Below are 56,759 nucleotides of genomic sequence, written 5' to 3'. Positions count from 1 at the left end.
AAGGCGTGCGTCGAGCGCCCGCGCGGCTTCCGGGGCCATGGTGGTGCAACACAGCACCACGGCCCCTTTGGGCAGCTTCGCGGCACAGCCGTCCGGGCCGAACAGCACGTCGTTCGCCTGTGCGGCGTTGACCACGAGGATGATCAGCGCGTCGAGTCCCGCGGGAAGATCGGCGGCGCGGCCCACGGCGTGGCCGCCGGCGGAGGTCAGCTCGGCGCGCGCGGCCTCGCGCAGTTCGCAGCCATGCACGTCGTGGCCATGCTTCACCAGATTCAGGGCCGCGCCCATTCCCATCGACCCGAGGCCGATCACGCCCAGTTTCATGCCGTTTCTCCCGATGTGTCAGCGCTCGCGGCGGAAACGCTCCACGGCAGCCACGAGCGACCGCCGCACCCCCGGTTCCAGCGCCGAATGCCCGGCATCCGGGATCACCGTCATCCGCGCGGCGGGCCATGCGGCCGCGAGCTCGAAGGCGGTGCAAGGCGGGCAGATCATGTCGTAGCGCCCCTGCACGATCTCGGCCGGGATGTGGGCGATCCGGTCCATCCGTCCCAGCAGGCCCTCCGGCGGCAGGAACAGGTCGTGCGCGAAATAATGCGCCTCGATCCGTGCCAGCCCCAGCGCGGTGCGGTCCTGGGCGAACGAGGAAACCGTATCGGGGCTCGGCAGCAGTGTGCTGCATGAGCCCTCGTAGACCGACCAGGCGCGCGCCGCCGGCATGTGCACGGTCGGGTCCGGGTCGGTCAGGCGGCGCAGGTAGTTGCCCAGCAGGTCGCCGCGCTCGGCTTCCGGCAGATAGCCGGCGAAGGCGGCATGCGCGTCGGGGAACATGGTGGCGAGCCCGTGCATGAACCAGTCGACCTCGCGCGGCCGGCCCAGGAACACGCCGCGCAGCACGCAGGCGGAGACCCGGTCCGGATGCGCCTGCGCATAGGCCAGCGCCAGGGTGGAGCCCCACGATCCCCCGAACAGCAGGAACCGCTCGATGCCCAGATGCGCGCGCAGCGCCTCGATGTCGGAGACGAGGTCGGGGGTCGTGTTGGCCTCCAGGCTGCCCAGCGGGCGCGAGCGCCCCGCGCCGCGCTGGTCGAAGATCACCACGCGCCAATGGGCGGGATCGAAGAAGCGCCGGTGCACCGTGCCGGCGCCGGCGCCGGGGCCGCCGTGCAGGAACAGCACCGGGGGGCCTAGCGGGTTGCCCACCTGCTCCCAGTACATGACATGTCCGCCGGACAACGGCAGATAGCCGGTCTCGAATGGGCCGATTTCGGGAAACAGATCGCCTCTGGGCATGCGGCGAAGACTACACGCGGGCGACGCATGGCGAAACTGGCCCGCGCGGATTAGCTATAGGGCATGGACAGGATCTGGATCGGGTTCGGCGCCGTGGCCGGGTTGACCGCCGTGGCGATGGCGGCTGCGGCCGCGCATGGATTGCCGGACCGGCTCGACCCGGCGGCGCTGCAAATGCTGCGCAACGCCGTGCAGATGCAGGGCTGGCACGCGCTGGCGCTGCTGTTCACCGGGATGTGGGCGCCGCGCGGCGGCCGCCTCGTGAATCTCGCGGGCGCGGCGTTCACGCTGGGGCTGCTGCTGTTCTGCGGCGCCGTCTATTCGCTGGTGCTCGCCGGATTGCACCTCGCTTCGGTCGCGCCCATCGGCGGCATGCTGCTGATGCTCGGCTGGGCCCTGCTGGGGCTGTCGGCCCTGCGCCGCACACAATGATCCAGGCCGCCTATCTGGCGCCGGAGGGTCTGGAAGCGGCCCTGGCCGAGGAATTGCGCCGGGCGGGTGCCGGCATCGCGGCGTGGCATGGCCGGCTCGCCCTCTCGCCCGACACGCTCGTCCCCAGCGCCTGGGCGTTGGATGTGTGGACCGCGCCGCAGGAGATCCCGGTTGCCTCGGTGAAAGCCGCGGCGGACGCGCTGCGCGCGCTGCAGCGCAACTGGTCCGCATACGCCGTCGCGCACCACCGCCGCATGGCCTTGATCGCGGATCGCCTGCCGCCGGTGAAGGCCCGGCCTTTGGTATTCCCCGAACCCGCACCGTCCAGCCATCTCGGCGCCTGGACGCTGCTGGCGCCGAACCTGATGCTCGCCAGCCCGACCAAGACCAGCCCCTTCGTGAATGGCGAATGCCGGTTCGAGGAAGACCGGATCGGGCCACCCAGCCGGGCTTACCTGAAACTCTGGGAAGCCTGCACCCGCATCGGCGTCTGGCCGAAGCCCGGCGACACCTGCCTCGACCTTGGCGCCGCACCCGGTGGCTGGACCTGGGCGATCGCGAAGCTCGGCGCCAGCGTGATCGCGGTCGACAAGGCCGACCTCGATCCCCGCGTCGTCGCGATGCCCAGGGTGACACTGCGCAGCGAAAGCGCGTTCGGCCTGCAGCCCGAACCGGTCCATTGGCTGTTCAGCGACGTCATCGCCTATCCCGACCGGCTGCTGGCGCTGGTGCGCCGCTGGATCGATGCCGACGCCGCGAGGCGCATCGTCTGCACCATCAAGTTCCAGGGTGAAACCGACCACGACGCGGCCGCCGCCTTCGCGGCCGTTCCCGGCGGACGCGTCATGCATCTGTTCCACAACAAGCACGAACTGACGTTCGCGTGGAGCAGGTAAGCACCGCTCCGCGCGCGGTTCAGTAGCCGCGCCCCAGGTCCACGAGGTTCGGCATCTCGCCGCCGTCCCGCCAGGCGCGCAGGTGGCGGAAGAAGATGTCCAGGCTGTCGGGGTTGTAGGTCAGCGGGTCGTCCACCGAGACATGCGGCGTGGCCACCAGGTTCTTCGTGGTCCACAGCCGGTGCCCTGTCGGGATCGGCTCCGGCACGAACACGTCCAGCACGGCCCCGGACACGTGGCCGCTGTCGAGCAGGTCGCACAGCGCCTCCTGGTCCAGCAGTGCGCCACGGCCGATATTCACCACGGCGGCGCCGGCGGGCAGCAGCGACAGGCGGCGCCGGTCGAGCAGGTTGCGGGTTGCCTCGGTCAACGGGCAGGCGAGCACCACGAACTCGGACTCCGGCAGCACCGAATCCAGCGCGTCGGCGGCAATGACGCGGTGGAAATCGGGGTGCGGCACGGCGCGGGTACGCACGCCCGTCACCACTGCGCCGAACTGCGCCGCGGCGCGGCCGGCGGCGCTGCCGAGGTCGCCGGTGCCGATGACGGTGACGCGGCGGCCGCGCAGCGACGGCGCATAGACCGGCCGCCATTCCTGGGCGCGCTGGGCGGCCAGAACGGCGGGCAGGCGCGCGTTCAGCATCAGCAGCGCCATGGCGGCGTATTCGCCGGCCTTCCTGCCGTGCACGCCGCTGTTGTTCACCACGATGGCGCCGGCCGGCAGCGCGTCGAACGGCCGCAGCCGGTCCACGCCGGCAGACATGCAGAAGATCATCTTCAGGTCCGGGGCGTGGCAGGGGAAGCGGCCCGCCAGGGTGCTCGTCGCCCCGATCAGGATGTCCGCCCGTGCCACGCCAGTGGCGAAGTCGGCGTCGCTGGCGCCGAAGGCCACCTCATGCCCGGATTCGCCGGCGCGGGAAGCGGCCTCCTGCCATTGCTGCGGCGAAACCGCAAACAGGGCGTCGCCGGGGCTGTTCTGGATGTGGATTCGCATGTTTCCTACTTGCGTGATGTGTGCAGCAGATCGGTGGCCGCCTGGGCCACGTTTCAGCCTTGTTTGTAGCCGGCCGGAGCCGGGGATGGGCACCTGCCGCCGGCAGACCGGCCCGCGGCACGGCCGCGCGGCCGGGGGCGGCGGGCGGACGGGACGGCGACGGAATTCCGGCGGCAGATGGTGTCGGCTTGCATGCCCCTGGCTTCCGTTGCCCGCGCCGCCCTGTCAACCTTGCCGCGACATGGATATCCCGATCCTGTACCAGGACTCCCGCTTCGTTGTGCTGAACAAGCCCGCCGGCCTGCCCGTGCATCCCGGGCCGCGTGGCGGTGCGAGCGTGGAGGATGTCTTTCCCCGGCTCTCGCGCCGCCGCGACGGGCCGTGGCTTGCGCACCGGCTGGACGCGGACACGGCCGGCTGCCTGGTGGTGGCGCTGCGCCGGGTGGCGTTGCTTGAGGCCCAGCTTCTGTTCGCCGCCGGCCGGGTGAAGAAGACCTATTGGGCCGTCGTGGCCGGTGCGCCGCCAGGCGAGTCCGGCACCGTCGATGCCCCGTTGCTGAAGCGCAGCGACCGCGCGGGCTGGCGGATGGTGGTCGACGCGGCCGGGCAGGCGGCGATCACCGACTGGCGCCTGCGCGGGCGCGCGGCGGGAATCGCCTGGCTGGAACTGCATCCGCGCACCGGCCGCACCCATCAGGTGCGGGCGCATTGTGCTGCCCTGGGCTGCCCGATCCTGGGCGATCCGGTGTACGGCGACGGGGAAGGCCGGCTGCATTTGCTGGCGCGAGCCATATCGCTGCCGCTCGATCCGCCACTGAACGCGACGGCGCCCCCGCCGCCGCACATGGTGGCGGCCCTGGCGATGTGCGGCCGGGCGTAAGCGTCAGCCGATCAGGAACCAGGCCCAGAAACCGACGTTCTCCTGCCAGGTCTGCCGGTGCAGGCCGGGCATGCGCAGCGCGGCAAGCCGGCGGATGGGGCCGCCCTTCAGGGCCCGGTCGATCGCCGCCACCTGCGCCCTTGCCTTTGGCGACATCAGATGCGGCTGCGCCTGCAAGGCGGCGACGTGCTGGCGCAGCACGTTCATGAACACGTTCGGCCCGCGCCGAACCGCGCCCACCGCGCGGCGCGCCATCGACCGGGGGGCGCCCACCACATTGTGGTTGTGCTGGCGATACAGAACCACCGGCTCGTCGTCGTGCAGCAACAGCCCGTCGGCGGCGGTCACCACCAGGTAGCACCACCAGTCATGCAGCGTGGCCGAGGCGGGAATGCTGCCGGCGACAAGTGCGGCGGCGCGCCGGTCCATCATGATCGTGCAGCCGGTGATGACGTTCTGCGCCAGCGCGGCCGGGAACGCGGCCGGCTTCTCCAGCCCGCGCGAGAGGCCGATGCGCCGCAACCCGTCGTCCACCAGCACCTGGCGGGCGCAATAGATCACCGGGCCATCGGTGTTGGCGCCACGCAGCGCCGCCACGCCACGGGCCAGCTTCTCCGGCAGCCAGACATCATCCTGATCAGCGAACGCAACGACATCTTCATTGCCCAGGCTGTCCTTGACGGCGGCGAGCAAGGTCAGGAAGCTCACCGTGGGCCCCAGCCGCTCCGGCGGGCCCTGGACATGCACGCAGCGTCCCTGGCCGGCGCAGCGCGCGAATTCCTCGAGGATGGCAACCGTTCCATCAGAGGAACTGTCGTCGCGCCAGTATAATGTCCAATGCGGATGGGATTGCGTCAGCAGGCTGTCGAGCTGCTCGCGCAGGAATCGCTCGCCATTGTACGTCGAGAGCAGGATGGCGACACGAGCGTCTGGCACGCGTTGCAGCATGCGCCGAAGACTACACCGGTACTCGGCTGCTTGAAGCCGGCGCCGGCGCGAAAAATACCCGATCGATCGTCCTCGCCAGCGCATCCTGCCAATCCGGCAACTGCAGCCCGAACACCTGTTGCAGCTTGTTGCAATTCAGGCGTGAATCAGGCGGCCGCCGGGCCGGTGTCGGCCAGTCGGCGGTGGCGATCGGGTCGACGGCGGGCATCGGTCCGCCGTGGCGCGCGGCTTGCGTGAAGATTGCGTGGGCGAGGCCATGCCAGCTCGTGCTGCCGCCGCCGGCGGCATGGAACACGCCGGCGTATTCGTTGCGCCAGCCGCCCTCGGCAATCCGATCGGCGATGGCCAGGATGGCGGCGGCGAGGTCCTGGGCCGCGGTCGGGCAGCCCAACTGGTCCGCGACCACGCGCAGCCGGTCGGTCCGGGCCGCGGCATTGAGCATGGTCAGGACGAAATTCTTCCCGCTTGCCGCATAAACCCAGGACGTCCGCAGCACGATTGCCCGCGCCCCGCTGGCCAGTACCGCCTGCTCGCCTGCCAGCTTGCTGGCGCCGTAGACGCCGGTGGGGTTGGTCGGGTCCGTCTCGGTATAGGGGGCGCCCTTCAGTCCGTCGAAGACATAGTCGGTGGACACCTGGATCAGCGGGATGCCGGCCTGGGCGCAGTATTCGGCAAGGATGCGCGGACCGTCGCGGTTGGCGCGCAGGGCCGCGGCCGCGTCGCTCTCGGCCTTGTCCACGGCGGTGTAGGCGGCAGCATTCACGATCAATGCGGGTGCGGCGGCGCGCAGCAGCGCCGGCAGCGCGTCCGGCCGGTCGAAATCCCAGTCCGGCCGCCCGACACGCCGCAGCGGACGCGTGCCCGCCGCTTCCTCCAGCGCGCAGGCGAGCTGACCGCGGCCGCCGGTGACGAGAATCAAGCCCGGTTTCATCGCCGGATCCTGCCTCAGAACCAGGGCTCGCAGGCAGCGAGCAGCGGCAGCTTGCGGTCCTTGTCGGACAGCTGCGCCGCATCCGCGGCCACCGGCCAGGGCAGGGCGAGCGCGGGGTCGTTCCAGATCACCCCGCGTTCCGCTGCGGGATCGTACGCGGCGGTCACCTTGTAGATGACCTCGGTATCCGCCTCGAGCGTGCAGAACCCGTGCAGGAACCCGCCGGGCACCCAGAGTTGCGACCAGTTCTCGGCGCTCAGCACGGCCGCGACGTGCTGGCCGTAGGTCGGCGATCCCCGGCGGATGTCCACGGCCACGTCCCAGATCGCGCCCTTGATGACGCGCACTAGCTTGCCCTGCACGCTCGGCCCGATCTGGCAATGCAGGCCGCGCACCGTTCCCGGCTGCGACGACAGGCTCTGGTTGTCCTGGACGAAGGGGCCGGCGATGCCGGCGGCGGCGAAACGGTCCGCGTTGAACGTCTCCGAGAAGAAGCCGCGCCGGTCGCCGAAGCGTGGCGGGGTCGCCAGGATCACATCGGGAATGGCCAGCCGTTCGGCTTTCATCGTCCGGCGCTCCGCGGCGGCATCTCAGACATGCTGGCCGTCGGCCAGCTCGGTGAGCACGCGGCCCAGCTCGGTCTTGCCCAGCGCCCGCGCATGGCCGCGCAGCGTAGCGGCGTCGATCCAGCCCATGCGGAAGGCCACCTCCTCGGGGCAGCCCACCAGCATGCCCTGACGTGACTGGATGGTCTGCACGAAGGTGGCCGCCTGCAGCAGGCTGTCCGGCGTGCCGGCGTCCAGCCACGCGCAGCCGCGGCCGAGCCGGTCCACATGCAGGCTGCCCTCTTCCAGGTACATGCGGTTGAGGTCGGTGATCTCCAGCTCGCCGCGCGCCGACGGCTTCACTTTCAAGGCGAGGTCGGTCACGCGCTCGTCGTAGAAATACAGCCCGATCACCGCCCAGTTGGACTGCGGCGCCGCCGGCTTCTCGACGATCTCCAGCGCCTTGCCGGCGCCGTCCATGGTCACCACGCCGTAGCGTTCGGGGTCGCGCACCTGGTAGGCGAAAACGGTTGCCCCCTTCGGCCGTGCCGAGGCGGCGCGCAGCAGCACCGAGAGGTGGTCGCCGAAGATCAGGTTGTCGCCCAGCGCCAACGCGCAGGGCTGCCCGCCCAGCCAGTCCGCGGCGATATGGAAGGCCTGCGCCAGCCCGTCCGGGCTTGGCTGCTCGGCATAGGTGAAGCGGACGCCCAGTCGCGCGCCGTCGCCCAGCAGGCGCCGGAACTGCGGCAGGTCGGCCGGGGTGGAGATCACCATGATGTCGCGAATCCCCGCCAGCATCAGCACCGTCAGCGGGTAGTAGACCATCGGCTTGTCGTAGACCGGCAGCAATTGCTTGGACGCCGCCAGCGTCATGGGATGCAACCGGGTGCCGGACCCGCCGGCGAGCAGAATACCCTTCATGGCGTCAGGCCCCGGCGGTCGCGAGGGTCTTGGCGTGACCGAGGCGCTGGCCGGCGTAGCGGGCGGCGCGCACGCCTTCCCACCAGGCGCGGTTGGCGAGGTACCAGTCCACCGTCCGTGCCAGCCCTGCCTCGAAATCGTGCGGCGCCTTCCAGTCCAGCGCCGCTTCGGCCCGGCTGGGGTCGATTTCGTAGCGGAAGTCATGCCCCGGACGGTCGCTGACGAAGCGGATCAGGCGCGCGCGGGGGCCGGCCGGGTCGGGCAGGCGCGCGTCGATCGCCGCACAGATCGCGTCCACCACCTGCAGGTTGCTGCGCGGCTGGCGGCCGCCGATGGCATAGGTGGCGCCGACCTGGCCCTGCTCGATGACGCGCACGAGCGCCGCCGCGTGGTCGTCCACGAACAGCCAGTCGCGCTGGTTCGAGCCGTCGCCGTAGACCGGCAGCGGCTTGCCTTCCAGGGCGTTCAGTGTCACCAGCGGGATCAGCTTCTCCGGGAACTGCCAGGGGCCGTAGTTGTTGACGGTGTTGCTGACGATGGTCGGCAGGCCATAGGTGTGATGCCAGGCCCGCACCAGATGATCGGAGGCCGCCTTGCTGGCCGAATACGGGCTGCGCGGGTCGTATGGCGTGGTTTCCGTGAACGGCGGATCCTGCGGGCCCAGCGCGCCGAACACCTCGTCGGTCGAAATGTGGTGGAAGCGGAATGCGGCCCGCCGGGCGGGCGGCAGCGCGGTCCAGTATTCGCGGGCGGCGTCCAGCAAGGTATAGGTGCCCACCACGTTGCTGTGGATGAACGGCCCCGGCCCGTCGATCGAGCGGTCGACATGTGTCTCCGCCGCCAGATGCATCACCGCGTCGGGCTGGTGGGTGGCGAACACCTGGCGCATGGCGGCGTGGTCGGCGATGTCGGCGCGCACCAGCACGTGCCGGTCGTGGCCGCGTGCCTCCTCCAGCGCATCCTCGGACGCCGCATAGGTCATCTTGTCGACGTTGACGACGTGATGGCCGCACTCGCGGATGACGTGCCGTATGACGGCGGAGCCGATGAAACCGCAGCCACCGGTCAGCAAAATCCGCATCGAGTCCTCGCCATCGCCAAGTTCGCTGACCTAACTTGGCAGTGTCGGACCATCAGGGCAATCCTGCCGGTGCGGCAGCGCAACATCGGCGGCCCCTCGATCGGCCCCGGCGTTGCGGTTTGACGTGGTGTGTAAACTTCTGGAAAACGGCGCCCTGGCAAAGTGGGCCAGGGGGCCCTGAAGGCCCAGACACGGGTCCGGACGGGCATTTCGGCCGGCACCGGCATCATTGCCGCCGCGGAGGGCGTTGGAACACGATGATTCCTGGCATCGGGACCGAAACGGAGACGCTGCTGGCGTCGTTTTTGCGGCCGGAAATCACGGACTTACGTCCCGAGCTTCTGGTCGTCCGCCCGTTCACCCTGCTGGCCGCGCAGGATCCCGAGGCGCGCAAGCTCGGCATCGACTGCACCGGCGGCGGGGAGTTGAGCGTCGTCGTCACCGACCCGAACCGCAGGCTCGGCAACATCCGCGTCCAGTCCGCCGGTAAGAATAACGTGATCTTCTTCGACAACGAGAACTGGGGCGGCAACTGCTTCGCCAACATCCGCATCCTGGGGTCCGACTGTCTGCTGGTGTTCAACAGCATCGGCGACGGCTATGTCGCCATCGGGGACCTGCTGATGCGCTCGAACGGCCAGGTCCTGTTCTGGGGCACCGGCGCCACCGCCGTCGGCCTCTCGATCGAGATGGAGGGCAACGAGCGCGGCACCGTGATCGGCGACGATGCGCTGATCTCCAACGGCGTCTGGATCCGCAACTACGACATGCACGCGATGCACGACCTGCGCACCGGCGCGCAGATCAATCGGCCACCCTGCGACACGGTGATCGAGCGGCATGTCTGGCTGGGCCAGGACTCGCTGCTGCTGCATTGCGAGCGGGTGGGCATGGGCACGATCGTCGGCGCCAGGACGATGCTGAAGGGGGATGTGCCGCCGCGCGTGGTGGCGGCGGGAGCGCCAGGGCGGGTGATTCGCGAGGGTATCAGCTGGGGCCGCCATCCCTATGGCATGACCGATGCCGAGCGGGAGTCGATCGGGATGCCTGCGCTCACGCAACGGTGAACGGTCGTTTCGCGCCGGCCTGCGCGCTCGCGCAAAACCGCGGTTGTGGCGATGCCGCGCCTTGTCTATTGGTCGGGTGTGCTTGTATTATTCCGCCATCACGTTTTTGTAATGCTACACCAGACCGAGAAGTGAGCCGTCAATGGAGTACCTTCCGAATATCGACCTTCTTCTTCAGGCCCTGCGAATCAATCGTGAACGGCTGAACAGCAAGTCGAAGATCGCCATTGACGCCAAGTTGCTCCGGTTTCTGCTTCAGACCATGGTGGCGGACTCGCCATTCTCCGAGGAATTCTATCTCGAGACCTATCCCGACATCGCCGAGGCCTATGCGGCCGGGCAGATCCCGGACCTGAAGCGCCACTATGTCGAGCTCGGTTTCTTCGAGGGCCGCATGGGCGCGCCGGCGCCGGTCGACGAGGCGTACTACACCAGCCTTTACAAGGACGTGGCCGCGGCCGTGCAGCGCGGAGACGTGAAGTCGGGCGCCGAGCACTACCAGCGGTCCGGCGCTTCCGAGGGCCGCATCCCGAATGCCCAGCTGAAAGCGCTGGTCGAGTCCTGGGCCGCCGTGCTGCGCGATGAAGCCCGGGTCTGACGGGCCGGGCGGCTGAACGGACGAGCGGCGCCCAGGGAGAATCCCGGTGAAGAACGACCTGATGCATGCGCACCGGCTGCTGTGCTCCGCCTTCGTCAACGAGGATCTGTTTCGTCATGCGCTGGGCGGCGGGCGCGCCGATCTCGGCACCATCGCCCGCTACCTGCAGATGCCGCCGCTGGAGCGGCCCAATCTGTCGTTCTATTTCGATCGTGCCTTCTATGCGGCGACCAATCCGGATGTCAGCCACGCGGGAGCCGACCCGCTGTTGCACTTCATCGAAACCGGGATCGCGGAGCTGCGCTCGCCGCATCCGCTGGTGGATCTGCGCTTCATCGCCGCGGAGGATCCGTCCATCCTCGGCCAGACGCCGCGGCTGGACGCGCTGCTGGAGCTGCTGGAATACGATCTGGCGCCGCCCAGCCCGTATTTCGATCCGCAGGAATACCGCGACCGGCTGGGTGATGCGGCGCCGTCCAACGGGATGCTGCGCCATTTCCTCAGCCTCGGCCTCTATTCGGGGGTGGCATCGACCCCTTATCTCGATACCGTCTGGTACGCCGGCCAGTACAGCGACGTGCCCGACGACGTCTATGGCGCGCTGCGGCACTTCATCATGCTGGGGGATATCGAAGGACGGACCGCCAGCCTGACGTTCGACGGCCAGCTCTACCGCGCCCGCTATCCCGATGTGGCGGCGGCCGGCGTGCCGCCGCTGCGCCACTACCTGCTGCATGGCCGCCACGAAGGACGCCAGTTGCCGGTGGAGCGCACGCCCAGCGGCACTGGACCTGCCCCGCAGGGCGCTGCCGTGGGCTTGCCGCTGCCCGTCGACCCCGAGGCCGTGCAGCAAGCCTATGGCGACATGCGCGCCCGGGTGGAGGAGGAGCGTCAGCGCCTCAAGGAGGCGGTCGCGGTCACGCCGCCCGAGCTGATCCGCACCGAGGACGTGGCGTCCGCCATCGCAGGGTTGCGGCTCCCCCATGTCGCGGCGCCGCGCCTGTCGATCCTCATTCCTGTCTACAACGAGATCGACTACACGGTGGACTGCCTGCTCTCCATCGAGCGGGATGCGCCCGGCCTGCCCTTCGAGGTGGTGCTGGCGGATGACTGCTCGACCGATCCCGACGCAGCGCTGCTGGCCGAGGTGCCGAACCTCGTGCTGCTGCGCCAGGCGGAGAACCAGGGCTTCATCCGCAACTGCAACGCCGCTTTCGCACGCTGCCGCGGCGAATACGTGCTGCTGCTGAACAACGATGCCCAGCTTATGCCCGGCGCGATCGGCCGCATGGTGGCCGCCCTGGACGCCGACGACGGGCTGGCCGCGGTCGGCCCCAAGATCATCTACCCGAACGGCCGGCTGCAGGAGGCCGGGTGCTTCCTCCGTCCGAACGGCGAAAGCGGCATGATCGGGCTGTTCCGCGATCCGGACGAGGGCGGGTTCTGCTACGACCGCGACGTGGCCTATTGCTCGGGTGCCGCGCTGATGTTCCGCCGCGCCTGTGCTGGAGCCACGCTGTTCGACGAAATGTTCCGCCCGGCCTATTGCGAGGATGCCGACCTGTGCCTGCGCTTCCAGGCCGCCGGCCAGCGCGTGCGCTACCTGCACGAGGCGGTGGTCGTGCACCACCTCAGCGTCTCCACGAATCGCCATTCCATGACCGCGAAGTTGCGCACCATCACCGCCAACCAGCACAAGCTAGTCGAGCGCTGGGGCGAGCTGATCCGCCGGATGGACCGTGTGCGCGTGCTGGCCTTCTACCTGCCGCAGTTCCATCCCACGCCGGAGAACGACCTGTGGTGGGGCAAGGGCTTCACCGAATGGACCAACGTGGCCAAGGCGCAGCCCAGCTACGCCGGCCACTACCAGCCGCATCTGCCGGCGGATCTCGGCTTCTACGACCTGCGCACGCGCGCGGCGCTGCAGCTTCAGGCGGAGATGGCAGCGCGCTACGGCGTCGAAGGCTTCTGCGTCTACTACTACAATTTCGGCAGCCGCCGGGTGCTGTCGCAGCCGCTGGAGGTGGTGCGGGCGAACCCGGACATCCCGTTCAACTGGTGCCTGTGCTGGGCCAACGAGAACTGGACCAAGCACTGGGACGGCGGCGACAAGGAGATCCTGCTGGAGCAGAGCTATGACCAGGCAACGCTCGACAGCATCATCGCCGACGCCGTGGCCGACGCCGCTGACCCCCGCTACATCCGCGTGGACGGCAAGCCGATGTTCCTGGTTTACCGCCCGTTGCTGCTGCCGGACCCGCAGGGCTTCGCCGCGTCCTGTCGCGCCGCCTTCGCGGCCGCCGGCCATCCGGGCGTGCACCTGGTGTATGTCGAGGGCATGGAGGCGGTGGACCAGACCGTCCGCCCGGCCGATCTGGGCTTCGATGCCAGCGTGGAATTTCCACCGCATGGCCGCGCCGTGCCCACGGAGGCCGCGGCCGACATCGTCAAGGAAGGCTGGAGCGGCTATCGCTATGACTATCCCTCCACCGTATCGGCCTTCGTCAAGCGCGGCTCCGTGCCCTATCCGCGTTATCCGGCGGTGTTCCCGAGCTGGGACAACACGCCGCGCCAGCCGATGAAGGGCACCAGCTTCGACGGCATCAGCCCGGAGGCGTTCCGCGTCTATGTCGAAGAGAAGATCGAGGAGATCCGCCAGTTCCTGATGGGCGACGAGCGGATGCTGTTCGTCAACGCCTGGAACGAATGGGCCGAGGGCGCGCATCTGGAGCCGGACACGGGGTACGGGCATCGCTGGCTTGAGGCGCTGCGCGATGCCGTGGCGGCGAAGGCGTGGGCGTAATGCGGCGCGGCGCTCCTGAGACGCTCTGCGGAGGCTTCCGGCATGGCTGACGCCCGCAACCTCGACGATATCCCCATCACCATCATCGGCCATCCCTGGGCGCCGATCGGCATGGGCGAGCAGCTGCGCAGCCACATCCAGGCCTGCACCGCCGTGCTCCTGCATCACCGGGTGTTCGACATCTTCCGCTACGCCCAGCGCACCGATGCCACGCATGCGCGCATCATCGGCACGCTGGAACGCGATGACGTGCCGCCGGGCATCCGCATATTCCACATCAACGGCGACGAGGTGGAGCGCGTGATCGCCGCCTTCGAGGCGCGCGGGAACAGCTTCGCCGATGGCTACAACATCATCGTCCCGGCCTGGGAATTGCCGGCCTATCCCAAGGAATGGGCGCCGCAGCTGCAGAAATTCGACGAGGTCTGGGCGCTGTCGCGCTTCATCGGCGACAGCCTGACGACCTCTGGCCTGCGCAGCCACCTGATCGGCCAGGCGGTGGAGATGGAGCCGGGGCCCTGCCTGCCACGGCGCCATTTCGGCATCCGCGAATCCGCTTTCGTGCTGCTGAACTTCTTCGACCTGTCCTCCTACGCCACCCGCAAGAACCCGGAGGCGGTGCGCGCGCTACTGGAGCGGATCCGTGCGGAGTCGCCGTTCCGCGACGTGCAGATGGTGCTGAAGGTCAAGAACGGCGAGCGCGGCGCCGAGGAGTGGGCCGCCGAGCTGAAGACCGATCCGCAGATCAAGGTGATCTCCACCCCGCTCGACACGTTCGCCGTGAAGAGTCTCATCAACGCGTGCGACTGTTTCGTCTCGTTGCATCGTGCCGAAGGGTTCGGCCGCGGGCTGGGCGAAGCGATGGCGTTGGGCAAGCTGGTGCTAGGAACGGGCTGGTCGGGCAATGTCGATTTCATGACCGCCGAGAATTCGCTGCTGGTGCGGCACGACATGGTCCGGCTGAAGCGCGACGATTATCCGCACTGGAAAGGCCAGTCCTGGGCCAACCCGGACGTTGACCACGCCTTCGCGCTGCTGCGCCCGGTGCTGGACGATCCCGCCCGCGGCGGCTGTATCGCACGGCGCGGTCAGGCCGATGTGCTGCGCACCCACGGCAATCGTGCTGTCGGGCTGCGCGTGCTAGCCCGGCTGGGGGAGATCGCGGCGGAAAGCCCGAAATTCGCGCCGACGGTGAGCGCGGGCAAGCCGACCCGCCGCAAGGTTGCCAGCCGGAGCGGCGTGGCGGCCTGAGCGGGCCGAGCGGCGCAAGACGACCGCCGATCGGTAACCGATGCCGGAGTGGACGCAGACCCGGCCACGGAGCCTGTGTGGCACACGGCGATCGCGCCGTTCCGCGCACTTGCAACGAATACCGATGCCCCGCTACGGTCCGGCCGGGTTCATCGTCGACCGAAGGAGGGCTGCAGTGATGGCATACAACCAGCATCATCCGCGCGGCCCTCTGGCCGCCCCGCGACGGGACGTCGTGGGGCTGGCCATCAGTCGGACCTGACGCGCCTGCGAACTCAGAGTCCTTAGGCTTGCCTTGAACGATCCCGGCGCCGGCGGCGTATCGCTGCCAGGCGCACACGTCTTCCCTTTCGGCACGAACGCCGACTCGCCCGGCGTGACCCAAGTGAGACGGAAATGGGCTCGATCGCTCTGCGTGACGTGGGTTTCCTGGCCACCCGACCGCTGTTCCAGGGTCTGAATATCATCATTGGCGAGGCCGACAGTATCGGCCTGGTAGCCGGCAATGGCGCCGGCAAATCCACTCTGCTCAAATGCCTGGCCGGCCTGATGGAGCCAACCACCGGCGAGATCACTCGCTCGCGCGGCCTGCGCGTTGGACTGGTGGAACAGGAAGTCGCAGCCAACTTGCTGGATCTTCCGTTCGCGGAGGCGGTCCGACGCGCCATCCCGCCCTTGGAGCGGGACGCCCAGGCCTGGCGGGTCGATATGGTGCTCGACGAATTCGCAGCGTCCACTCAGATGCGTGACCAGCCCATTCGGGCGCTGAGCGGCGGCTGGCAGCGGCTCGCCCTCATCGCCCGGGCCTGGGTCTGCGATCCCGACGCGCTTCTGCTCGACGAGCCGACCAATCATCTGGACCTGGAGAAGATCCAGCTGCTGGAAGATTGGCTCAAATCGGCCGCGCGGCAGATCCCGTTGGTGGTCGCCAGCCATGACCGTCAGTTCCTCGATGCCTGCACGACCAGGACATTGTTTCTGCGCCCGGATCTGTCGCGGCTCTATGCCCATCCCTATACCCGGGCCAGGAGCCTGCTGGCAGAGGACGACGCGGCGCAGGCGGCGAGGCTTGCGAAGGACACAAGCGAGGCCGGGCGTCTGCGCCGCAGTGCGAATGCCCTGCGCAACATCGGCATCAACAGCCACAGTGATGCGGCCTTGAAGAAATCCATGCAGATGGTGCGGCGCGCCGAGGGCCTCGAACAGCAGCTGCGGCCGGTGCATGCGGACAAGCCCGGCGACATCCGCCTTGCCAATCGCGGCACGCATGCGCGGGTGCTGATCGCGCTGGCTGATCTTACTGTCCACGCGCCGGATCACCGGACACTGTTCCGCGTGGAGAAGCTGGATGTGTTCCAGCAGGACCGCATCGTTCTGCTCGGCCGTAACGGCGTGGGCAAGTCGCAATTCGTGGCCCTGCTGAGCCGGGCACTGACGGAGCGCGAAACGGTGCCAGGTGTGCGGATCAGCGCAACGGTCGTGCCAGGGTATGTGGACCAGCAGATGTCGCAGCTTCCGGGCAAGGAAACCCCGCTTGGCCTCATCAGCGGCAGGTTCCGGCTTGGTGACCAGCGTAGCGTCAGCCTGCTGGCGGGCGCGGGCTTTCCGGCGGACATGCAGCGCCAGGTCATCGCGCGCCTTTCGTCGGGCCAGAAGGCACGGCTTGGCTTGCTGGCGCTGCGGTTGGCCGAGCCGAACCTCTATTTGATGGACGAGCCGACGAACCATGTCGACATCGCCGGGCAGGAGAAGCTGGAGGCGGAGATCCTGGCGCACCGGGCGACCTGCATCCTGGTCTCCCATGATCGCAGCTTCGTAAAGGCGATCGGCACGCGGTTCCTGCTGATCGAAGGCGGCAAACTACAGGAGATCGAGGCGCCGGCGCTGTTTCATCGGGTTTTGACTGCGGACGGATCGCGGTGAACCAGGCACCGTCGGGTCCGTTGCTATGCCGGAATCCGTGGCTGTGATCCGCTACGCCGCCGCGTCCAGTTCGAATTGCCGCGACACCGATCGCAGGTAGGTCGCCTGGCGTGCGAGCGTCGCTGGGTCCGGGTCCAGGCGGGCGCGGATCACCTTGTGCATGCGCGCGATCTCGTCCACATGGGCCGCGCCGTGCAGGGCATGGGTCACGCTGGCGTCGTGCCGGCGGTGTGCGTTCAGCGGTGTCGCGACATAGGCGACATGGCCTGTGCTGGCGTGCATTAGTTCTATGTAGATCCGCCAATCCCCGGCGACACGGAAGCCGGCCAGCTCGTCGCCGCAACGGTCGAGCGCGGCTAGCAGGGCCTCGCGTTTCCACACCACCGCGCTGGCGTTCAGGATCAGGTTGCGCTCGCTGAGGAACTGGCGGGCGAAGTCGCGGGCCGGGAAGATGCCGTCCTGGGCCAGGGCCGGCGCACCGCTCTCGGCGTAGTAGGCGCGGTAGCTGGGCCAGAGCGGCTGGCCGTCGCCGTCGATCGCGCGGCTGTCGCAGAAGGCGAGCTCGATGTCCGGCATGCTGCTCAGCAGGGCGGCGAGGTTGGCCAGCAGCGCGGGGTCGGCGTCGTCGTCGGCCTCGGCGATCCAGATGTAGTCGCCGTGCGCCAGCTCGGCTGCGCGCCGCCACTGGTGGAACACCGAGCCTGAATTGGCGGAATTCACGTGCACCGCCATGTCGCGCTTCCAGTCCTCGGCCATGCGGCGGGCCACTGCGACGCTGGCATCGGTGGAGGCGTCGTCGAGCAGCAGGACCTCCGTCACCGGATAGGTCTGGGCGAACACCGAGGTCAGCCGCTGCTCGAGGTAGCCGGCATAGTTGTAGCTGGGCACGGCGACCGAGATGGGCACGATGCCCGGGTGCGCGGTGCGCAGCAGCGCGTCGGCGTAACGGTCGAAGGCGAAGTGCGTGCGGGCGAGGGCAGCCAGCCGAGCCCGACCGCGGGCCGCCCGGGTATCGCCGGCCACACGCAGCAGCGCCCGGGCCATTGCCGCGGCGTCGGCCATGGCGACGACGCTGCCGCAGCGGTGCTCGCGGAGCATGTCGGGGATGCCGCCGCTGCCCTTGAAGGCGACGGTTGGCAGGCCGGCCGCCAGCGCCTCCAGCACCACCGAGGGGAAGGGGTCCTCGCGTGAGGTCAGCGCGAAGGCGTCGGCGGCGCTGAACCAGCTCGCGGTCTCGTCCTGGAAGCCGGCGAAGCGGAAGCTGCCGGTTGCCTCGGCGGCCTTGATTTCGTGGCCCAGATAGGTGCGCAGCAGCGGATCGATGTCGCCGATCCAGCAGAACATCACGTCCGCGCGGCGCCGGCGCGCGGCCCGCCAGGCCTGCAGGAACAGGTCGAAACCCTTGCGCAGATCGGCATAGCCGGCGCCCAGCACCAGCGTGGTGCCGCGCCCGATGCCGAGCTTCGCGCGCCGCCGGCGCCGCGCCTTGGCCGAGAAGGCGGCCATGCGATAGACGCCTTGCGGCATCACGTCGGCGCGCGCCGGCGGGAAGGGGATCAGCTCGGCGAAACGGTCGCGCACGAAGGCGGAGGGGAAGACGATGCGTTCGGCCGCCTCGGCCCCCACGCGGGCGCCCTCAAGCAGGTTCTTCTCGCGGATCAGCCGTGGCATTTCGTGCACCAGCAGCGTGGCCGCGATGCCGGCGGCGCGAAGTTGCGGCACGATCCAGGCGGCGGCGGCGGTATTGACGATGGCGGCGGTGAAGCCGCGCCCCGCCCATGATGCGATCAGTGCCGCGAGTTGCGCCTGCTGGCGCGCGGGGTCGGCGATCATGGCGCCCGGCGCGGTCGCGGCGTAGTCCGGCGCCAGCTTGCCGTCGCCCAGCAGCAGGTATTCCACATGCACGCCCGAAACGCGCTGGAGTTGGCGGGCCAGCCGCAGCAGCAATTGCTGGGCGCCGGCGGGGAAGGCGTCGTGGCCGACCAGCAACAGCTTGGCCGTGGCCTCGTCGGGGCCGGTGCGCGTCACGGCGCGGGCGGTGGCGTTGAGGTAGGCGGCGCCGAAATGCACGTCGGGCTCCAGATACGCGCCCTCGGCCCATTCGTTCCACGCGTTCACGCACACGAACCGCTCGCCCATGAGCGGGTGCGCCCGCGCGCGTTCCACCAGCGCCTCCATCCAGGCCTGGTATTTCGCCGGCGTCGAGCCGTGCAGTACCAGTCCGGCGCCTTGCCGGCGGGCGTCGTTGTCCCAGCTCGGCACTGCGGTCTTGATCAGCGGGAAGGCAGGCGGCTCCTCGGCCAGGGAGGCGGCGACGATGTCGTCGTAGCTGAACACGTGGCCGTCGGCGCCGGGGTCGAAATAGGTCAGCTCGGCGTTGCGGCGCTGCAGCCCGGTGCCGAGCTTGTGCGGCGGGAACTCGATGGCGCCGTCGAAGCCCCAGTCGCGCGGATCGATTGCATCGAAGCTCTGCGACATCACCAGCACCGGGTTTTCGCCATGCCGCCGGGCGAACAGGCGGCGCCAGCGCGCGACCGTGGCGCGGGTGTCCGGGATCTCACGGGCGCGGTAGACCATCAGCAGCGGCCGGCCGCCGATGCGGATGTAGCGGGGGTCGCGGAAGTGCCGGGCGAAGGTGTCGATCAGCGCAGGATCGTCGGCGGCGTCGTAATCCTGCGAGATCAGCACCTCGTGGTCCGAGCCGTCCCAGCGGCGCGTCCAGTTCTCGTTCGCCCACATGAGGCAGAACGGGAAATCGAGCGACGCGTCCGCAAGATATGCCTCCAGCGGGCGTTCCAGCAGGCGCCGGCCGTTGAACCAGTAGAAATACTGGACGAAGCCGAACAGCCCGGCGTCGCGCGCCATGGCCACCTGGCGATGCATCGTTGCGGTGTCGGCAGCCGGGCCGCCCAGCGTGTAATGCCCGAGGTCGCGGGGTATCCGGGGCTGGTAGTGGCCGGCGAAGCGCGGCATGCCCCGTGCCGTGGCGGTCCATTCGGTGAAGCCGCGGCCCCACCAGGCATCGTTCTCCGGCACGGCGTGGAATTGCGGCAGGTAATAGGCCAGCACCTTGGCGCGACGCTGCGCGGTGCGCGGCAGCGGCGCCACCTCTTCGAAATCCGGGCCGGGGCGGCTGAACCGGCGTACCTCCTGGAACACGTCGACTTCCGATGCCGGCTGCCGCGGATGCAGCCGCACCGCGTGCCGGTGCTGGCGATAGTGCAGCAACGGATTCTGCGTTGCATCGACGTCGAGATAGCGGCGCAGGTAGAACCTGCTGTCGAACTCCGCCGAGGGGTCGCGGCCTTCCTTGTAGCCGGTCAGCAGATAATGCTCGAACGGATCGACGCCGGCCGCGGCCACGTCGTGGTACCGCGTCAGGTAGAAGTCGGGGTCGAACTCGGGCAGCGGGCTGACCGTGCCGGTGCGGCGGCGGCGCAGGAAATGCGCGAGAAACGTCAACCCCGGATCCGGTTGGTGGCGCTGTGCATACCAGGCGAGATCGAAATGCGCCGCCGGCGCCCGGCCTTCGGCCTCGCCGGCCGACATGTAGTGCAGCACCGGATTGATGCCGATGCGGGCCACGTCGGGGTTCTGCCGCAGATACCAGGCTGTGTCGAAATACAGGTTCGGCCGGCGCCCTTCGCGCCAGCCATGTCTCGCGAAATGCGTGGCGGGTTCCAGCCCGGTTGCGGCGATATCGGGATTGGCCTCCAGGTACCAGGCGGCATCGAACAGTTCGCCGGCGGCCAACATCGCAAGATCGCTGGCGAGCGACAGGCCCAGCGCTTCGTCGATAGACCAGGTCTCGCTGCCGCCCCAGATCCCGCGCGTCGACAAAAGGTTCACAGCCGTCGACCCGTGCCGCCGGCGGCTGGCGGCAGGCTCCGGCGACGATTATCTTCGGGCATGGGATCGCCCCGCTACTCACCAAATCGTGTTCGCGGGGGAAGATTCACCAGGTGGAACAATTTAACAATTGGTTACGGCGTTAAAACCGACTTTCACGTCGATTTGACGCACTGCGATTCTCGCCTACCAGCCGCGGCCCCGCATGTGGCCGCCACCGCCGTAGCGCTGGCCATAGCCGTGGCGATTCCCATACCCCTGATGCCGGTCGCCGTCATCTCGGGTGGCGAGGTAGGCGATGCCGCCCAGCGCTGCGAGTCCCGCCGTCAGCGCCAGTGTGTTGCCGGCATCGAAGCGGCCGTCGGGCGTGGTGCAGGCGGCCGTCAGCAGGGACGCGGAGAGAGCGATCGCAGCCAGTATGCGCATGGGGTCAACCTCCCGATGGCATCAGCCTGGCGCGGGCCAATGGCGCGGCCATGTGGGATTGGTGGCGAAATGAGGGCGGCGTGTTCCGGAGTGTTGCAGCCCACGCCCAGCCGGACTCAAAGCCCCAGCAGCCACCCGGCCAAGGCGCCGGCGCCCAGCACCCAGAGCGGATGCAACTCGGTCGCCGTCAGCACCAGCGTTGCCGCGGCGGTGAGGGCGTAGGCGGGCAGCGCGTGCTGGGTTCCGCGCACCAGCACCAGGGCGCTGGCGAGGATCAGCCCGACCACGACGGGGCCCAGCCCGGCTTCGGCCCGCTCACGCCATGCGGCGTCACGCAACCGGTGCCAGACGCGCGCGACCAGATGCACCAGCAGGCACGACGGCGTGAACATCGCCACCGTCGCCACTGCCGCGCCCGGCAGTCCCGCGGCCTTCTGGCCGATCAGCGCCACGATCAGCGACCCGGGGCCGGGGGCGACGCGGGAGATGGCGAACAGGTCCAGGAACTCCCGGTCGGTCATCCAATGATAGGTCTGGACCGCGGCACGCTGCATGTCCGGCAGCACGGAGTTGGCGCTGCCCACCGCCAGCAGCGACAGCACCAGGAACAGCCCGGCGAGTTGCAGGAGAATGGCGATCATCGCCGCCACGCCAACAGCAGGCTGACCGGCAGCATCGCCAGCAGCACCGGCAGCAGCGGCAACCCGCCGATCCCGACAGCAGCGGCGGTCGTGGCCATCACCAGGCCGCCCGGAATGTCGCGGATGTTGTTGCGGCTCATGCGCAGGCCGTTGGCCGCGGTCATGCCGATGGCGGCCGCGCCCAGCCCGGCCATGGCGGAGCCGATGCCAGGCACGTCGCGGACTTCGGTGAAGGCGGCTCCCAGCACCAGCACGGCAATCACCGGCACCAGCAGCATGCCCGCCAGCGCCGCCAGCGCACCCGCAGGTCCGCGCAGCGTGGTGCCCACGAACACCGCCAGGTTCACCCCGTTCGCCCCCGGCGTGATCTGCGACAGCGCCATGCCGCCGACGAACTGCCCTTCGGTCAGCCATCGCCGGCTCAGCACGACCTCGCGCCAGATCCAGGCGGACATGCCGCCGCCGAAGCTTTGCATCCCGATCGACATGAACACCCAGGCCAGGGCGGCCAGCGATGGCCGTGCGGTCTCGTGCTTCGGTTCCATGGGTGCATCAAAGCCGCCCGGGGTTATGCTGCCTAGTCTCGAACATCGGACGCCACGGGCGGGGGAGAGGATCATGGAATATCGCAATCTCGGACACAGCGGCCTGAAGGTGTCGCCGCTGTGCCTCGGTGCCATGATGTTCGGCGGCGCGACCGACGAGGCGACCGCGTTGCGCATCATCGCCCGCGCCCGCGCCCAGGGCGTGAACTTCATCGATACCGCCGACGCCTACAACGAAGGTCGGTCGGAGGAGGTGGTGGGCCGCGCCATCGCCGCGAACCGCGACTGGTGGATCCTCGCCACCAAGCTCGCCAACCCGACGGGCAGCGATCCGAACTCCCGCGGCACCTCACGCCGTCATGTCCAGTGCGCCGCGGAGGCGAGCCTGCGCCGCCTGGGCGTGGAGACGATCGACGTGCTGTACCTGCACAAGGAAGACCACACGACGCCGCTGGCCGAGACCGTTCACGCGCTCGCCGACCTCGTGCGTGCCGGGAAGATCCGCCATTTCGGCGTTTCCAACTACCGGGCCTGGCGGGTGGCGGAGATCTGCCGCCTGTGTGACGAGGCCGGCATCGACCGCCCGGTCGTCAGCCAGCCCCTGTACAACGCGCTCAACCGCATGGTGGAAGTGGAACACCTGCCGGCATGCGCCCATCTCGGCCTGGGCGTGTTCCCTTACAGCCCCTTGGCGCGGGGCGTGCTGACCGGCAAATACCGCGCCGGCGCGCCGCCGCCCGAAGGCACCCGGGCGGGCCGCCAGGACAAGCGCCTTCTGGAAACCGAGTGGCGGGAAGAAAGCCTGCACATCGCCGAGGCGCTGGCCCGGCACGCCGCCGCACGGGGCATCACGCCCGGTCAGTTCGCGCTGGCCTGGGTGCTGAACAACAGCCTGGTGACCGGCGCCATTGCCGGCCCGCGAACGGAGGCGCAGTGGGAGGAGTATGTCGGCGCGCTGGCATACCGCCTGACCGTCGAGGACGAGGCGCTGGTGGACCGGCTGGTGGCGCCCGGACATCCGTCCACGCCGGGTTACAACGATCCGGCCTATCCGATCGAGGGGCGGAGCGCGCGCGGCTGATGCGGCCGGGCTGCCGCTATTGCGGCGACAGCAGGGTGATCCCGTACCGCCCGTAGATCGTCCCGATCGTGCCCGCGGAGCGCAAGCTGTCCAACGCCTCATCGATGGCGGCACGGAGGCGTTCGTCCGGCCGCATCATGCCGACCGCGACGTTCCACGACAGGATCGGGTCGCTGTCATCCAGGCCCAGCACGCGGACCGTCCTGCCGGGATGCCTGAGATTGTAATAGCCGGCCGTTGCCGGCGTTACCGTCGCGGCGTCGATTTCATGATTGATCAAGGCATCCAGCGCGTCATCCTCGAAGCCGAAGATCGATATCCCCACATGCCTGCGGCCGAGGACCATCGCGGCGGCGGAGCCGACCTGGACGCCGACCTTCGTGCGTTCGTTCAGGCTGTGGAATGAGGTGATCGTACTGTCCGGGTCCACCGTCAGCGCGGCGCCGGTGCGGTAATAGGGCTTGGAGATGCGAAGGCCGCTTTCTTCCTGCGCCTCGCGATCCGCGATCACGTCCAGCACGATGTCGCAATCGGCACGCCGGATCTGGATAGTCGAAATGATCCAGTCCGTGGCCAGCGAAACCCCCAGTTGGCCGGCCAGGGCGCGACCCATCTCGATCTGGAATCCCGGCGGTTCCGCGGCCTTGCTGGCGAAGGGCAGGGAATTGGGATGGGCGCAGAGGCCGAGCGCCCTGCGCTGGCGGATCCCGTCCAGCGAACGTGCCGAGGCGTGGGTTGCAAGGAGAGTTGCCGCGGCCAGCAGCACTGCCAGCAGGCGCGGCTTCATCACGGACTTGCGCATCGGCACGCCCCTCCTTGTCGCTGTCGTTCCTATCCTTCGTCGGGTTTCAGGGTGCGGATGTATTTGATGATCGCGTCGATGTCCGCGTCGCTGAACATCTGACCGAACGCTGGCATCGCGCCCTCCTTGCCATTGCGGATGCGGTTGCGAATGAACTCGTCGCTGCGCTCCGTGTCCATCAGCTTCGGTCCCTTACCGGCGACGCGGCCGCCATCGCTATGGCACCAACCGCAGGTGCCGGCAAAAAGCTGGTTCACATCCAGCTTCCCGCCTTCCTGCGCCGGCGCCCCTTGGGCGGTGGCCATGCGGACCGTCCCTGGCATCACACACGCCAGTCCGGCCAGCAGGGCCACCGCCGGGAGCGTCGTCCCGAACATGGGCCGTGGCTGCGCGATCGCCCGCGCGGCCCTATTTCAGGCTGTAGACGACGAGCGCGCCGTCATCGCGCGACATGCTCTTGTACGGCCCGCCGAATGTCGGCGCGTAGTCGTCGGTCGCCATGCCGCCGAAGCCCGCCGTTACGGCCACGTATTGCTTGCCGTTGGCGAAGTAGCTGACGATGCCGCCCTGATGGCCGGTGCCGTCGGAATGGCTCCAGAGCTCGGCGCCCGTCTGCGCGTTGTAGGCATGCAGGATGCCGCGCGAATCCGGCACGAACACGAGGTTGCCGGCGGTGGACAGAACGCTGGCCAGCGGCGGCTCGGGGTAGCGGACCTCCCATTTCTTCGCGCCCGTCACCGGGTCGCGCGCGTCAAGATGGCCGTAGATCTCGCCGCCGGGTGGCGGCGCAATCGTGAAGTTCGCGCCGATGTTCAGCTGCACCTGCGGCTGCGTGACCGGCGTCGTCTTCACGACTTCCAGCCGCATGCACCACTCCTGGCCAAGCTTGTAGTAGAGCCCGGTCGCCGGGCTGTAGGAGCCAGAGTTCCAGCTTACACCACCCGAGATGTGCGGGCAGAGCGGCTCGCTGACCTTTCCCGCGGAGAAGTCGCGCCGGCCGATCAACTCACCCGTCTTGGGGTCGATGCTCTTCACGAAATTGATGTTCTGGGCGATCGGCCAGACGTTCTGCAGCTTGGCGGCGCGGTCGTAGACGAAGATGAAGCCGCTCTTGTTGGGGTGAACGACCAGTTTCTGCCCGTCACGGTCGAGCATCACGAACTCACCCACGGCGCTGTCGAAGTCCCAGGTGTCGTGCGGCAGTTCCTGATGGAAAAACTTCAGGTTGCCGGTATCGACGTCGAGCCCGATGACCGACGAGGTGTAGAGGTTGTCGCCCGGCCGTGCGCCGGACGTCTTGTAGTCGGGGCCGGACCAGTCATACAGCGGCGCGGGGTTGGCCGTTCCCCACCAGATCGTGCCTGTTTCCGAATCATAGGTGCCCGGCATCCATCCGCCACCGCCGCCCGTGCGCCAGGACTCGTTGCCCCAGCTCTGCTTCGCGTCCTCCGTTCCGGCGACGGTCAGGAACTCCCACTTCTTCTTTCCGGTGGCGGCGTCAACGCCGAAGATCGGGCCACGGCCCGGCCACTCGCCGCCTTGCGCGCCGATGACGACCGTGCCCTTGGCATAGAGCGGGGCGCCGGTGAAACCGACCGTGAGTTTTTGCGAATCGATGAGCTTGGTGTCCCATGCCGGCTTGCCGGTCTTCATGTCCAGCGCGATGAGGCGCCCGTCCACCGTGCCGACATAGACGCGGCCGTCGCCGATCGCCGCGCCACGGTTGTACGGAGAATGCGTCTGCCGCGCGACCAGTGCGTCGTCCAGCTCGGGGAAATAGGACCAGATCACGTCGCCCGTCGCGCCGTTCAACGCGAAGGTGCGGCTGTACGAGCCGGTGTAGTACAGCACGCCATCCGCCACCACGGGCATCGACTGCAGTCCGCGCGTCGACCGGCCCGGAATATGGATCCACGCGACGCCCAGATCCTTGACGTTGTCTGCATTGATCTGGCTGAGGCCGCTGTAGTGGTAGGACTTGTAAGAGCCGTGATAGGTCAGCCAATCATTGGGGCTGCCCGCCTCGATACGCGCTGTGTCGACGGGCTGTGCATGGACGGCTGGCGTCACGGCGGCACCCAGGGTCGCGAGCATGGAAGCCGCGAGCAGATTCGGTTTCTTGGACACGATGTCCTCCAGTCTTATTGTTGTGCAGTCCTGCGAAGCGCATTTTGCGCCGGCCGAATGGTGCTTGGCCGCCGAACGGGTCCGGCGGCGTCACGTCACTGCGCACACTGGAACACGGGCCGCCTAGCGATGCCGCGCGCCACGCAACCCGTGGGGAATTGTATCGCGTCGCTTGCTGCAGGAGAGGGGAATCGTCCGTCTCACGGCAAGTTGTTGGAACGGCCGCCACGCCTGCTCTTCGATGTGCCGCTCACAGCGGTCGGCACGATCACGTGCTGACAGCAGCCGGCGATGCACAGATGCGGCCATCTGGCCGGTTCGTTCTGGACCCGGCAGAATGCAGGGCGCGTGAAGAGCCGGTGGGTGGAGCGGACGAAGTCATGACGGACAACGAGGCCGAGTACAACAACCGGGCGAAGGTTCCCGAGCATCCCGCAATCATGGCTGGATGGGCGCGCGATGCCGCCGCTTTCCGCGCGGCGCAGGCCCATGCCGAGCTCGATCTGAGCTACGGTCCTACGCCGCGCCAGGCTATGGACCTGTTCTGGCCAGGAGCGACGCACGATGCGCCGATCGCGCTGTTCATCCATGGCGGCTACTGGCAGGCGCTGGACAAGTCGATGTTCAGCCACCTCGCACGCGGCCTGTTGGCGCACGGCGTGGCAGTGGCGGTGCCGTCCTACGACCTGTGCCCGCAGGTTACGCTCACCGAGCTCACCGAACAGTTGCGCGATGCCGTGGCCTTCCTGCACCGCCGGCACGCAAGGCGCCTGCTGGCCACCGGCCATTCCGCCGGTGGCCACCTGGCGGCCATGCTGATGGCGACTGATTGGCCGGCGCGCGGCCTGCCGGCGGACCTGGTACCGGCGGGGCTGCCGATCAGCGGGCTGTTCGACCTGCCGCCGCTGATGCGTACCAGCGTCAACGCGGCCCTGCGTCTCGATGAGGCCGAGGCGCGGCGCCTGTCGCCGATGTTCATGCCGCACCCGGGCGGGCGTATCCATGCCATTGTCGGCGCGGACGAGGGCGCGGAGTACCTCCGCCAGTCGCGTGGCATCGCCGAAGCCTGGGGCGGCACGTGGGAGGCGCTGCCCGGCCACAACCACTTCACCATCGTCGGGCAACTCGCCGATCCCGGCTCGGCGATGGTGCGCAAGGCGCGCGATCTGCTACCATAGCAACACGAAATCGGAGCGGAACGGAGTGGCGGATCGCATGACCATCCTGATCGCCGGGGGCGGGATCGGCGGGCTGACGCTGGCCCTGTCGCTGCATGAGCGCGGCATCCCCTGCATCGTGTTCGAGCAGGCCGACCAGCTGCGGCCGCTGGGCGTGGGCATCAACACGCTGCCGCACGCCATCAAGGAACTCGCCGACCTCGGCCTGCTGCCGGCGCTCGATGCGGTGGGCATCCGGACGCATGAACTGATCTACGTGAACCGCTTCGGCCAGGAGGTGTGGCGCGAGAAGCGGGGCCTGCATGCGGGGCACAGTGTCCCGCAATTCTCCATCCACCGCGGCCACCTGCAGGGCGTGCTATGGCAGGCCGCGGCCGAGCGGCTGCCCGCGGGAACGCTGCGCACCGGCCACCATCTGTCCGGCTTCACCCAGGACGCCGATGGCATCACGGCTACCTTCACCGACCGCGCCGGCAACACGGTGGCGACCGAGCGCGGTGCCGCCCTGGTGGCGGCCGATGGCATCCACTCCGCCGCGCGCGCCATCCTGCACCCGGAAGATCCCGGCATACGCTGGCAGGGCATCATGATGTGGCGCGGCGCCATCGACGCCGCGCGGTTCCTCGACGGCGATTCCATGGTCATCGCCGGCGACATGCAGGAGAAGCTGGTCCTCTACCCGATCGCCCGCGCGGCCGACGGAAGGCGCCTGACCAACTGGGTTGTCTGCATCAAGGCCGGCGACGGCAGCACGCCGCCGCCGCGGCGCGAGGACTGGAGCCGCGTCGGCGCGCTCGACGACATCCTGCCCACCGTGCGCCGGTTCCGGCTGCCGTTCCTCGACATCGAGGCGCTGGTGCGGGCCACGCCGGAATTCTTCGAATACCCCATGTGCGACCGCGATCCGCTGCCCTGGTGGACCCAGGGGCGCGTGACCCTGCTGGGCGACGCCGCGCACCCGATGTATCCTGTGGGGTCCAACGGCGCCTCCCAGGCGATCCTCGACGCCAGGCTGCTGGCCCGGCTGCTGGACGAAGCCGACGCTCCCGCCGCCCTCGCCGCCTACGAAGCCGACCGGTTGCCGAAGACGGCCGAGATCGTCCGGCTCAACCGCATGGGCGGACCGGAACGGGTCGTCGACGTCGTATCCGCCCGCGCGCCCGACGGTTTCGACCGCCTGGAAGACGTGATCAGCCGCGAGGAGCTGGCCGCCATCGCAGGCGGCTATGCCGTCACCGCCGGCTTCGCGAAGGTGTAGCCGGAACCGCAGCCCGTGCAGGCAGGGTGAAGGCGCCGGACTGGATGCCGTGCGTGCTCCAGCATCCACGCCCTCACACGGCCGTCGTCAGCCGGGTGGCGGCAGGAAGTTGACTTCGCAGGTTGCGGAGATGCGAACCACTTCCATCGGATCCGGCACATTGTGGATGCGGCTGAACAGCTCGTGCAGCTTGCGCGCGGGCGACACCCAGAACAGCGCCCTAACGGTCTTGTCGCCGACGTTCTTGTAGCCGTGGGGGATGCCCATCGGCATGCGCGCCATGCCGCCGGCGGCCAGCGTGTGCAGCGCGCCATCCAGCGTGAGCTCCATCGTGCCGTCGATCAGGTAGATGAACTCGTCCTGCGTGGGATGGATATGCGGGGGGACGAAGGTGCCGGGGTCGCCCACGACCTCGAACGCGAAGGAGGAGTCGCAGCTTTCCTTCAGGTAGTATGTCTGGCCGAGGATGTTCCATACCGTGCCGCCGTCGCCCTGGCCTGGCGGCGTGATTCCCGGTTTCAGCAGCGCCATCGTCGTTTTCCTTCCCCTCTACAGATGCAGATACCGCGCGCGGATGTCCGGCGCGGCCGCGAGTTCGGCCGAGTTGCCCGACCACACCGTGACGCCTTTCTCGATGATCACGTGGCGATCGGCAAGTTTCATCAGCGCATCGAGCGTCTTGTCGATCAACAAGATGGCGAGCCGCTCGGCTTTCAGGCGCGCGAGGCAGGCCCAGATCTCGGCGCGGATCAGCGGGGCCAGGCCCTCGGTGGCCTCGTCCAGGATCAGCAGGCGCGGATTGGTCATCAGCGCGCGCCCGATCGCCAGCATCTGCTGTTCCCCGCCCGACAGCAGCCGCGCGAGCTGGCGGCGGCGTTCCTGCAGCCGAGGAAACAGCGCGAACACGTCTGCCAGCGTCCAGCGCCCGGCGCGGGCGGTGGCGACCAGGTTTTCTTCCACCGTCAGGGTCGGGAACACCTGGCGGCCTTCGGGCACCAGGCCCAGGCCCATTTGCGCGATCTGGAACGGTTTCAGCCCGGCGACCGAGGCGCCGTCCACCGCAAGCTGCCCGCCGCGCACAGGCAGCAGGCCCATGATGGCGCGAATGGTCGTCGTCTTGCCCATGCCGTTGCGGCCCAGCAGCGCGACCACCTCGCCGGCGGCAACGGACAGCGACACGTCGAACAGGACCTGCGTCTCGCCATAGCCCGATTGCAGGGCGCGCAGCTCCAGCATCAGGCTGCCTCGCCGAGATAGGCGGTGCGCACACCGGCATCGGCACGGATCGCATCCGGCCCGCCGCTGGCGATGAGGCGGCCCTGGGCCAGCACGCTGATGGTGTCGGCGAGCGCGAACACCGCCTCCATGTCGTGCTCCACCAACACGATGGCGCAATCGCGGCGCAGGCTGTCGAGCAACGCCACCAGGCGCGCCGTCTCGTCCGGCCCCGCGCCGGCCAGAGGCTCGTCCAGCAGCAGCACCCTGGGTTTCGCGGCGAGCGCGATGGCAAGTTCGAGTTGCCGCTTCTCGCCGTGGCTGAGCCGGCGCGCCGGGTCGGCGGCCCGCGCCTCCAGGCCGACGCGGGCGAGGGCGGCCACGGCCGGCTGGTTGAGCGCGGCCTCGGTGGCCGCGGGGCGGAAGAAGCGGAAAGACGATCCGGCCGTTGCCTGGACCGCCAGGGCCACGTTCTCGAGTACGGAGAATTCGGGCAGGACCGAGGTGATCTGGAAGCCACGCGCCAGCCCGCGCCGCGCGCGCCGGTGCAAAGGCAGATGCGTGATATCGCGGCCGGCCAGCAGGACGCGCCCGGCGTCCGAGGCGACGATGCCGGAAATCTGGTGGATCAGGCTGGTCTTGCCGGCGCCGTTCGGGCCGATGATAGCATGGATGGTGCCGGGCAGCACCGCGAGGTCCACGCTGTCGGTGACCAGCAGCGCGCCATAGCGCTTCATCAGGCCGCTTATCTCCAGCAGGGGCTCAGTCACGCTTCGCCCCGATGCCGGCCAGCCCGCCGCGGAAATACAGCACCGACAGCACCAGCAGCGGGCCGAAGATCAGCCGCCAATGCTCGGTCAGGCGGCCCAGCGCCTCCTCCAGCAGCACCACGAAGGCGGCGCCGAGCAGTGCGCCATGCAGGCTGCCGGCGCCGCCGAGGATCACCATGATCAGCAGGTCGCCGGAGCGCTGCCAGGTCGCGTAGGCAGGGGAGGCGAACTCGGACAGGTTGGCCAGCAGCACGCCGGCGACGGCGCACAGCATGCCGGCGATGACCATTGCCGTCAGTTGCACCGTGAAGGGGTTGAAGCCCATGGCCTGCACACGCTGGCGGTTCTGGCGGATGGCCCGCAGCACCCGCCCGAAACGCGAGGCCACGAGCATGCGGCACAACAGGTATCCGGCCAGCAGCAGCACGAAGGCGGTGGCGTAGAATCCGCGCCCCTTCAACACCGGCCAGCCGAACAACTCGGTGCGGGCGATCAGTGAGTACCCGTCGTCGCCGCCATAGGCAGCCAGCGAGCCGGCGGCGAAATACACCATCTGCGCGAAGGCCAGCGTGATCATGATGAAGTTCACGCCGCGCGTGCGCAGCGCCACCGCCCCGGTGCCGGCCGCGAACAGCGCGGCCGCGCCCAGCGCCGCCGCCAGCACCGCCCACGCCTCCGACACGTCGTTCGCATCCAGGATCGCCACCGCATAGGCGCCGATGGCCAGATAGGCGGCATGGCCGAAGCTGACCATCCCGCCCCCGCCCAGCAGCAGGTCGAGGCTGATCGCGGCCAGGGCGAACACCATCACGCGCGAGACCAGCAGCAGCACGTAGCCGCCCTCGCGTCCGAACGGGATGAACGGCACCGCGGCCAGGGCCGCGAATGCGAGCAGCGGAACCAGCCGGTTCATGCGTCGCGCGCCGCCGGAAACAACCCGGCCGGCCGGATCGCCAGCACCGCCGCCATCACCAGGTAGATCAGCATCGACGCCACCGCCGGCCCGACCCGCGCGGCGGCGGACGCGCCCAGCGCTGCCTTGAATGCATCGGTCACCATCGTACGGCCCAGCGTGTCCACCAGCCCGACCATCAGCGCCGCCACGAAAGCGCCGCGGATGGCGCCGACGCCGCCGATGACGATCACCACAAAGGCGAGGATGAGCAGGTTGTCGCCCATCGACGGCTCGACCGAAACCAGCGGTGCCGCCATCACCCCGGCGAAGCCCGCCAGCATCGCGCCAATCCCGAACACCAACGTGAACAGCCGGCCGATATCCACACCCAGCGCCGACACCATCGCCGCATTGCTGGCGCCGGCCCGGATCAGCATGCCCGCCCGCGTGCAATTCACTGCCCAGGCCAGCCCGACCGCTACCAGCAGCCCTGCCACGATCAAGGCCACCCGATACACCGGATAGCGCAACCCCTCCATCAACTGGAACGACCCCGACAGCGCGTCCGGCATCGGCATCTGCAACGGCGCCGTCCCCCACAGCACCCGCACCGCCTCGTTCAGTGTCAGGATCACCCCGAACGTCGCCAGCACCTGATCCAGGTGACTGCGCCCATACAAATGCCGGAACACCAGCCGCTCCAGGGCAATCCCGGTCACCCCCGCCACCACCGACGCCAGCAGCAGCCCGAGCCAGAAACTCCCGGTGAGCCCCGCAAACGCGACGCCCAGATAGGCCCCAAGCATGTACTGAACGCCATGCGCGAGGTTGATGAAATCCATCACCCCGAACACCAACGTGAGCCCCGCCGCAATCAGGAACAGCAACAATCCAAGCTGCACCCCGTTCAGCGCCTGGACGACGAGGAGTGTCATGACGGGAGGAAGATCGGGGCTTCCGCCCTGGTCCGGGGTCCGGGGGTGAAACCCCCGGCCTTCCTTTCCGCCTGACGCACCGTCGTCAGTTCATCTTGCACTGGGCAGCATAGGGGTCGATGTCGGCGGTGAAGACTTTCTTGCGGGTTTCGGTCTGGTACTTGCCGTCTGCGCGCTTCACCACCTGCACCAGGTAGAAGTCCTGCACGGGGTAGTGGTTCACGCCGAACTTGAACGCGCCGCGGGTGGAGGCGAAGTCCGCGGTTTCGATGGCGGCCGCCAGTTTCGCCTTGTCGGCCACGCCGCCGGCCTTCTTGACCGCCGCGTCGAGCAGCATGGCGGTGTCGTAGGCGTAGGCGGCGTAGCTGCCGGGCACGTAGCCGTATTTCGCCTCGAACGCGGCGACGAAGGTCTTGTTGGCGGCATTGTCCATGTTTGGGGCCCAGCTGGCGCCGCTGTAGAAGCCGATGGCGGCGTCGCCCTGGGCGGGGAGGGTGCTTTCGTCCACGGTGAAGGCGGACAGGAAGGGAATGTTGGCGAGGCCGGCCTGACGGTATTGCTTCACCAGCGCGATGCCCAGGCCGCCGGGCATGAAGGCGTAGACGGCGTCCGGTTTCGCGGCGGCGATCTTGGCGATCTCGGACTGGAAGTCCATCTGCGTCAGCGGCACGTATTCCTCGCCGACGATCTCGCCCTTGAACTTGCTTTTCACGCCGGCGAGCGCGTCACGGCCGGCCTGGTAGTTGGGGGCGAGCAGGAACAGGCGCTTGTAGCCGCTGTCCTGCGCGTATTGGCCGGAGACGGCGTGCGGCTGGTCGTTCTGATAGCTGGTGACGAAGAAGTTCTTCGCACAGGCACGCCCGGCATAGGTGGAAGGGCCGGCGTTCGGGCTGATCAGGATGGCGCCGGATTCGGTCACGGGCTTGAAGATCGCCTGCAGGATGTTGCTGAAGATCGGCCCGACGACGATATCGGCCTTGCCGGATTCCAGCAGGCCGCGAACCTTGGTCACGGCGACGTCGGGCTTCAGTTCATCGTCCAGCACGGTGGCGTCGACCGGCATGCCGCCGAGCTTGCCGCCCAGCTTCTCGATGCCCAGCGCGAACCCGTCGCGCAATTGTTGGCCCAGCGTGGCCGCCGGGCCGCTGAGCGTGGTGACGACGCCCACCTTCACCGGCTGCGCCTGCGCCGATGCAACGGTCGCGGCGGCAAGAGCAAGCGCCCCCAGAAGCTTTCCGAACATTCGATTCATCCCCTGCTTTGAACATATTTTAGACACCACATCGCACGCGCTGGAAGTGCTTTGCGACCGTTGCCCGGCGTTCCGTGGCGGGCGATAGTTCTGCAACAAGTCATCGCGGGGGACATCGGCGTGTACACCGCCAGCACGGCCTTCCTGGAAGCGCTCGGCGAGGCCGGGGTGTCCTACATCTTCGCCAATCTCGGCAGCGACCATCCGGGCCTCGTGGAGGCGATGGCGGAAGCGCGGGCCACCGGGCGGAGCGTGCCCGCGCTGATCACCTGCCCGAACGAGATGGTGGCGCTGTCGGCGGCACACGGCTTCGCGCAGACCGGCGGGCGGGCGCAATGCGTGCTGGTGCATGTGGAATGCGGCACGCAGGCGCTGGCCGGTGCCGTGCACAACGCGGCCAAAGGGCGCATTCCCGCGCTGATCTTCGCCGGCAGCTCGCCGTTCACCCAGGAGGGCGAGTTGCGCGGCAGCCGCAACGAATTCATCCAGTGGATCCAGGATGTGTTCGACCAGCGCGGTCTGGTGCGCGGTTACATGCGCTACGACAACGAGTTGCGCACCGGCCGCAACGTCAAGCAGATGATCCACCGCGCCTTGCAGTTCGCGTATAGCGAGCCCAGGGGCCCGGTGTATCTGATGGCCGCGCGCGAGGTGCTGGAGGAGGAGGTGCCCCGGGTCGAAACGGACCTGTCCGCCTGGCAGCCGATCGCCCCAGCCGCGCTGGCGCCGGAGGGGGTGGAGGACCTGGTCGCCGCGTTGCTGGGCGCGCGGCGGCCGCTGGTGGTGACGTCCTATCTTGGCCGCAAGGCCGAGGCGGTGGAGCAACTGGTGCGGCTGTGCCGGCGCCTGGGCGTGGCCGTGCTGGAAAGCGTGCCGAACTACATGAATTTCCCGGCGGACGATCCGCTGTACCAGGGGTGCCAGTGGAACGAGCCTGTCCAGAACCAGGCGCTGGCGGAAGCCGATATGGTGCTGGTGCTGGACAGCGACGTACCCTGGATCTCCGCGGTCAGCCGGCCGCGGTCGGATGCCGCCATCTTCCATATCGACACCGATCCGCTGAAGCAGCAGATGCCGCTGTGGTACATCGCCGCGCGCCGGGTGTTCCGCGCGGATGTCGCGACCGCGTTGCGCCAGGTGAACGCACGGCTGGACCAGGCGACGATCGATGCGCCGGCGGTCGCGGCCCGGATGGCGCACTACCGCAGGCGCCATGCCGACCGGATCGAGGCGCTGCGGTCGCGCGAACAGCCGAACGGTGCGGCGATCACGCCGGAATACCTCACGGCGTGCATCCGCGCCCGCGTCGATGCGAACACCATCGTGCTGAACGAGGGAATTTCCAACTACAAGACGATCATCGACCACCTGATGTCCACCCGCCCGGGCAGCATGTTCACCAGCGGCGGCGGATCACTCGGCTGGAACGGCGGGGCGGCGATCGGCGCAAAGCTGGCGCACCCCGAGGCCACCGTCATGGCGCTGGGCGGCGACGGCTCCTACATGTTCTCGGTGCCGTCGACGGTGCACTGGATGGCGCGGCAGTACAAGACACCATTCCTGCAGGTCGTCTACAACAACCGCGGCTGGAAGTCGCCGAAGCTGTCGGCGCTGGCGGTGCATCCCGACAGCTACGCCAGCCGCGCCAACGATATTGGCGTGAGCTTCGATCCGCCGCCGGATTACGCGGGCATTGCCGCGGCCGCCGGCGGCGCCCTGGCGCTAACGCTGCACCGACCGGAGGTCGTGGAGCCGGCTCTGGATGCAGCCCTGAAGGCGGTGCGCGAGGAAGGGCGGGCGGCAGTGCTGGACGTGTGGCTGCCGCACCTGTAGGGGCGCCGGTTCAGAAGACCTTGCCGGGATTGAGGATTCCCTCGGGATCGAGCGCTGCCTTCACCCGGCGCATCACGTCGAGCTCGACCGGCGAGCGCGAATATTCGAGATAGGGCTTCTTCAGCAGCCCGATGCCGTGCTCGGCCGAGACCGAGCCGCCGAAGGCGCGCACGCGGCCATAGACGATCTGGTCGATCTCCTTCTTCGTCGGCCCGTCCGGTTCCTGCTTCACGCAGATATGCAGGTTGCTGTCGGCGATGTGGCCGAACCACAGCGCGCGCACGGGCGCGTAGCGGGCCACGAGATGCGCCCGGCAGTCGTCGATGAACTCCTGCATGCGCCCGATCGGCACGCTGACGTCGAAGCCGACATGCGGGTCGAAGGTTCGTTGGAATTCCGCGACGGAATCGCGGAGCGACCAGAATTCCCGGCTCTCGCGATAGGATTGTGCGATGACGGCATCATCCACCACCCCATCCTCCAGTGCGGCTTCGATCAGGGCGCTGAATATCGCGGTGTCCTGTTCCTGATCGGAGCCAAGGCTGTCCATCAGCACGTAGACGCCGGCCGCGGCGCCGACCGGCGGGCGCACGCCGTGCTCGGTGGTGGCCAGCTTGTAGAACTCGGGCCAGATCACCTCGAAGGCCGACAGGGCGCCGCCCAGCTTGCCGCGCGCCCGGCGCAGCAGCTCCAGCACGGCGGCGTAGTCGGGCAGGGCGCAGAAGGCGGTGCAGACGCTTTCCGGCTTCGGGAACAGGCGCAGCACCAGGCGCGTCACCACGCCCAGCGTGCCTTCGCTGCCGATGAACAGGTGCTTCAGGTCATAGCCGGCGTTGTTCTTCAGCATCTTGTTCAGGCTGGTCATCACTGTGCCGTCGGCCAGAACGACCTCGATCCCCAGCACCAGCTCGCGCGTCATGCCATAGCGCAGCACGCGGTTGCCGCCGGCATTGGTGGAGACGTTGCCGCCGATGACGCAGGAGCCGCGGCTGCCGATGTCCAGCGGGAACAGCAGCCCGGCGGCATCGGCGGCTTCCTGGACGACCTGCAGCGGCACCCCGGCTTGCACGGTGATGGTGGCGGCGGCCGCGTCCACTTCCTCGACCGCGCGCATGCGCGACAGCGACAGCGCGATGCAGCCGGCAACCGGCGTCGCGCCGCCGACGAGGCCGGTGAGCCCGCCTTGCGGCACGACGGGGATGCGGTGCGCGTGGCAGACGCGCAGGATGGCCGAGACGTCGGCGGTGCTGCGCGGATAGGCGACGGCAATGGGGCCGGCGCCCTCGGCGGCCTTCACCACCCAGTCGGCGAAATGTTTCGCTTCCATGGCGTCGCCCGCCATCACGCTGTCGGCGCCGATGGCGCCGCGCAGCTCAGCGAGAACGGAAATCGACGTGTCCATCGGCAATGCTCCGGCGGGAAGGGACAGGATCGGGCGCGCGGCGCCTGTCGCGCCGGAGGCTGGCGCAACAGTCCGTGCGGCGCAAGCGCGTTCGCGGTCAGATGCGGCGCCGGGTGGCTTGCCGCCGCCGGCAATCCGGTCGATCCTCGACGGCAACATCATCGGAGGACGCCATGACCGGCTTTCCGCTGCCGCAGAGCGACCTGTCCGCCGCCGGCCTGCGCGCCGAGCAGATCGACCGGCTGGTTGCCCTGATCGAGCGCCATATCGCCGAGGGCCGCTATCCCGGCGCGCAGATCGCCATTGCCCGGCATGGCTCGCTGGCGCTGTTTCGCACCTTCGGCAATGCCACGCTGGACCGGCCGGCCGACGACCGCACGCTGTGGCTGCTGTACTCCAACACCAAGGTGGTGACGGCGGCGGCGCTGTGGGTGCTGGCCGAGCGCGGCCTGTTCCGCTTCACCGACCGCGTCAGCGACCACGTTCCGGCGTTCGCCCGCAACGGCAAGCGCGACGTGACCGTGCTGCAGCTATTGACGCATCGCGGCGGGTTCCCCAATGCCGTGGTGCCGCAGAAGGCGTGGGAGGACCATGCGCTGCTGAAGGAGACGGTTTGCGATTTCAGCCTGGAATGGACGCCGGGCTCGAAGCTCGCCTACCACGGCCTGTCCGCGCACTGGACGGCGGCGGTGCTGATCGAAGCGCTGACCGGCCAGGATTTCCGCGAGGTGATCCGCGAGACGGTGATCGCGCCGCTGGGCCTGCAGAACGAGCTGATGGTGGGCCTGCCGAAAGCGGCGATGGCGCGCACCGCGGACATGCACGAGCCGGCCGAGGACGGCGTGCGGCCGATCGCCGAGAACAACACCCCGGCCTGGAAGAAGGCGGGCCTGCCTGGCGCCGGCGGCTATGCCACCGCCCGGGCGATGGCGGCATTGTACCAGATGATGGTGAACGGCGGCGCCTTGGGTGGCACGCGCCTGCTGGCGCCCCGCACCTTGTCCTATGCCATTCGTAACTGGACCGGTGACATGGTGGACGAATACATGGGCATGCCCATGCATCGCGGCATCGGCCCGCATCTGCGCGGCACCACCGAGGGCATCCGCGGCCTGGGCGGCTTCGCCTCGCCGCGCACCTTCGGGCATGGCGGCGTCGGCAGTTCGTATTGCTGGGGCGACCCGGATTCCGGCGTGTCCTTTGCCTATCTGACGAATTGCCGCATCCCCGATCCGTGGCACAGCCTGCGCCTGGACCTGGTGAGCAACTTCGTTCATTCCGCGATCATCTAGGCTGGGGTTACCTCGGCCGGGCTCAGGCGGCCAGCGCGCGCTGTTCCTGCACGAGGTCGCGGACGTGGCCGGCGATGGCGATGGCCGCGGTCAGGCCGGGGCTTTCGATCCCGAACAGGTTCACCACTCCGGGAATGCCGTGCACGCGCGCGCCTTGCACCACGAAATCCTGGCCGGGTGCGCCCTTCGGCACGATCTTCGGGCGGATGCCAGAGTACCCGGGCTGGAGCGCGCCGTCCTTCAGCGCCGGCCAATAGCGGCGCACCGCATCGTAGAAGCTGTCGGCCCGGCGGGGGTCCACGGCGTAGTCCAGGGTGTCCACCCATTCCACGTCGGGGCCGAACCGCGCCTGCCCGCCGAGATCGATGGTCAGGTGCACACCCAGGCCGCCGGGCACCGGCACCGGATAGATCAGGCGGCTGAACGGCGAGCGGCCCTGCAGCGTGAAGTAGTTGCCTTTGGCGAAATATTCCTTGGGAATGAGCTGGCTGGGAATCCCGGTGATGCTGCGCGCCAGCGCCGGCGCGTGCAGGCCGGCGGAGTTGACCAGCAGGTTGCAGCGCAGCGCCATCGGATCGGCGCCCCCCACCTCGATCTCCACGCCATCGCCGGTGACGCGCCCGCTGGTGACGGGGCTGTGGAAGACGAAGAGGCCGCCGGCGTTCTCGGCATCACCCTGCAGTGCCAGCATGTAGGCGTGGCTGTCGACCACGCCGGTGGTGGGTGACAGCAGGGCGGCGGTGCAGGCGAGGTTCGGCTCCATCGCCTGCGCCTCGGCGGCGGTGAGCAAGCGCATGCCCTCGACGCCATTGGCCTCGGCGCGCGCCTTGATGCCCGCTAGCTTCTCGTTCTCTTCGGCCGTGGTGGCGACGATCAGCTTGCCGCAATTGTTGAACGGCACGCCGCGCTCCGTGCAGTAGGCATACAGCATCCGCCGCCCCTGCACGCAGAAGCGCGCCATCAGGCTGTCCTTGGGATAGTAGATGCCGGCGTGGATCACCTCGCTGTTGCGGCTGGAGGTCTCGGTGCCGATGCCCTCGGCGGCGTCCAGCACGATCACGTCGCGCCCCGCCAGGGCCAGGGCGCGCGCGACCGCGATCCCCACGACGCCGGCACCCACCACCACGCAGTCCACTTGTTCCATGCGGCCCTCCGGCGCGCAGCGAACCCCTTGCACGAAGTCGGCGCAAGAGGGATCGTCGGCGCCTACGCCATCGAACGGGAGAGTCTTATGAAACGTCGTGCGTTCCTGACCGGCAGCGCCGCTGCGCTGGCCGCGCCCTCGGTGGGCCGCGCCCAGGCCAAGAGCACGATCCGCTTCGTCCCGGAGGCCGATCTGGCGGTGCTGGACCCGGTCTGGACCACGGCGTCGCAAACCACCCAGCACACCTTCCTGATCTACGATACGCTGTGGGGGCAGGACGCCGCCTACCGTCCGCAGCCGCAGATGCTGGAAGGCCATGTCGTCGAGGACGGCGGCAAGACCTGGAAGCTGACCCTGCGCGACGGCCTGAAATGGCATGATGGCGAGCGCGTGCTGGCCCGCGACTGCGCGGCCAGCATCCGCCGCTGGGCCAGGCGCGACGCTTTCGGCCAGGCCCTTCTGGCCGCGGCCGACGAGATCGGGTACGCCGATGACCGCACCATCGTGCTGCGCCTGAAATACCCGTTCCCGGTGCCGGACGCGCTGAGCAAGACCACCGCCAATGTCTGCGCGATGATGCCGGAACGGCTGGCCGAGACGGACCCGTTCAAGCAGGTGACGGACCCCACCGGCAGCGGCCCCTTTCGGTTCAAGGCCGACGAGCGCGTGCCTGGCGCCCGCGTGGTCTATGAGCGCAACACCGCCTATGTCCCGCGCAGCGGCGGCACGCCCGCCGGCACCGCGGGCCCGAAGGTCGCCTATTTCGACCGTGTCGAATGGACGATCATGCCGGACGCGTCGACCGCCGCGAACGCGCTGCAAGCCGGAGAGATTGACTGGCTGCTGACGCCGAATGCCGACCTGGTCAACACGCTGCGGGCGCGCAAGGACCTGGTGGTGCGGGTGATCTCGCCCACCGGGTCGATCTCCTGCATGCGGTTCAACCAGACGCAGCCGCCGTTCGACAACCCGGCGATCCGCCGCGCCTTCTTCCCGGCCATCGTGCAATCCGACTACATGATCGCCATGAACGGCGAGGACCGCACGCGCTGGCGCGACGGCGTGGGCTATTTCTGCCCGGACCTGCCGATGGCCAGCAAGGCCGGCATGGAGGCGCTGACCGGTCCGCGCAGTGTGGACGTCGCGAAGCGGGCTCTGGAGCAGGCGGGCTACAAGGGCGAGCGCGTGGTGCTGCTGGGCCCGGCCGACGTGCCCTATGCCAAGATCCTCGCCGACGTGACCGCCGATCTGTACAAGCGGCTGGGTCTGAACCTGGACTATCAGGTCATGGACTGGGGCACGCTGGTGCAGCGCCGTGCCAAGACGGACCCGCTGGATAAGGGCGGATGGAGCGTGTACCAGACGAACTGGCCCGGCCCGGACCAGGCCAATCCGGCCGGCCACGTGTTCCTGCGCGGCAACGGCAAGGATGCGGCCCCCGGCTGGGCGGTCAGCCCACGCATTGAGGAACTGCGGATCCAGTGGCTGCGCACCCAGGACCTGGAGGCACAGAAGAAGATCGCCGAGCAGATCCAGCTGCAGGCGTTCCAAGACGTGCCCTACATTCCGCTCGGCCAGGTGATCAACCCGACCGCCTATCGCGCCAACCTTACCGGCATGATCGAGGGCGTGCCGGTATTCTGGAACATCCGCCGCACCTGATCCCACTTGCCGCGCCGTTGGACTGGTCCATACTCCCTGCCGCGAGACAGGGAGTATGGACCGATGCAACGACGTCGCTTCCTCGTCGGATCAGCCGCGGCCCTGGCTTTGCCTGCAATCGCCCGGGCGCAGGCCAGCCGGGTGCTTCGTTTCGTGCCGGACGCCGACCTGGCGTCGCTCGACCCGGTCTGGACCACCAGCTACCAGACCCGCGACCACGGCTTCATGGTCTACGACACGCTGTTCGGCAGCGACAGCCAGTTCCGCCCGCAGCCGCAGATGCTGGACGGCGCCGCGGTCGAGAGCGATGGCCTGACCTGGAAGCTCTCGTTGCGCACCGGGCTGAAGTTTCACGACGGCGAGCGCGTGCTGGCCCGCGACTGCGTGGCCAGCATCGTGCGCTGGGGTAAGCGCGACACCTTTGGCCAGGCCCTGCTGGCCGCCACCGACGAGTTGTTCCACGCCGATGACCGCACGATCGTCTTCCGCCTGAAATACCCGTTCCCGCTGCTGCCGGAGGCGTTGAGCAAGACGGCACCGAGCATGTGCCCGATCATGCCGCTGCGGCTGGCCGAGACCGATCCGTTCAAGCAGGTGACCGAGGCCGTGGGCAGCGGCCCCTATCGCTACAAGGCCGACGAGCGGGTGCCCGGCGCCCGCGTGGTGTGGGAGCGCAACCCCGATTACGTGCCCCGCGAGGACGCACCATCGCGCACCGCCGGCGCCAAGATCGCGAATTTCGACCGCATCGAATGGGCGATCATGCCGGACACGTCCACCGTGGCGTCGGCCATCCAGCGCGGCGAGGTGGACTGGTGGTACACGCCGCCGGCCGACCTGCTGGCGCTGCTGAAGAAGGCTCCCGGCGTGAAGCTCCAGGTGATCGTGCCCACCGGCACCATCGCCACCATGCGCTTCAACCATCTGCAGCCGCCGTTCGACAATCCGGCGATCCGCCGCGCCATGCTGGGGGCGATCAAGCAGGCCGACTACATGACCGCCGTGAACGGCGAGAACGCCGACATGTGGCGCGACCATGTGGGCTATTTCTGCCCGAACACGCCCATGGCGAGCGACGCCGGCATAGAGGCGCTGACCGGTCCGCGCGACCTCGACCAGGTGAAGCGCAACCTCGCGGCGGCCGGCTACAAGGGCGAGAAGGTCGTGCTGCTGGGGCCGATGGACATTCCCAGCACCAAGGCGCTGGCCGAAGTGACGGCGGACTTGTTGAAGCGGCTGGGCATGAACCTCGATTTCCAGGCGATGGACTGGGCGACCGTCGTGCAGCGCCGGGTGAAGACCGACCCGGTGGACCAGGGCGGCTGGAGCATCTTCCAGACGTCGTGGAGCGGCCTCGACCAGTTCAACCCCGCCGGCCACGTGTTCCTGCGCGGCAATGGCCGCAACGCCGCGCCCGGTTGGCCGACCAGCCCGAAAATCGAGGAACTGCGCGACGCCTGGTTGCGGGCCCCCGACCTCGCCGCGCAGCAGAAGATCGCCGAGCAACTGCAACTGCAGGCGTTCCAGGATGTGCCTTATATTCCGCTGGGCCAAACGATCACCCCCACGGCCTATCGCGCCGACCTGACCGGCCTGCTCGACGGCCTGCCCCTGTTCTGGAACGTGCGGCGAAGCTAGCGCCTCGTCCGGGACTCCGTTGACGTGGTTCTGATTCGGCAGGGCGGGAAGATCGCGTAGGTTCAGTGCTTCCCGCAGGGCGCCAACAGCGATCCTGAACGACGTCTCGGCAACATGACCAACTGGAAGCAGCCATGAATGTGGACGCTTTGTTCCGGCCGTTCAGCCTGAAGTCGCTGAACCTGAAGAACCGCTTCGTCATGGCGCCGATGACGCGGTCGTTCTCGCCGGCGGGCGTGCCGACGCCCGAGGTCGCTGCCTATTATCGCCGGCGCGCGGGTGAGGTCGGACTGATCATCTCGGAAGGGACAGTGGTGGATCGGCCCGCTTCATCGAACGACCCGGATGTTCCGCACTTTTACGGCGAGCAGTCGCTGGCGGGGTGGAAGCGGGTGATCGACGGCGTGCACGAGGCCGGAGGCGTCATGGCGCCGCAGATCTGGCACGTGGGCGTGATGCGCCCGCACGAATCCGGCTGGCTTCCTTCCGCGCCTTTCGAAGGCCCGTCCGGGTTCGTCGTGCCGGGCGAATCCGGTGGGGTGGCGATGAGCGGGGCCGATATCGCCGATACGATCGCCGCCTTCGGCCGCGCCGCCGCAGACGCGAAGCGGCTCGGGTTCGACGCGGTCGAGGTCCACGGCGCGCACGGCTACCTGATCGACCAGTTCTTCTGGGCCGGCCTGAACAAGCGCACCGACCGCTATGGCGGCGCGAGCCTGGCCGAGCGCAGCCGCTTCGGGGCAGAGGTCGTGAAAGCGGTCCGCGCCGCGGTCGGCGAGGCGTTCCCGGTCATCCTGCGGCTGTCGCAATGGAAGCCGCAGGACTTCGCCGTCAAGCTCGCCAAGACCCCGGAAGAGCTGGCGTCCTGGCTGACACCCCTCTCGGATGCCGGTGTGGACATCTTCCATTGCTCGCAGCGGCGCTTCTGGCAGCCGGAGTTCGAAGGGTCCGACCTCAACCTCGCCGGCTGGGCGAAGAAGCTGACCGGGAAGGCCACGATCACGGTCGGGTCGGTCGGCCTCTCCGGCGAATTCATCGCGGCCTTCCAGGGAGAGAGCTCGCATCCGAGCCCCCTCGACGATCTGGTGCGCCGGTTCGAGCGCGGTGATTTCGACCTGGTCGCCGTGGGCCGCGCGCTGTTGTCGGACCCGCAGTGGGTTACGAAGATCCGTGACGGCCGCAGCGAACAACTCCACGACTTCACGCGCGCGGCCCTCGCCACGCTCTGGTAGGGCGTCGAGGCACCGGCGGCCCTCGCCTTGACAGCCAAAACGCTGCCTCCCTAGGTTCATGACTCTGCAACAACACGTCGGCGCGCGTCGCCGGGAGGATTCCGATGGGCGGAAAGCGGATCGGCCGGCTGGTGCTTGCTGCCACGGCAGCCTGGGGCCTCGCGGCCTCGGCGGCGCGGGCGGGCGAGATCACCTTCTGGACCTGGCGGCAGGAGGACAAGGCCGCCTATACCGAGTTGTTCAACGATTTCACCAAGGCCAATCCCGACATCCACGTGAAGTTCGAGGCGTTCGCGCCAGAGAACTACGCGACCATCGTTTCGGCGGCGCTGGCGGGCGGGCGCGGCGGCGACGTGCTGCATGTGCGCGCCTATGGCGGGCTGGAGCAGTTCGCCAAGGCCGGCTACCTGATGCCGCTCGATCCCCAGACGGTGCCGGAGCTCGCCAACCTGCCCGACGACGCCAAGGCCGCCGAGACGCTGCGCGCCGACGGCAAGGTCTACGCCGTGTCCTTCGCCTCGCAGACGCTCGGCCTGCTGATCAACAAGGACGTGTTCGCCAAAGCGGGCGTGCAGCCGCCGGAGACATGGGATCAGCTTCTGTCGGTGTCCCGGACGCTGAAGGACAAAGGCATCATCCCCATCGCCAACGGCACCGCCACGGCGTGGATGGACGAGGTGTTCACCGGCATCTTCACCGGCCCATTCCTCGGCACCGCGTTCGTGCAGGATATCCTGGCCGGACGCGCCACCTTCGAGGATCCGCGCTACGTCGCCGCCCTCGGGCGCCTGCTGGAGCTGCGCGACTTCCTGCCGCCCGGCTACACCGGCATCGACTATGCAACGGGGCAGCAACTGTTCCTGTCCGGCCGCGCCGCGATGTTCGCCGGCGGCAGCTTCGAGATCGCGAATTTTCGCAAGCAGAACCCGAAGCTGGCGCTTGACTTCATCGCCCCGCCGGCCCCGAAGGCCGGTGAGCCCCGCTACGTGTCGAAATTCTACGACGGCGGCTATGCCGTCAACGCGAAGGCGGCGAACAAGGCCGACGCGACCAGGCTGGTGCGCTGGATGGGCACGAAGGAGTACGGTGACAAGTTCTCGGCACTGCTGGGCAATATTTCGCCGATCAAGGGCGTGGTGATCCAGGACCCGCTGCTGGCGCAGGTGGCGAAGCTGAACGACGTGTCGATGCCGTACATCATGGCAGTGCATTTCCGCTACGAATCGCCGACCGGTTCCGAACTGCTGCAAGGCGCCGTGCAGCGCATGCTGGCGGGCAACCTGACGCCGCAGCAGGTGGGCGCCGAAGTCACCCAGGGCATCGCCCGCTACTACGTGCCGTTCCAGAAGAAATGAGTCCCGCGCGCGCGAGGGCGGCGTGACCGCCGCCCGGCGGCGCGCCGTCTGGATCGCCTTCCTGCTGGCGCCGGCGCTCGTAGTAATGACGCTGTTCGTCGCCTGGCCGCTGCTGGCGGCGTTCCGCTACGCCTTCTACGGCTTCAACGGACTGGCGGCCGCCCAGTTTGTGGGGCTGCAGAATTTCCGTGAAGTCCTGACGGAGGCGCCGTTCGCCGCCTGGACATGGCGGGCGTTCCAGCACAACGTCATCGTGTTCACGGTCTTGATGGTGGCGCAGAACGGGCTGGCATATCTGATCGCCTTCGCGCTGCTGAAGACGCTGCCGGGGCACCGCGTGCACCAGGTGATCGTGTTCCTGCCGGTGGTGCTGTCGGCGGTGATCGTGGGCTTCTTGTGGAAGCTGTTCCTGCATCCGTTGTTCGGCCTGGTGAACCAGGCGCTGCTGCTGGTGGGCATCCATGGTCCGCCCTGGCTGGGCGACGAATCCACCGCACTGGGCAGCATCATCTTCACCAATGCCTGGCACTGGATGGGCTTCCCGGCGCTGATCTTCCTCGCGGGCATGCAGCGCATCTCCCGCGAGACGCTGGAGGCCGCGCGCATCGACGGTGCGACCGACCGCGTGCTGATGACGCGCATCATCTGGCCGCTGGTGGCGCCGAGCACGACGATCGTGGTCATCCTGACGTTCATCGGCAGCTTCAACTGGTTCGAGCTGCCCTACGTGATGGCCGGGCTGAGCGGATCGCCGGGCGGCGCCACCGACGTGCTGGGCCTGTATTTCTACCGCACGGCCTTCGGCAACGTCAGCTCCGGCCTGCAGGATTTCGGTCATGGCAGCGCGCTGGCGGTGCTGATGTTCGTCTTCATCGCCGTGGTCTCCGCCCTGGCGCTGCGCGTGCTGCGCCGGCGCGAGATCGAGGCCTGAGATGGTCGAGCGTGGCGAACGGGCCAAGCACGGCCTGATCCAGCTGCTGTTGGCGATCAACGCGGTGGTGATGCTGTATCCGCTGGTCGTCATGGTGCTGTCGGCGTTCAAGTCGAACGCCGAGCTGTTCGCATCGCCCTTTGCCTTGCCTGAGAGCTTCGCGTTCACCAACGCCGCGCGGGTGTGGAACGAGACCAGCTTCGTCCGCTATCTGCTGAACTCGACGCTCGTCACCGCGGCCGCGATCGCGGGCATCCTGGTGTTCGGCACCATGGCCGCCTATGCCATCGCGCGCTATCCGTTCCCGGGCCGGTCGGCGGTGTTCCTGTTCTTCCTGTCCGGGCTGATGGTGCCGCTGAAGCTCGCGATCATTCCGTTGTTCATCCAGCTCGGCGCCATGGGGCTGATCGACACGCGCGCCGGGCTGGTGCTGGTCTACATCGCCATGGGCCTGCCGTCGGCGGTGTTCATCATGACCGGCTTCCTGCGCACGCTGCCGGGCGAGCTCGAAGAATCCGCGCGCATCGAAGGAGCGAGCGAGGCGCGGGTGATGCTGTCGATCATGCTGCCGCTGGCGCGCCCGGCGCTGGTGATCACGGGGATCCAGAACGCGGTGCCGATCTGGAACGACTTCTTCTTCCCCCTGGTGTTCATCACGACTGACGCGCTGAAGACCCTGCCGCAGGGGCTCACGGTGTTCATGGGCGAATACAACACCGACTGGGGCGTGCTGTTCGCGGGGCTGACGCTGGCGGCGCTGCCGATCACGCTGGTCTATATCGTGCTGTCGCGGCAGTTCATTGCCGGGATGACGCAGGGAGCCATCAAGTAGCTCCCTGCGCCGCCTCTTCATCCGGCCGTACGATGCACCACACCCGCCTTCACCACCGTGCGGATATGCCGCTCCGGCATGGACAGGATGGAGACGTCATCGAGCGGGTTGCCATCGACCACCAGCAGGTCGGCGATCGCGCCCGGCGTCACCACGCCCAGCCGTCCCTGCATGCCGATCAGCTTCGCGGCGATGGTGGTGGCGCTGGCCAGGATCTCGCGGCTCGGCAGCACGCGGGCGCGAATGGCGAATTCCTCGCTCTGGCGCACATGCGTCTCGCCCAGCAGGTCGCTGCCATAGGCCATGGTGACGCCGGCCTCGCGCAGGATCGACAGGCTTTCGAAGCCGGCGCTGCGCACGCCCTCGATCTTGGCGATGGAGGCCGGCGGCAGGCCGAGCTTCGGCCCGTCGCTGGCCAGCGCCTCGTAGGTCACGAGCGTCGGCACCGCCACACAGCCGGCCTCGGCCGCCAGCTTCGCGGTGGGCGCGTCGATCCGGTTGCAATGCTCCAGGCTGTGCACGCCGCAGCGCACGGCCCGCGCGATCGCCTCGGCGGTGTAGAGATGCGCGGACACATAGGTCTGCGCGTCCGCCGCCTCCTGCACCACGGCGGTAATTTCGTCGACGGAATAACCATGCCAGGCGATCGGGTCGGTCGGGCTGGCGACGCCGCCATTGGCCATGATCTTGATGAAGGCGGCCCCTTCGCGCAGCTCCTGGCGGGCGGCGCGGCGCACCTCGTCCACGCCGTCGGCCACACGGCCGAGGGCGCCGAAATTGCGCGCCCAGCGGCTGGCGTCGTGCCAGTCGTGGCGCGGCCGCAGGTCGACATGGCCACCGGTTTTGGACAGCGCCTTGCCGCACACGATCAGCCGCGGGCCGACCGCCAGACCCTGCTCCACAGCCTCGGCCAATGAGAACGGGGCGCCGCCGACGTCGCGCACCGTGGTGAAGCCGCGGTCCAGCATGCCCTTCATGATCGGCAGGCTGCGCAACACGGCGGTCGCGTCCGGCAACTGCGCGTTGGCGCCCAGGTTCATCATGCTGGCGACCACATGCACGTGGCAGTCGATCAGTCCGGGCACCAGCGTGCGACCCTTCAGGTCCAGCACCAGCCGGTCCGGGGCCGCGATGGGGCGGGCCGCGAGGTCGCGGATCACGCCGTCCTCGACGAGCACGTGGCCCTCGACAGGTTCGGCCATGGTGGCGTCGACGATGCGGGCGTTGGTGAACAGGATCTGCATGTGCTGGTGCCGTGGTCTGATGGTTGTCCGGGCAGGCTAACAGGCGGCGGGCCCGGGGCAAGCGGCGGCGCGGATCGGGACGGGGCCATTGATCTCGGGGCGGCGGCGAAGCATTGTCACGGCTTCGGGCGGGGCGGAACCCGCCGAAGAGAGGGAGACTCCATGATGATACGACCGACCTCCGCAGGGGCCGGGTTCCTGTTCGCAGGCGTCCTGCTCGCCGTCTCCGCGACCGCGGCGCTTGCTCAGGGTACCGGGTCCGCCACGCTCGATGCCGTTGCCAAGCGCGGCCAGCTGGTGTGCGGCGTTGCCGGCTCGACGGCCGGCTTCTCGCTGCCGGACAGCCAGGGCGTGATGCGCGGAATCGACGCCGACAGCTGCCGCGCCGTCGCCGCTGCGGCCCTTGGCGACGCCGGCAAGATCCGTTTCGTTCCCACCACGACGACCAACCGCTTCACGGCGTTGCAGTCGGGCGAGGTGGACATGCTGTACCGCTCGACCACCTGGACCCTCGGCCGCGAGGGCAACCTGGGCGGCCTGTTCGCCAGCATCAACTTCTATGACGGCACGGGCTTCCTGGTGAAGAAGGCCACCAACGTGAAGTCGGTGAAGGAGATGGACGGCGCCACCATCTGCGTGCAGCCGGGCACCAGCACCGAACTCGCCATCGCCGACTATTTCCGGGTGAACAACCTGAAATTCACGCCGATCCTGATCCAGGACCTCGCGGAGATCCAGAACGCCTATCTGTCTGGCCGCTGCGATGCCTATTCGACCGACGCGTCGGCCCTGGCGGCATTCCGCTTCCAGCAGGGTGACAAGGCGACCGACCACGTGCTGCTGCCTGAGATCATCAGCAAGGAGCCGCTCGGCGCGATGGTGCGCAAGGGCGACGACAAGTGGTTCGACCTGGTCCGCTGGACCTATTTCGCCACCCTGATCGCCGAGGAATACGGCATCACCAGCAAGAACGTCGATACGTTCATGTCCAGCAACATCCCGGAGATCCGGCGTCTGCTGGGCCTGGAAGGCGACATGGGCAAGGCGCTCGGCGTCGACAACAAGTGGGCCTACAACGTCATCAAGCAGGTCGGCAACGCCGGCGAGATCTGGGACCGCAACATCACCCCGATGGGCATCCCCCGCGGCATCAACAACCTGTGGAACAAGGGCGGCCTGCAATACGCGCCCCCCATGCGCTGATCACGGATGCGCTGAAATCGCCGCCTAGACGGGCCTGAAGGGCCGCCCCGGGATGCCGGGGCGGCCTTTTTCTTTGTTATCGCCCGTTTCACGGGATTGATCTGTCGTGAAGGTTTGACGCAGAGTGATCGCTTCAGGGCTGCATCTGCCGCAGCGCTGGCGGCCTGCTTATTGCTTGGTCGCGCCAGCCTGAACGAGAACTCAAGGGGCCAAACCCGAACGATGTCCGGATCCACCACCGACCCCCGCCAGATCGGCGCACGCAGGCCGCCCAGCAAAGGCATGACGCTGAGCTGGAGCGACCCGAGATTGCGCAGCATCGTCTGGCAGGTGGTCATCATCGGCGCGGTGGGGATGATCGGCTGGTACCTGGTGTCGAACACCTCGCAGAACCTGGCGGCGCGGCGCATCGCCACCGGCTTCGACTTCCTTGGCCGCGTGGCCGGCATCCCGATCGGCGAATCCCTGATCCCCTACGACCCCGCCATTCACACCTATGGCCGCGCCATGTGGATCGGCGTGCTGAACACGCTGAAGGTCGCTGTCGTCGGCATCGTGCTGGCGACCTTCCTGGGCACGGTGATCGGCGTCGCGCGGCTGTCGAAGAACTGGCTGTTGGCCAAGCTGACCGCCACTTATGTCGAAGTGGTGCGCGACATCCCGCTGCTGCTGCAACTGCTGTTCTGGTACGTATTGCTGCAGAACCTGCCGGCGCCGCGCCAGGCCTTCAACCCCGCCACCGGCGTGTTCCTGTCCAACCGCGGCATCAAGGTGCCGCTGCTCGAATGGGACCCGGCTTATTGGTGGATGCTGGCCGCCTTCGTGCTGGGCTGGATCGGCACCATCGCCTGGTCGCGCGCGGCCCATCGGCGGCAGGAGGCAACCGGCATCCGCCCGCGCGTCTGGCCCGTCGGCCTGGGCCTGATGATCGCCTTTCCCCTGCTGGTCTGGGCGGCGCTGGGGAGCCCCTTCAAGCCGGAAATACCCGTCCTGCGCGGCTTCAATTTCCAGGGCGGCGGCACCGTCAGCCCGGAATACGGCGCGCTGACGCTGGGCCTCGTGCTCTACACCGCCGCGTATATCGCCGAGATCGTGCGGTCCGGCATCCTGGCCGTGCCGATCGGGCAGTGGGAGGCCGCCGGCGCGCTGGGCCTGCGCCATGGCACGATCCTGCGCCAGATCGTGCTGCCGCAGTCGCTGCGCGTGATCATCCCGCCGATGACCAGCCAGTACCTGAACCTCACCAAGAACAGCTCGCTGGCGGTCGCCATCGGTTATCAGGACGTGGTGTCGATCGCCAACACCACGCTGAACCAGACCGGCCAGGCCATTGAAGGGATCGCCCTGATCATGGTGGTCTACCTGACCATCAGCCTGTCGATCAGCCTGTTCATGAACTGGTACAACGCCCGCATCGCCCTGGTGGAGCGCTGATCCATGAGCACGACCACCACCACCCATGCCGCCGTACCCGAGCGCGAACGGCCGCCGGCCATGGTCTATGGCCCGATCGCCTGGGCGCGCGCCAACCTGTTCAACTCCTGGTGGTCCACCGCCGTCACGCTGGCGCTGATCTACCTGCTCGTGAAATGGGCCGTCGGCTTCATCGACTGGGCCTTCGTCAACGCCGTCTGGACGGTACCCACCACGCCGCAGGGCACGCTCGACCCCACGCCCTGCCGCAACGCCAAGGAGATCGGCGCCTGCTGGGCCGTGATCGGCGACAAGTATCGCTTCATCCTGTTCGGCCGCTATCCGTACGACGAGCAGTGGCGGCCGGCCATCTGCATCGTGCTGTTCATCGCGCTCTACGTCATGTCCGCCATGCGGCGGTTCTGGCGCAAGGAACTGGCGCTGATCTGGATCGCGATGCTGACCGTGATCGGCGTGCTGATGTGGGGCGGCGTGCTCGGCATGCCCTACGTGCCGCAGGACACCTGGGGCGGCCTGCCGATCACCTTGATTCTGGCCACGTTCGGCCTGGCCTTCGCCTTCCCGCTGGCGATCCTCGTCGCGCTCGGCCGCCGGTCCACCAAGCTGCCGGCAGTGAGGATGCTCTGCGTGGTCTACGTGGAGCTGATCCGCGGCGTGCCGTTGATCAGCCTGCTGTTCATGGCCAGCGTGATGTTCCCGTTGTTCATGCCCGTGGGCATGAATCCGGACAAGCTGTTGCGCGCGCAGGTCGCCATCATCCTGTTCGCCGCCGCCTATCTGGCCGAGGTGGTGCGCGGCGGACTGCAGGCGCTGCCGAAAGGCCAGTACGAGGCCGCCGACGCGCTGGGCCTGTCCTACTGGCAGAAGACCGGCCTGATCATCATGCCGCAGGCGCTGCGCCTCGTGATCCCGCCGCTGGTGAACACCTTCATCGGCTTCTTCAAGGACACGTCGCTGGTGCTGATCATCGGCATCTTCGATCTGCTCACCTCGGGGAAAGTGGCGCTGGCGGAGCCGATCTGGCAGGGCTACAGCTCCGAGGTCTACATCGTATTGGCCATCATCTACTTCATCTTCTGCTGGTGCATGGCGCGCTACAGCCGCGGGCTGGAACAGGAATTCAGCCGGGCCGCCCGGCGCTGAGGGGAAAACGAGTCATGAGCGAAGCCGCCGAACTGTCTCGTGCCGCAAGCATCGAAGCGCCCGCCATTGTGCTGGACAAGGTGAACAAGTGGTACGGCACCCTGCACGTGCTGCGCGACGTCAGCATGACGGTGGCGCAGAAGGAGCGCGTTGTCGTCTGCGGACCGTCCGGGTCCGGCAAGTCCACGATGATCCGCTGCATCAACCGGCTTGAGAGCCATCAGGAAGGGCGCATCCTCGTCGACGGCACCGAGCTCACCGACGACCTGCGCGCGCTGGACACGATTCGCCGCGAGGTTGGCATGGTGTTCCAGTCGTTCAACCTGTTCCCGCACCTGACCATTCTCGAGAACTGCACGCTGGCGCCGATCTGGGTACGCAAGATGCCCAAGAACGATGCCGAGGAACTGGCGATGAACTACCTGACCCGGGTGAAGATCCCCGAGCAGGCGAAGAAATACCCAGGGCAGCTCTCCGGCGGCCAGCAGCAGCGCGTGGCGATCGCGCGCGCGCTGTGCATGAAACCGAAGATCATGCTGTTCGACGAACCGACCTCGGCACTCGATCCCGAAATGATCAAGGAAGTGCTGGACACCATGATCGAGCTGGCGGAGTCCGGCATGACCATGGTCTGCGTCACCCACGAAATGGGCTTTGCCCGCCGGGTGGCCGACCGCGTGGTGTTCATGGACCGCGGCGAAATCGTCGAAAGCGGCACCCCCGTCCGCATGTTCGAGGACCCCCAAACCGACCGCCTGAAACTGTTCCTGTCGCAGATCCTGCGCGGGCACTAGCACGCTGCGGAAATGCGGGCCGCTCGCAGCGGATGATCCGCTGGCGCCAGTGCCTCGGGGCTCAGATCGCTGAACAGCGGCCCGGTCTGCTCGTCAATATCCGACGTGCACTCGTCGCCGCGATCGGCCTTCAGAACGAGCCGAGAGTCGAACCCAGGATGATCACGGCCACCAGCGCAACCATGGCGCCGACGATTCCGACCATGACGATGTCGCGATAGCTTTCGCGGTGGGTCGCCCCGCAAACTGCAAGCAGAGTAACGACGGCGCCGTTGTGCGGCAGGCTGTCGAGTGTCCCCGATCCGATGACGGCGACGCGATGCAGGAGGGCGGGATCCAGGCCGATATTGGCCGCGCGCGCCATATAGGTGCTGCCGAGCGCATCGAGCGCGATCGTCAGGCCGCCCGACGCCGAGCCGGTGAGCGCGGCCAATACGTTCGTCGACACAGCCAGCGACGCAAGCGGCCCGCCGCCGATGCCGAGCACCCACTCGCGCACGACGCCAAAGGCAGGCATCGCGGCAACCACCGCGCCGAAGCCGACCAGGCTCGCCACGCTCACAGCCGGCAGGACCGACGCATTGGCGCCGGCATCCATTGTCTCGCGGAACGCGGGCAGCCGCCGGTAGTTGAGTGCGACAGCCATCGCGATCGCGCAGGCGAGCGCCGTGACAACCGCCCAGACGCCGCCGACGGCGGACAGGGACGTGCCGCCCCAACGAGGTTCCGCCAGGAAGCCGACATCGAGTGAAGGCAGGATCACCAGGGACATGCTGAGATTTACGATCATGACCACGGCGAGCGGCAGCGCGGCCCAGAAGATGGGCGGCGGGGACTCCGCGGGGCGACCATGGACGATCTCGGCCGGGTCGAACTCGCGTCCGGTCGTCGCGCGCTCGCGCAACATCTCGTCCTCGGCAACACGTTTCGCTGATAAGGGTTCGCCTTCGCCGAAACCTTCGCTCGCCTTGCGCGCCGCGTTCTCCTCGCGGCGCAGCCACCATAAGCCGAAGCCGAGCATGATGGCCGAGGCCAGGATGCCGAGGCCGGGGGCAGCAAAGGGCGTCGTGCCGAAAAAGGGCATCGGGATGGCGTTCTGGATCGACGGCGTGCCGGGCAGCGCCGACATCGTGAATGTCGATGTTCCGAGCACGATCGTTGCCGGCATCAGGCGCCGGGGGATCCCGGCCGACCGGAACATCGCCTGCGCCATCGGCACGAGCACGAAGAAGGCTACGAAGAGGCTGACGCCGCCATAGGTGACCAGGGCGCCAGCGAGCACCACGGCCAGAACGGCACGCCGCTCTCCGAGCCTTTGCATCATGAAACCTGCAATGGCGGACACCGCCCCGCTGTCCTCCATCAGCTTGCCGAAGAGTGCGCCAAGGAGGAACAACGGAAAGAACTGTCCGAGGAAGCGCGCGGCGCTGCCCATGAAGGTCTGTGTCCAGTGGGCCAAGAGCGGCTCGCCGCTGAAGAGCGCGGCGACAAGCGCCGCGATTGGCGCGAGGAGAAGAACGCTCCAGCCCCGGAACGCAAGCCATATGAGGAGACCAAGGCCGACCAGGATGCCGATGAGTCCCATCGATCAAACCCCTTCCAGCAGCGCATCGAGATCGAACGACGAGCGCCGGCCGAGATCTTCGTCATGGGCCGCCAGGAACGCGTCGGCTGCCTTGCGCCCCTCGTCCCTTAGCATGGTCAGGAAAGCCCACTCCGCATTGAGTTTTGACGAGTACCCGAGGTCGAGCATGGCGTCGCTCGCCACTCGGTGTATCCGCATGGCGGCCCAGCGCGCGCCCTCATCTTCCGCGGGACGGGCCATCTTACGCAGCAGCGCGATCATCCTGAGCTCCTTCAGGAGCACGGCGTTGAACGAAACCTCGTTGAGCCGATCGAGGATGTCCCGCGCGGAGCGGGGCGTGCCGGGGCGTTCGACGGGGTTGATCTGCACGAGGATCGTGTCCTCTGAGGCGCAGTCGCGCACCAGCGGGGTGATGGTCGGATTGCCGGAATAGCCGCCATCCCAATAGGGTTCACCGTCAATCTCGACCGCCTGGAACATGGTCGGCAGGCAGGCGGAAGCGAGCAGAACATCGGGTGTAACATCACTGTTGCGGAACACGCGGCCCCGGCCGGTGCGGACATTCGTCGCTGTGACGAAGAGTTTTATGGTGCTCTCGCCCAGCCGGCTGAAATCTACCGTCTCGGCCAGAATGGATTGCAACGGGTTGGCGCCCATCGGGTTCAGTTCGTAGGGCGACACGACGCGTGCCATCATGTCCATCGCCACGAAAAGCGGCGAGTGATCGAGCGTCCAGCGGCCAAGCAGCACGTCGAGCGGTCCGCGCTGGAACGGACTGAAGAGCGCCGCCCGCGACACCTTCCACCAGAATGTTTCCAGTGCAGCGCGAGCGCCCGCGGCGCCGCCGTCGAGATAGCCATGCACCAGAACCGCGGCATTCATGGCGCCGGCCGACGTGCCGGAAATGCCGTCGATGCGAAGCCATGGTTCTTCGAGAAGCCGGTCGAGCACGCCCCAGGTGAACGCGCCGTGGGAGCCGCCACCCTGAAGCGCCAGGTCGATCAGAAGTGCATCCCGGTTCATGGCGTTGGGTCCAGTGCCGCTAAGGTGTCACAATCCGCCTTGCTCCGGATCCCTCGACTGGCCGGGGCGGCAAAGCGGATAGGCCGCCGCCCGATGCCGCACCGAGGCGAGAAACGATCACGGTCATATGAGCGAGCGGGACGCGGGTATTGGGTCCGAAGCAGGACGTCGCGACGATATCAAGATTCTGAATGTCGACCACAACGATCTCGGCCGCGAACAAGATGATAGCGGTGACGTGAACCCCGCGCATGGCGGTTGCTTTTTTGAGACCGGAAGGGTGGATGGCGAACTCGGGGCGCTACCGCTTACGCGCGTCGCTTCGCGCCGAGGGCATCATGACACCAACGACGAAGATGCTCGCGACCATTGTCGCAGCGGCGCCGCCGAGCGCGATCAGCCCGATGATCACATTGATGATGCCAAGTGTGGCGATCCAATCCCTTTTGGCGCACAGTCGTCCGAGTTTCGATGCGTCTCCAAAGGATTGCCGGGTCTCAGTCCTGTTGGTGATGGGCTCGGGCTCGACGATTTTCCCTGGGCAGCCGTCCACGCACAAAATGCCGACGAGGACGATTCTGCAAGAAGACGGTGTGATGCCCCGTTTTTGGCAACATGCCCGAACGCCGGTATACGGTCGTATATCGCGCCCAAGCACCAAACTCGCGAGATGTCGTACTGCATGTATTCTCGGCTGCAGGACACTGACGGCGTTGACGAGATGGATCACGAGCGATCTCTCGCGATCGAGACAGGATCAAATCGCTTCCATGCCGATGGGTCCGGCCGGCGTATCCCATGATGACACCGCTTCTCGATCCACGCCGCGGCGACATCGGCGACGATGCGTCGAGCACCAAGGCACGCTCCCTGCTTGCCATCGCCGGCACCCTGCTCGCCGAAGTCAGCATCCCGAAGCTCACGGTCGCGTTCACGCTTCTCGTATTGGTGCCCGGCGTGGTGCTTGGGCTTGTTCCGCTCGTCGCGTCCGCCTGGATCGGGATGCTGCCGCGCACGACGTACGACCTGTTCGTCGGTATCTGGTCGTTTCTACTTGTCCTTGCGATTCTTGCGGCGGGCTGGATCGGGGGCCGGCCCGCCTTGCGTGCGGGCGAGCGTAACTTCTGGGCGCTCAACGCGCTCGCCGTGCAGCCCCTCTATGCACTGTGCCGTGAGGGGCTGCGGCACTTGATGGACTTTCATGTGTCGCAGACGGCAGAGGCCGCACGCCGGGCGCGCCTGCGCGCCGCCGCGTCCCTCGCAGCTGGCGTCATCGCGTGCGGCATCGCCCTGTTGGCGGTCGCATTTGCCTGGCCGCACACACGATGGATCGGACAGGCCGCAGACATCGTGGCGCCGCATCGGCTCGTGGTCCCCGCGTTGGCAAATGCGGTCGTTCTCATGGGCGCTTATCTGGCGGGGGCCGCACTCGCCTGGGGGCTGGCAGACGCCTCCATGGACCAGGCCTTCGACCT

52 protein-coding genes (2 of these 52 cut by a window edge) are annotated in these 56,759 nt (G+C 68.1%); 26 read left to right on the top strand and 26 right to left on the bottom strand.

All coding sequences use genetic code 11. The features are described 5' to 3' along the window. Both ltnD and pip read right to left on the bottom strand, forming a co-directional pair. On the bottom strand, window positions 1–324 hold the beginning of the coding sequence (ltnD, locus tag OL599_RS03000) for an L-threonate dehydrogenase (RefSeq protein WP_264712113.1). The gene continues 582 nt to the left of window position 1, outside the view; the window shows 324 of its 906 coding nt (coding positions 1–324); it begins with the start codon at window positions 322–324; the stop codon falls past the left edge of the window. An 18-nt stretch (window positions 325–342) separates the two neighbouring features. Further along, window positions 343–1,293 carry a prolyl aminopeptidase gene (gene pip / locus OL599_RS02995; protein ID WP_264712112.1) on the bottom strand — a complete coding sequence of 317 codons (951 nt, stop codon included), beginning with the start codon at window positions 1,291–1,293 and terminating at the stop codon, window positions 343–345. A gap of 63 nt (window positions 1,294–1,356) precedes the next feature. Between pip and OL599_RS02990 the strand changes: the two genes are divergently transcribed. Next, window positions 1,357–1,725, top strand: a complete 369-nt coding sequence (locus tag OL599_RS02990; protein ID WP_264712111.1) for a DUF423 domain-containing protein — start codon at window positions 1,357–1,359, stop codon at window positions 1,723–1,725. Next, window positions 1,722–2,621 (top strand): SAM-dependent methyltransferase, encoded by a 900-nt coding sequence (locus OL599_RS02985; protein WP_264712110.1) that lies wholly within the window; start codon window positions 1,722–1,724, stop codon window positions 2,619–2,621. Before OL599_RS02990 ends, OL599_RS02985 begins: the two co-directional genes overlap by 4 nt. A gap of 19 nt (window positions 2,622–2,640) precedes the next feature. On the opposite strand, the gene OL599_RS02980 is transcribed toward OL599_RS02985, so the two are convergent. Next, the gene (locus OL599_RS02980; protein ID WP_264712109.1) at window positions 2,641–3,615 is read right to left on the bottom strand and encodes a D-2-hydroxyacid dehydrogenase; all 975 of its coding nucleotides are present in this window, start codon (window positions 3,613–3,615) and stop codon (window positions 2,641–2,643) included. Between the two features lie 241 nt (window positions 3,616–3,856). On the opposite strand from OL599_RS02980, the gene OL599_RS02975 reads away from it, so the two are divergent. Beyond that, complete coding sequence (locus tag OL599_RS02975; RefSeq protein ID WP_264712108.1) at window positions 3,857–4,495, top strand: RluA family pseudouridine synthase; 639 nt, start codon at window positions 3,857–3,859, stop codon at window positions 4,493–4,495. Window positions 4,496–4,498: 3 nt separating this feature from the next. On the opposite strand, the gene OL599_RS02970 is transcribed toward OL599_RS02975, so the two are convergent. From OL599_RS02970 to rfbB, 5 genes are read right to left on the bottom strand one after another with little or no spacing between them, the layout of a single operon-like run. Continuing rightward, window positions 4,499–5,431 (bottom strand): glycosyltransferase family 2 protein, encoded by a 933-nt coding sequence (locus OL599_RS02970; protein ID WP_264712107.1) that lies wholly within the window; start codon window positions 5,429–5,431, stop codon window positions 4,499–4,501. 22 nt (window positions 5,432–5,453) lie between these two features. After that, window positions 5,454–6,374 carry a dTDP-4-dehydrorhamnose reductase gene (gene rfbD / locus OL599_RS02965; protein ID WP_264712106.1) on the bottom strand — a complete coding sequence of 307 codons (921 nt, stop codon included), beginning with the start codon at window positions 6,372–6,374 and terminating at the stop codon, window positions 5,454–5,456. A gap of 14 nt (window positions 6,375–6,388) precedes the next feature. Continuing rightward, window positions 6,389–6,940 (bottom strand): dTDP-4-dehydrorhamnose 3,5-epimerase, encoded by a 552-nt coding sequence (rfbC, locus tag OL599_RS02960; RefSeq protein WP_264712105.1) that lies wholly within the window; start codon window positions 6,938–6,940, stop codon window positions 6,389–6,391. A 24-nt stretch (window positions 6,941–6,964) separates the two neighbouring features. After that, window positions 6,965–7,840, bottom strand: a complete 876-nt coding sequence (gene rfbA / locus OL599_RS02955) for a glucose-1-phosphate thymidylyltransferase RfbA (RefSeq protein WP_264712104.1) — start codon at window positions 7,838–7,840, stop codon at window positions 6,965–6,967. Between the two features lie 4 nt (window positions 7,841–7,844). Further along, entirely contained in the window at window positions 7,845–8,921 is a 1,077-nt protein-coding gene (gene rfbB, locus OL599_RS02950) for a dTDP-glucose 4,6-dehydratase (protein ID WP_264712103.1), read from the bottom strand. Here rfbB and OL599_RS02945 point away from each other — a divergent pair. The 6 genes from OL599_RS02945 (at window position 8,844) to OL599_RS02920 (ending at window position 16,563) form a co-directional block, all read left to right on the top strand. Beyond that, complete coding sequence (locus OL599_RS02945; RefSeq protein ID WP_264712341.1) at window positions 8,844–9,044, top strand: hypothetical protein; 201 nt, start codon at window positions 8,844–8,846, stop codon at window positions 9,042–9,044. The genes rfbB and OL599_RS02945 overlap by 78 nt on opposite strands. A 134-nt stretch (window positions 9,045–9,178) precedes the next feature. Next, entirely contained in the window at window positions 9,179–9,988 is an 810-nt protein-coding gene (locus OL599_RS02940) for an acyltransferase (RefSeq protein WP_264712102.1), read from the top strand. Between the two features lie 238 nt (window positions 9,989–10,226). Then, window positions 10,227–10,586: a hypothetical protein gene (locus OL599_RS02935; RefSeq protein WP_264712101.1), complete on the top strand. Its 360-nt coding sequence runs from the start codon at window positions 10,227–10,229 to the stop codon at window positions 10,584–10,586. Window positions 10,587–10,632: 46 nt separating this feature from the next. Continuing rightward, window positions 10,633–13,389, top strand: a complete 2,757-nt coding sequence (locus tag OL599_RS02930; RefSeq protein WP_264712100.1) for a glycoside hydrolase family 99-like domain-containing protein — start codon at window positions 10,633–10,635, stop codon at window positions 13,387–13,389. A gap of 42 nt (window positions 13,390–13,431) precedes the next feature. After that, window positions 13,432–14,640 carry a glycosyltransferase gene (locus OL599_RS02925; protein WP_264712098.1) on the top strand — a complete coding sequence of 403 codons (1,209 nt, stop codon included), beginning with the start codon at window positions 13,432–13,434 and terminating at the stop codon, window positions 14,638–14,640. Between the two features lie 396 nt (window positions 14,641–15,036). Continuing rightward, on the top strand, window positions 15,037–16,563 hold the full coding sequence (locus tag OL599_RS02920; protein ID WP_264712097.1) for an ATP-binding cassette domain-containing protein: 1,527 nt from the start codon (window positions 15,037–15,039) through the stop codon (window positions 16,561–16,563). A 51-nt stretch (window positions 16,564–16,614) separates the two neighbouring features. Here the strand turns inward: OL599_RS02920 and OL599_RS02915 are convergent, their stop codons facing one another. The 4 genes from OL599_RS02915 to OL599_RS02900 all read right to left on the bottom strand — a co-directional run bounded on the left by OL599_RS02915 (window position 16,615) and on the right by OL599_RS02900 (window position 22,024). Next, a complete protein-coding gene (locus OL599_RS02915; RefSeq protein WP_264712095.1) occupies window positions 16,615–20,412 on the bottom strand; it encodes a glycoside hydrolase family 99-like domain-containing protein in 3,798 nt (1,265 codons plus the stop codon). A gap of 186 nt (window positions 20,413–20,598) precedes the next feature. Beyond that, a complete protein-coding gene (locus OL599_RS02910) occupies window positions 20,599–20,838 on the bottom strand; it encodes a hypothetical protein (RefSeq protein ID WP_264712094.1) in 240 nt (79 codons plus the stop codon). A gap of 116 nt (window positions 20,839–20,954) precedes the next feature. Beyond that, window positions 20,955–21,479, bottom strand: a complete 525-nt coding sequence (locus OL599_RS02905) for a chromate transporter (protein WP_264712093.1) — start codon at window positions 21,477–21,479, stop codon at window positions 20,955–20,957. Then, window positions 21,476–22,024, bottom strand: coding sequence for a chromate transporter (locus OL599_RS02900; protein ID WP_264712092.1), 549 nt, complete (start codon window positions 22,022–22,024; stop codon window positions 21,476–21,478). Before OL599_RS02900 ends, OL599_RS02905 begins: the two co-directional genes overlap by 4 nt. Window positions 22,025–22,097: 73 nt before the next feature. Here OL599_RS02900 and OL599_RS02895 point away from each other — a divergent pair, with 73 nt between their 5' ends. Further along, a complete protein-coding gene (locus OL599_RS02895) occupies window positions 22,098–23,105 on the top strand; it encodes an aldo/keto reductase (protein WP_264712090.1) in 1,008 nt (335 codons plus the stop codon). Window positions 23,106–23,121: 16 nt separating this feature from the next. On the opposite strand, the gene OL599_RS02890 is transcribed toward OL599_RS02895, so the two are convergent. The 3 genes from OL599_RS02890 to OL599_RS02880 form a co-directional block, all read right to left on the bottom strand. Beyond that, a complete protein-coding gene (locus tag OL599_RS02890) occupies window positions 23,122–23,892 on the bottom strand; it encodes a substrate-binding periplasmic protein (RefSeq protein ID WP_264712089.1) in 771 nt (256 codons plus the stop codon). 44 nt (window positions 23,893–23,936) lie between these two features. Then, window positions 23,937–24,212, bottom strand: a complete 276-nt coding sequence (locus OL599_RS02885; protein WP_264712088.1) for a c-type cytochrome — start codon at window positions 24,210–24,212, stop codon at window positions 23,937–23,939. 103 nt (window positions 24,213–24,315) lie between these two features. Continuing rightward, window positions 24,316–26,034, bottom strand: a complete 1,719-nt coding sequence (locus OL599_RS02880; RefSeq protein WP_264712087.1) for an outer membrane protein assembly factor BamB family protein — start codon at window positions 26,032–26,034, stop codon at window positions 24,316–24,318. Between the two features lie 380 nt (window positions 26,035–26,414). Between OL599_RS02880 and OL599_RS02875 the strand changes: the two genes are divergently transcribed. Both OL599_RS02875 and OL599_RS02870 read left to right on the top strand, forming a co-directional pair. Further along, window positions 26,415–27,212: an alpha/beta hydrolase gene (locus OL599_RS02875; protein WP_264712086.1), complete on the top strand. Its 798-nt coding sequence runs from the start codon at window positions 26,415–26,417 to the stop codon at window positions 27,210–27,212. A 37-nt stretch (window positions 27,213–27,249) separates the two neighbouring features. Next, a complete protein-coding gene (locus OL599_RS02870) occupies window positions 27,250–28,470 on the top strand; it encodes a flavin-dependent oxidoreductase (protein ID WP_264712085.1) in 1,221 nt (406 codons plus the stop codon). An 87-nt stretch (window positions 28,471–28,557) separates the two neighbouring features. Here OL599_RS02870 and OL599_RS02865 read toward each other — a convergent pair whose 3' ends face one another. The 6 genes from OL599_RS02865 to OL599_RS02840 all read right to left on the bottom strand — a co-directional run bounded on the left by OL599_RS02865 (window position 28,558) and on the right by OL599_RS02840 (window position 33,528). Further along, window positions 28,558–29,001 (bottom strand): cupin domain-containing protein, encoded by a 444-nt coding sequence (locus OL599_RS02865; protein WP_264712084.1) that lies wholly within the window; start codon window positions 28,999–29,001, stop codon window positions 28,558–28,560. Between the two features lie 18 nt (window positions 29,002–29,019). After that, window positions 29,020–29,706 carry an ABC transporter ATP-binding protein gene (locus OL599_RS02860; RefSeq protein WP_264712083.1) on the bottom strand — a complete coding sequence of 229 codons (687 nt, stop codon included), beginning with the start codon at window positions 29,704–29,706 and terminating at the stop codon, window positions 29,020–29,022. Beyond that, window positions 29,706–30,455, bottom strand: coding sequence for an ABC transporter ATP-binding protein (locus tag OL599_RS02855; RefSeq protein ID WP_264712082.1), 750 nt, complete (start codon window positions 30,453–30,455; stop codon window positions 29,706–29,708). Before OL599_RS02855 ends, OL599_RS02860 begins: the two co-directional genes overlap by 1 nt. Beyond that, window positions 30,448–31,368, bottom strand: coding sequence for a branched-chain amino acid ABC transporter permease (locus tag OL599_RS02850; protein ID WP_264712081.1), 921 nt, complete (start codon window positions 31,366–31,368; stop codon window positions 30,448–30,450). The genes OL599_RS02855 and OL599_RS02850 overlap by 8 nt, the downstream gene beginning before the upstream one ends. Beyond that, complete coding sequence (locus tag OL599_RS02845; protein ID WP_264712080.1) at window positions 31,365–32,285, bottom strand: branched-chain amino acid ABC transporter permease; 921 nt, start codon at window positions 32,283–32,285, stop codon at window positions 31,365–31,367. Before OL599_RS02845 ends, OL599_RS02850 begins: the two co-directional genes overlap by 4 nt. Before the next feature lie 85 nt (window positions 32,286–32,370). After that, on the bottom strand, window positions 32,371–33,528 hold the full coding sequence (locus OL599_RS02840; protein WP_264712079.1) for an ABC transporter substrate-binding protein: 1,158 nt from the start codon (window positions 33,526–33,528) through the stop codon (window positions 32,371–32,373). Window positions 33,529–33,657: 129 nt separating this feature from the next. On the opposite strand from OL599_RS02840, the gene OL599_RS02835 reads away from it, so the two are divergent. Beyond that, entirely contained in the window at window positions 33,658–35,370 is a 1,713-nt protein-coding gene (locus OL599_RS02835) for a thiamine pyrophosphate-requiring protein (protein ID WP_264712078.1), read from the top strand. Window positions 35,371–35,380: 10 nt separating this feature from the next. On the opposite strand, the gene OL599_RS02830 is transcribed toward OL599_RS02835, so the two are convergent. Next, window positions 35,381–36,772, bottom strand: coding sequence for an FAD-binding oxidoreductase (locus tag OL599_RS02830; protein ID WP_264712077.1), 1,392 nt, complete (start codon window positions 36,770–36,772; stop codon window positions 35,381–35,383). A 173-nt stretch (window positions 36,773–36,945) separates the two neighbouring features. On the opposite strand from OL599_RS02830, the gene OL599_RS02825 reads away from it, so the two are divergent. Continuing rightward, window positions 36,946–38,064 (top strand): serine hydrolase domain-containing protein, encoded by a 1,119-nt coding sequence (locus OL599_RS02825; RefSeq protein ID WP_264712076.1) that lies wholly within the window; start codon window positions 36,946–36,948, stop codon window positions 38,062–38,064. Window positions 38,065–38,086: 22 nt separating this feature from the next. Here the strand turns inward: OL599_RS02825 and OL599_RS02820 are convergent, their stop codons facing one another. Further along, entirely contained in the window at window positions 38,087–39,208 is a 1,122-nt protein-coding gene (locus OL599_RS02820; RefSeq protein WP_264712075.1) for an NAD(P)/FAD-dependent oxidoreductase, read from the bottom strand. A gap of 87 nt (window positions 39,209–39,295) precedes the next feature. Between OL599_RS02820 and OL599_RS02815 the strand changes: the two genes are divergently transcribed. From OL599_RS02815 to OL599_RS02790, 6 genes are all read left to right on the top strand, one after another. Next, window positions 39,296–40,870: an ABC transporter substrate-binding protein gene (locus OL599_RS02815; protein WP_264712074.1), complete on the top strand. Its 1,575-nt coding sequence runs from the start codon at window positions 39,296–39,298 to the stop codon at window positions 40,868–40,870. A 63-nt stretch (window positions 40,871–40,933) separates the two neighbouring features. After that, entirely contained in the window at window positions 40,934–42,508 is a 1,575-nt protein-coding gene (locus OL599_RS02810) for an ABC transporter substrate-binding protein (RefSeq protein ID WP_264712073.1), read from the top strand. Window positions 42,509–42,642: 134 nt separating this feature from the next. Beyond that, window positions 42,643–43,740, top strand: coding sequence for an NADH:flavin oxidoreductase (locus OL599_RS02805; protein ID WP_264712072.1), 1,098 nt, complete (start codon window positions 42,643–42,645; stop codon window positions 43,738–43,740). Window positions 43,741–43,844: 104 nt separating this feature from the next. Then, window positions 43,845–45,095, top strand: a complete 1,251-nt coding sequence (locus tag OL599_RS02800; RefSeq protein ID WP_264712071.1) for an extracellular solute-binding protein — start codon at window positions 43,845–43,847, stop codon at window positions 45,093–45,095. A 22-nt stretch (window positions 45,096–45,117) separates the two neighbouring features. After that, window positions 45,118–46,026 (top strand): carbohydrate ABC transporter permease, encoded by a 909-nt coding sequence (locus OL599_RS02795; RefSeq protein ID WP_264712069.1) that lies wholly within the window; start codon window positions 45,118–45,120, stop codon window positions 46,024–46,026. A 1-nt stretch (window position 46,027) separates the two neighbouring features. Continuing rightward, entirely contained in the window at window positions 46,028–46,858 is an 831-nt protein-coding gene (locus OL599_RS02790; protein ID WP_264712068.1) for a carbohydrate ABC transporter permease, read from the top strand. 17 nt (window positions 46,859–46,875) lie between these two features. Here OL599_RS02790 and OL599_RS02785 read toward each other — a convergent pair whose 3' ends face one another. Beyond that, a complete protein-coding gene (locus tag OL599_RS02785) occupies window positions 46,876–48,102 on the bottom strand; it encodes a metal-dependent hydrolase family protein (RefSeq protein WP_264712067.1) in 1,227 nt (408 codons plus the stop codon). Between the two features lie 162 nt (window positions 48,103–48,264). Between OL599_RS02785 and OL599_RS02780 the strand changes: the two genes are divergently transcribed. The 4 genes from OL599_RS02780 (at window position 48,265) to OL599_RS02765 (ending at window position 52,676) form a co-directional block, all read left to right on the top strand. Next, a complete protein-coding gene (locus OL599_RS02780) occupies window positions 48,265–49,305 on the top strand; it encodes an amino acid ABC transporter substrate-binding protein (protein WP_347403177.1) in 1,041 nt (346 codons plus the stop codon). Window positions 49,306–49,527: 222 nt separating this feature from the next. Continuing rightward, the gene (locus tag OL599_RS02775; RefSeq protein WP_264712066.1) at window positions 49,528–50,739 is read left to right on the top strand and encodes an amino acid ABC transporter permease; all 1,212 of its coding nucleotides are present in this window, start codon (window positions 49,528–49,530) and stop codon (window positions 50,737–50,739) included. 3 nt (window positions 50,740–50,742) lie between these two features. Then, window positions 50,743–51,882: an amino acid ABC transporter permease gene (locus OL599_RS02770; protein ID WP_264712065.1), complete on the top strand. Its 1,140-nt coding sequence runs from the start codon at window positions 50,743–50,745 to the stop codon at window positions 51,880–51,882. 14 nt (window positions 51,883–51,896) lie between these two features. After that, complete coding sequence (locus OL599_RS02765) at window positions 51,897–52,676, top strand: amino acid ABC transporter ATP-binding protein (protein WP_264712064.1); 780 nt, start codon at window positions 51,897–51,899, stop codon at window positions 52,674–52,676. 130 nt (window positions 52,677–52,806) lie between these two features. Here the strand turns inward: OL599_RS02765 and OL599_RS02760 are convergent, their stop codons facing one another. Further along, on the bottom strand, window positions 52,807–54,261 hold the full coding sequence (locus OL599_RS02760; RefSeq protein ID WP_264712063.1) for a GntP family permease: 1,455 nt from the start codon (window positions 54,259–54,261) through the stop codon (window positions 52,807–52,809). A gap of 3 nt (window positions 54,262–54,264) precedes the next feature. After that, the gene (locus OL599_RS02755) at window positions 54,265–55,284 is read right to left on the bottom strand and encodes a patatin-like phospholipase family protein (RefSeq protein WP_264712062.1); all 1,020 of its coding nucleotides are present in this window, start codon (window positions 55,282–55,284) and stop codon (window positions 54,265–54,267) included. A 127-nt stretch (window positions 55,285–55,411) separates the two neighbouring features. On the opposite strand from OL599_RS02755, the gene OL599_RS02750 reads away from it, so the two are divergent. Further along, entirely contained in the window at window positions 55,412–56,086 is a 675-nt protein-coding gene (locus OL599_RS02750) for a hypothetical protein (protein WP_264712061.1), read from the top strand. Beyond that, a protein-coding gene (locus OL599_RS02745; protein ID WP_264712060.1) for a metallophosphoesterase family protein crosses the window boundary here: on the top strand, window positions 56,083–56,759 show its start. 1,072 nt of this gene lie beyond the right edge of the window; only the first 677 of its 1,749 coding nucleotides appear in the window; its start codon is at window positions 56,083–56,085; its stop codon lies beyond the right edge, outside the window. Before OL599_RS02750 ends, OL599_RS02745 begins: the two co-directional genes overlap by 4 nt.

The organism is Limobrevibacterium gyesilva (assembly GCF_025989185.1).
In the GTDB taxonomy this organism is placed as follows: Bacteria; Pseudomonadota; Alphaproteobacteria; order Acetobacterales; family Acetobacteraceae; genus Limobrevibacterium; species Limobrevibacterium gyesilva.
Note: the sequence above shows the minus strand (reverse complement) of the source record. Positions and strands in the feature narration are given on the sequence as shown.

Coding starts and splice junctions, on each gene's coding strand:
- pip (WP_264712112.1), bottom strand. CDS start 1,293: ATGCCCAGAGGCGATCTGTTTCCCGAAATCGGCCCATTCGAGACCGGC.
- OL599_RS02990 (WP_264712111.1), top strand. CDS start 1,357: ATGGACAGGATCTGGATCGGGTTCGGCGCCGTGGCCGGGTTGACCGCC.
- OL599_RS02985 (WP_264712110.1), top strand. CDS start 1,722: ATGATCCAGGCCGCCTATCTGGCGCCGGAGGGTCTGGAAGCGGCCCTG.
- OL599_RS02980 (WP_264712109.1), bottom strand. CDS start 3,615: ATGCGAATCCACATCCAGAACAGCCCCGGCGACGCCCTGTTTGCGGTT.
- OL599_RS02975 (WP_264712108.1), top strand. CDS start 3,857: ATGGATATCCCGATCCTGTACCAGGACTCCCGCTTCGTTGTGCTGAAC.
- rfbD (WP_264712106.1), bottom strand. CDS start 6,374: ATGAAACCGGGCTTGATTCTCGTCACCGGCGGCCGCGGTCAGCTCGCC.
- rfbC (WP_264712105.1), bottom strand. CDS start 6,940: ATGAAAGCCGAACGGCTGGCCATTCCCGATGTGATCCTGGCGACCCCG.
- rfbA (WP_264712104.1), bottom strand. CDS start 7,840: ATGAAGGGTATTCTGCTCGCCGGCGGGTCCGGCACCCGGTTGCATCCC.
- OL599_RS02945 (WP_264712341.1), top strand. CDS start 8,844: ATGGCCGCACTCGCGGATGACGTGCCGTATGACGGCGGAGCCGATGAA.
- rfbB (WP_264712103.1), bottom strand. CDS start 8,921: ATGCGGATTTTGCTGACCGGTGGCTGCGGTTTCATCGGCTCCGCCGTC.
- OL599_RS02940 (WP_264712102.1), top strand. CDS start 9,179: ATGATTCCTGGCATCGGGACCGAAACGGAGACGCTGCTGGCGTCGTTT.
- OL599_RS02925 (WP_264712098.1), top strand. CDS start 13,432: ATGGCTGACGCCCGCAACCTCGACGATATCCCCATCACCATCATCGGC.
- OL599_RS02920 (WP_264712097.1), top strand. CDS start 15,037: ATGGGCTCGATCGCTCTGCGTGACGTGGGTTTCCTGGCCACCCGACCG.
- OL599_RS02910 (WP_264712094.1), bottom strand. CDS start 20,838: ATGCGCATACTGGCTGCGATCGCTCTCTCCGCGTCCCTGCTGACGGCC.
- OL599_RS02905 (WP_264712093.1), bottom strand. CDS start 21,479: ATGATCGCCATTCTCCTGCAACTCGCCGGGCTGTTCCTGGTGCTGTCG.
- OL599_RS02900 (WP_264712092.1), bottom strand. CDS start 22,024: ATGGAACCGAAGCACGAGACCGCACGGCCATCGCTGGCCGCCCTGGCC.
- OL599_RS02895 (WP_264712090.1), top strand. CDS start 22,098: ATGGAATATCGCAATCTCGGACACAGCGGCCTGAAGGTGTCGCCGCTG.
- OL599_RS02890 (WP_264712089.1), bottom strand. CDS start 23,892: ATGAAGCCGCGCCTGCTGGCAGTGCTGCTGGCCGCGGCAACTCTCCTT.
- OL599_RS02885 (WP_264712088.1), bottom strand. CDS start 24,212: ATGGCCACCGCCCAAGGGGCGCCGGCGCAGGAAGGCGGGAAGCTGGAT.
- OL599_RS02875 (WP_264712086.1), top strand. CDS start 26,415: ATGACGGACAACGAGGCCGAGTACAACAACCGGGCGAAGGTTCCCGAG.
- OL599_RS02870 (WP_264712085.1), top strand. CDS start 27,250: ATGACCATCCTGATCGCCGGGGGCGGGATCGGCGGGCTGACGCTGGCC.
- OL599_RS02865 (WP_264712084.1), bottom strand. CDS start 29,001: ATGGCGCTGCTGAAACCGGGAATCACGCCGCCAGGCCAGGGCGACGGC.
- OL599_RS02860 (WP_264712083.1), bottom strand. CDS start 29,706: ATGCTGGAGCTGCGCGCCCTGCAATCGGGCTATGGCGAGACGCAGGTC.
- OL599_RS02850 (WP_264712081.1), bottom strand. CDS start 31,368: ATGAACCGGCTGGTTCCGCTGCTCGCATTCGCGGCCCTGGCCGCGGTG.
- OL599_RS02845 (WP_264712080.1), bottom strand. CDS start 32,285: ATGACACTCCTCGTCGTCCAGGCGCTGAACGGGGTGCAGCTTGGATTG.
- OL599_RS02840 (WP_264712079.1), bottom strand. CDS start 33,528: ATGTTCGGAAAGCTTCTGGGGGCGCTTGCTCTTGCCGCCGCGACCGTT.
- OL599_RS02830 (WP_264712077.1), bottom strand. CDS start 36,772: ATGGACACGTCGATTTCCGTTCTCGCTGAGCTGCGCGGCGCCATCGGC.
- OL599_RS02825 (WP_264712076.1), top strand. CDS start 36,946: ATGACCGGCTTTCCGCTGCCGCAGAGCGACCTGTCCGCCGCCGGCCTG.
- OL599_RS02820 (WP_264712075.1), bottom strand. CDS start 39,208: ATGGAACAAGTGGACTGCGTGGTGGTGGGTGCCGGCGTCGTGGGGATC.
- OL599_RS02815 (WP_264712074.1), top strand. CDS start 39,296: ATGAAACGTCGTGCGTTCCTGACCGGCAGCGCCGCTGCGCTGGCCGCG.
- OL599_RS02810 (WP_264712073.1), top strand. CDS start 40,934: ATGCAACGACGTCGCTTCCTCGTCGGATCAGCCGCGGCCCTGGCTTTG.
- OL599_RS02805 (WP_264712072.1), top strand. CDS start 42,643: ATGAATGTGGACGCTTTGTTCCGGCCGTTCAGCCTGAAGTCGCTGAAC.
- OL599_RS02800 (WP_264712071.1), top strand. CDS start 43,845: ATGGGCGGAAAGCGGATCGGCCGGCTGGTGCTTGCTGCCACGGCAGCC.
- OL599_RS02790 (WP_264712068.1), top strand. CDS start 46,028: ATGGTCGAGCGTGGCGAACGGGCCAAGCACGGCCTGATCCAGCTGCTG.
- OL599_RS02785 (WP_264712067.1), bottom strand. CDS start 48,102: ATGCAGATCCTGTTCACCAACGCCCGCATCGTCGACGCCACCATGGCC.
- OL599_RS02780 (WP_347403177.1), top strand. CDS start 48,265: ATGATGATACGACCGACCTCCGCAGGGGCCGGGTTCCTGTTCGCAGGC.
- OL599_RS02775 (WP_264712066.1), top strand. CDS start 49,528: ATGTCCGGATCCACCACCGACCCCCGCCAGATCGGCGCACGCAGGCCG.
- OL599_RS02770 (WP_264712065.1), top strand. CDS start 50,743: ATGAGCACGACCACCACCACCCATGCCGCCGTACCCGAGCGCGAACGG.
- OL599_RS02765 (WP_264712064.1), top strand. CDS start 51,897: ATGAGCGAAGCCGCCGAACTGTCTCGTGCCGCAAGCATCGAAGCGCCC.
- OL599_RS02760 (WP_264712063.1), bottom strand. CDS start 54,261: ATGGGACTCATCGGCATCCTGGTCGGCCTTGGTCTCCTCATATGGCTT.
- OL599_RS02755 (WP_264712062.1), bottom strand. CDS start 55,284: ATGAACCGGGATGCACTTCTGATCGACCTGGCGCTTCAGGGTGGCGGC.
- OL599_RS02750 (WP_264712061.1), top strand. CDS start 55,412: ATGAGCGAGCGGGACGCGGGTATTGGGTCCGAAGCAGGACGTCGCGAC.